The organism is Marinomonas sp. GJ51-14 (genome assembly GCF_055808695.1).
This window is the reverse complement of the sequence record NZ_CM147879.1, coordinates 898795-955764: the sequence shown is the minus strand read 5'-3', so window position 1 is coordinate 955764 and position 56970 is coordinate 898795. Positions and strand designations below refer to the sequence as shown.

Genomic DNA, 56970 nt, shown 5'->3' with positions numbered 1-56970 from the left:
TCTTTTGATCGTAACCATTACAGGTGCTACGGGCGGAGAGAGTTATTTAGGCATGACTATTATTGGCTGGTGCTCATTCTTAATTGTTTGGGCTCTACAAATGGTTCTTTTCTCACGCGGTATGGATTGGGTTGGAAAGTTCTTAAATCTAGCAGGCCCATTTGTTTATGCTGTCATGATTGGGTTGTTGATTGTGCTTTGGAATAAAGCGGATGGTCAGTTATTAAGTGCAGCGAACAGTATTTTTCGTCACGAAGACGCAACCTTTAGTTCTGAGCTAAAAGGTTTTATCGCTATTGTCGGTACTATGGTAGCTTATTTTTCTGCTGTAATGATCAACTTTAGTGACTTCTCTCGTTATGTTAAAGACCACAAATCTATGACTTTTGGTAACTTATTAGGTTTGCCTTTGAACATGATTATCTTTTCTGCTCTTGCCTTACTTATTACCGCTGGTGCTGCTGTTGTGTATGGAGAACAATTGACAAATCCAACTGCTATCGTTGAAAAAGCAGACAGCGCTTTATTAAGCGTTATTGCTGCGGTCACTTTTTTTGCTGCAACGGTAGGTATTAATTTGGTGGCGAACTTTATTCCAGCCGTGAATGGTATCGTCAACTTAGCTCCAAAAAGCATGACTTTCCAAAAAGCCGGATTTATTACATCGGGTTTTGCTTTGATCATAGGTGCTTTATGGACTAGCTTCATTAGCCAAGTAGGTATTGGTGCGTTTGTGAATACTTTAGGAGCGACGCTTGCACCTCTTTACGGCATCATGATTGTCGATTACTACATTATTCGTAAGCAAAAACTACAGTTATCTGATCTGTATGATGAGAGTGAAAAAAGTGCGTATTTCTATTCTAAAGGTTGGAATAATGTTGCTGTAATTGCATTCATCATTGGTGCTGTTTTTTCTGTATCGACAGTGTGGGTAGACGCTTTAGCAGTATTATCAGGTTATGCATGGCTACTTGGAGCTTTACTTGGTGCCATTGTTTACCGTGCTTTAAGCAAATAAATTTGGTAGTTTAAATAAAAACGCCACATCACTTATGGAGTGATGTGGCGTTTTACATTTTTTCATTCAATGAAAAATTTATTTCATTTCAGTAATGAATTTTTCTTTTGATGCTCGAACTTTTTTTAGATCTTTCAGCCAATCACCTTCTTCTGCGCGGTAGCCTAGAGGCAACAAGATAACAGAGCGTAACCCACGTTCTGTCAGACCAAGAATTTCATCTACTTTTGCAGGATCAAAACCTTCCATTGGCGTACTGTCTACGCCTTCTTCTGCCGCTGCAATTAGGGCTGTTCCAAGGCCAATATAAGCTTGACGTGCTGCGTGTTGAAAGTTTACTTCCGCATCACGTGGAGGATAAGCGCCTAAGATCATTTGGCGGTAGTTTTCCCAACCTTCATTTTTGAATCCACGTTCGTCATTCACAAGGTCAAACATTTCGTTGATACGATCTTCTGTATAGTTGTCCCATGCAGCAAAAACTAAAAGGTGTGAGCCGTCTGTAATTTGAGCCTGATTCCAAGCGTGAGGAACGATTTTTTCGCGCAATTCTTTATTAGTTACTACAATCACTTCGTATGGTTGTAGGCCACTAGAGGTTGCGGTCAAGCGAGTAGCTTCCAAGATACGGTCTACTTTTTCTTGTTCAACCGCTTTGCTTGGATCCATTTTTTTCGTTGCATAGCGCCAGTTTAATTTGTCTATCAAATTCGACATTTCGAGTTTCCTTAAAAGAGTTTTGTATGACTCTTATATGGTTTATTTGAACGATAATTCAAGGGGGGCGAATCAATTACTCTATTATGACAATCAATCAGATCTGGAAGTTATGCTTTAAGGGTTGTGGTCCAAATAATCGCTCAGCTGATCGATTTCTAAGGGTTTGGAGAAGTAATAACCCTGTAAGAAGTGCACACCGATATCATTGAGCTTATTAACTTGTTCAAGAGTTTCAACACCTTCAGCAACGACTTGATAACCCATAGGTTGTGATATTTGCATGACCGCATGGACAATGTTTGAACCACTGTCGTTGATCTTATCAATAAAGCTCTTGTCTATTTTGACAATATCAACTCCCAGATCTTGCATGCTTGCAAGGGATGAATAACCTGTTCCAAAATCGTCAATGGATATTTTGATATTCATTTCTTGGAGTGCTTTTATTTGAGCCATTAATGTTGATTTATCAGCGGCAAAAACAGACTCTGTAATTTCTATATGTAATAGGCTTGGTTCAAATTTCAAACGGGTAAGGAGGGTTCTAATGTGTGTAACAAAGTCCTTATCTTGGAGCTGAATAATTGAAACATTGATACTAATCGTTAAAGATCTACCACTTTTAGATAAGGACATAATTTGTTGACAGGCTTTTTCTACTACCCATAAACCTATACTTTTTATCATGCCGTATTGTTCTGCAACTGGAATAAATTCGATAGGCGAGATTTCTTCACCATCAAGCCGCCACCTTAATAAGGCTTCGATGCATGCAAGATTCCCTGTAGCACTCTTTATAATGGGCTGAAAAACCAATCGTAACTCGTTCTTTTGGATTGCTGTCGATAGACGATCACTAAGTAACCGTTCTCGAATAATTTGTAAGCGTAGGGACTCATTAAAGTAACCTACTTTACCTTTTTCCAAACGTTTTTGCTGATACATGGCCATATCAGCGCTTTGAATAAGCGTATCATGATGACTGCCGTGTTCTGGGTATAGAGCGACCCCAATGGTTGCACCTACATGAGTCTTTGATTGGGTAATAGAATGAGGAAGACTAATGGTTTGAATCAGCTGTTGGGAAAAATGATCAATATCTTCAAGGTTTTTAAATCTATAAGTTACTAAAAATTCGTCACCACCCCACCGACAAATAGGCATAGTGCCTTGAGATAATAAAGCAATACGTGACGCAGTTTCTCTGACTACAGTATCACCAACTTCATGACCTAAACTGTCATTGATTTGTTTAAAACCATCAAGATCAATGAATAATAAGGCGAAAGGTGTTGAAGTGTTTTCATCGACAGTTTGGTTTAGCTCTTTTAGAAAAGCTGTACGGTTGAGCAAACCAGTTAAGCGGTCAATGTTAGAAAGTCGATAAATTTCTTGAGTACGATGTTCTACTTTTTTCTCCATATTCTGTAGGAGTTGTGCATTTTGATTCTTTAAATGAATTGCTTTGTAGGTAAAAGCAGAAAATTTTACAGCAGATAATGACATGACAATTGAATAAGCCAATCCCATGATACCAATTAGATGATGGTAAGGATCCTCAGATAATAGCAACAAAATAGAGTAAGGCCCTGACATAACGAGAACACAAGCCACGACAGTAAATCTATGGGCAGACCACATATTCGCAACGCCAGAGGCGATACCACATATAATAATGACGGTAGTTGCTAGTTCAGCGGAATCTGTAAATGGGAAAAAATACAGTGGGTAAGCGCCCCAAATACCAGCAATTAAAAGAGAAAAACATGAGAAGCGCCATAGATCTTTTTCAGATGAAATATATTTCTGGGCGTTTTTTTCCGGTAATAGGCTATATCTAATAAACGTAATGATAGCCCTGCCATCATGATTAGCCACCAAATGATCTTACTATAATAGTATTCTTGATCTTCAGTGTTAAAGCTAAAAACAAACGCACTACTAACAAATGCTGAAACAATGGAACTTGTAATGACATTGGCATACAAGAGGCGTAAAGCTTCTTGTAACTCATCCCGTTTTACGTCTTCATCCTGCTGCATATTCTTCCCTCGTAACGGGCCATTTTATGAGTGTTAATTCAACGTTAGCCGCTTAATTCCATGCTTATCTAATGATTTTAATGCAACATAGTTTCATAGTCATGAAATTACATAAATTTATGCTTAAATAAAAAGAGTAGTGGGTTAGTTTCTCTTTTACTTCTTAGATATTTTGAATGGAAATATTGAAACTAATTAACAGAAATTTCTGTTTTGTAACGTTAAAAAATAGAATGTTTCTAACGAAGTGTAGAAGAAATAAGGTTTATTTGAGTAGTTATTTTTAATACTTATCGGATAAGAGCATACTATGTAACATTCAGCGCGATGGCCTTCTTCTGCCATCCCAAAAAGTCCCATTAAATAACGTAAGGAAGCTCTGTTGCATAACACCTTTAGATCTTTATCTAATCCAAATTATCGTCTTTGGTTTGGTGGCGCTGCGGTATCAAATATCGGTGCTTGGTTGCAGCGTACAGCACAAGACTGGATTGTTATTTCAGAGCTCTCAGATCAGAACGCATCAGCGGTTGGTCTTGTGGTATTCCTACAATTTGCCCCACAAATTCTGTTGTTGCCTATTACTGGTTGGACGGCGGATCGAGTTGATCGCCGCAAGTTGCTTTTTATTACCCAATGTCTAATGGCAACTTTAGCATTGATACTTGGTTTATTGGTTTTAAGCGATCAGGTTGTTTTGTGGCAAGTGTGTGCCTGTGCTTTGGCTCTAGGGTGTGTTGCGGCTTTTGATGCACCAGCTCGTCATGCGTTTGTTTCTGATGTTGTTAGTGAAAAAGAGTTGTCTAATGCGGTTGGTTTGAATTCGGTCGCCTTTAATAGTGCGCGCTTGATTGGTCCTGCAACGGCAGGATTACTCATTGCCTTGATTGGAACTGGTTGGGTGTTTATGGTCAACGCTTTATCTTTTATCCCAATGCTTATTGCTTTGCATCGCTTGAAGACACGTCTGCCGAAAGTGGTTATAGACACAAGTAAAGCCAAGCCAGATATGGCGAAGTTTCTTGATGGCTTTCGTTATATTTGGCAGCACAGGGAGATGGCGGTTATTTTAGTTATGTCGTTTCTGATTTGCAGTTTAGGAATGAATTTTTCTGTGTATCTTTCTGCAATGACGGTGCATGTCTTTGAAGGTCATGCCGATCAATATGGCTTTTTAGTATCTATGATGGCAATTGGCTCCATTTCTGGGGCTATGGTAACGGCAAGTCGTCAGTCTTCACCTTCGTTTCGATCTATGATTTACGTTGCTGTACTGTTTTCTTTGAGTTGTTTACTGGTGTCTATTAGTTCGTCGTTTTGGACCTTTGCCATCTTGCTTATTCTTTTGGGATTGAGTTTGCAGTTGTTTACCACCTCAACGGTATCTTATATGCAGGTTGCAACGGAAAAACCATATCGGGGGCGAGTAATGGCAGTTGTGTTGGCGACCGCGCTAGGTAGTACAGCATTGGGGGCGCCTTTGGTCGGCTGGGTTGCGGATACTTTTGGTGCGCGTTGGTCGATTGGGATGGGAAGTGTGTCGGGGCTGTTTGCAGCGTTATTAGGCTTTTGGTTTCTGCGTAAACAAGAGAAAGCCTCGCTAAAAATAAAGATATGAAATTATAAGAGTAATTAATGTACTACAAAGTAGTAATTTATTTTTTAGGTTATAGGAAAGGAAGATAGATATAAGGCTGATAATCACGATATATAAAGGCAGGCTGGATTCAAAATGACCTGCTTTTATATAATAAATCATGACTAATATGGTCAGCGCAATGGTTCTCATCCATGAGAGCGCGGTGCGTTCATATTGAGTTTCTCGTTCACTATTCATTATTTTATTATGAATAATGATGCTAATAGCGCAGAGCTAAACAAAGCGAGTACTATGTTTGCTAGGCCATATTTCAGATCTCGACCATGACGCATATTTATTTCATTCCCTCTCCATCGTAAGTACCCATTCACAATACAAAAAGCACTTATTATGATGAATGCATAAAACAGAATAATAAGTTGCGATTCAAGCTGTAAATACGTAATCATTTGATCAATTGCGATAGCTGCGACAAAAAAACCAAGTCCTGTTCTAATCCAAGCTAAAAAGGTTCTCTCATTGGCAAGGGAAAACCGATAATCCGGTGTTTCCCCTTCTTCATACCACTTACTCATAATCTACTATGCTCTTGGCTACAGAAAAATTTCTGAGATTTGTGGAATGAAAGCAATAAGCAACGCGGCGATCAACATGCCACCTAGCGTTGGTAAAGCGCCAATGAATACATTTTGTACGGATGTTTTGCTGATTTGGTTGGCAATAAAGAGGTTGCCACCTAACGGCGGTGTAACAAAGCCTAACCCTAGGCAAACAATCAAAATAATACCGAAGTGATACTGGCTAATGCCATACTGACTGAGCATTGGGTACAACAAAGGTGTTAATACAATAATGGACGCTAAGGTGTCCATGAAACAGCCTACGAACAGCAATAACGCAATGACTAATAAGATCGTCATAACTTTGCCATCGACAAACGAAGACATGGAGTGAGTGATTAATTCAGGAATCTGTTGAGAAGATAACAATTTGCCTAATACCACGGCAAAAGGAATCAGGAACATAGCGACAACAGACATAATTGCCGATTGTGAAAAAACACTAAACACATTATTTAGTTTGATTTCTTTGTGGACAAAAGCCCCAATAATAAAGGCATAAAGCGATGCTACCGCAGCCGATTCTGTCGGAGTAAATGCACCGGAATAAATGCCTCCTAGAATGATGACTGGAGTTAATATGGCCCACTTAGCTTTAGATGTTGCTTTAAGTCGCGTTTTCCATGTTCCTGCTTCTCGAGTTCCACCCCAGTTGTTTCTTTTGGAAACCCAGTAAGCTGGAATAGCAATACCCAGAGCCAAAATTAAACCAGGAAGTAACCCGCTTAAAAACATCGATGACACCGATGTACCTGGTTGAGCTAGCGCGTATATAATCATCGGATTTGAAGGTGGAACCAATATCGCAATAACACCAGAACAGGCCGTTAACCCTGCTGCAAACCCTTTGCTGTAGCCTTGTTTAATCATGGCTGGAATCGTAATGGTTCCGATGGCAGCTACTGTCGCTGGTGCAGAGCCAGAAAGACCACCAAATAATAAAGACGCAAATATAGTAACGATTGCCAATCCGCCGGGTAAATGTCCAACAAACTCATCTGCAAGATCTAATATCCGTTGTGCTACCCCTCCTGTTGCCATCAAGGTACCAGCCAAGATGAACATAGGAATAGCTAATAATGGAAAACTGTCGAGTGATTGATAAGCGTCCAATGCTAACTCGATGGTATCGAACCCTAGACTATAAAAGGCCACAAACAGTGTACAACCTAATGCAATAGCAACAGGAACTTGAAAAATAATGAACAGAAAAAAAGAGCAAACAGTGAGTGTCACTTCAAGATTAGACATTGATTGGCTCCTGATGATCTGTTGCGTGACGAGTTTTCAACAGAATATAAATGCGTTGTAAAAGTCGAACGATAGTAAGCACGAAGATACCCGGTAAAGAACCGAGAAGCAGCCAATAAGGAATGCCTAAACCTTCGGTAGTTGAACCCAGCATGTGATGGAATTCAGCAGCACGATAGGCTGCTAATGCAAAGAAGATGCTAAAGATAATGAATATTATGTGTGAGATAAGTTCAATAACAACACGTTTCGATTGCCAAGCTTTGGTTGTTGGAATGAGATCGATAATAACGTGTTTGTTGGATTTCACCGCCCAAGGTACACCGAGAAATATCAGCATTATCATCAGTGTTCTGGCAATTTCATCTGTGTACGCAGAAGGAGAATTGAGAAAGTAACGGTTAAACACTTCAATATTAAGAGAAATCGCAATGTAGCCCAACATAAGGCTGCATAGAAATTCTTCGAAATACCTATCCATTATTTTTATTAGCTTTAGCATATTAAAATCTACTGTAAAAAGGGGCAGGAAAAGTATCCTGCCCTATGTTTTTAGATATTGTCCAATGTGCTTTTTAGCGTTTCAAAGAAATGTTTCTCATCGCTATTGAAGTCTTTAGTGGCAATTTTAGTGGTTGGCGCTTGAATGATTGCAGTGAATGCATCTTGTTCCGCTGACGTAGGTGTAATTACATTAACACCTTGCTCTTTGAATTTCTCAAGTGCGTTAGTTAACTCTATTTCAAAGAAAGCCGCATTTTGTTTAACTGCATCGTCTGCCGCTTTTTGTACCTTCATCTGCAAGTCTTTTGGTAGTTTGTTCCAAGTACGTGCGTTGACTGTCATGAAAGAGCCGTGAGGTTGGAAATTGAGCAAATTCATATTGCCAGCCACTTCATGTAAACCAAAAGCAACAGCAGTGGCAGGAGGAATGGCTAAACCATCAACGGTTCCTGTTTGAAGTGCTGTATAGACTTCAGAAATACCTAACGTTGTAGCACCTGAGCCTAGCTCAGTGATCATGCTACGTTCGACTTCACTTGGCGTTACACGAATTTTCAAACCTTGCATATCTGCTGGTGTTTGTACTTTTTTACCCGTGGTTAAAATGCCGCGAAACTCAAAGGGCATAACATAAAGCAAGCGTAGATTTTTCTTCGCCATAAGTGATTGAAGTTCATCAACCGCTTCCCCACCTAACGTGCCATATGGATAGAACAACTTATTGCTCGTCTCAATACTTTTGATAATGTAAGGAACATCGAATGATTTAAAAGCATGAACGACAGAGCCTAGATTTGCTCCTGAAGACTGAGCTCCTTGAACAGTAGAGCCAAGCTGAGCTTTCTGCAGTAACTGAGTGTCGTTACCTAACGCACCACCAAAGCTGGCGTTAATGTTTACTTGATCGTCTGTGTATTGTTTAACTAATGACTGGAAGCTTGATAGGGTTTTCCCCCAAGGTGAAGCAACAGGTGTAGTAGATGCCATTGTTAGGTTGTAGTCCGCCGCAGATGCCATGGCAGTTGAACCAACTAATAACCCAGTAGAAATCGCTTTAACTAAAAATTTAAGTTTCATGGTTTGTCCTTTTATTTTTTTAATAGACGTTTTAAAGGAGGGGCTAAAAGCGCCCCTTAATTTATTGTGACGCTAGAGTTTTATTTATATCGTGTCTTGGGATGTCACCAATCTCGAGCATTTTTTTGTCGAGAATAAGGGTCATATCACGGACAATATCTTGATATTTGGGATCGTTATAACAATTAAACAGTTCAAGAGGGTCTTCATCGCAATCAAACAATTCCCACTCTTGTTCTTCACCACCAGGTTGTGTACCCGGTAGGTCAAAGCCTTCGTTGTACCAAAAAATTAATTTATAACGTTTGTTACGGACACCGTAATGGGCGTAAGCGTTGTGATGTTCATCGCTGTGCATCCAATATCTATGGTAAGCCACGTCTTGCCAGTCTTCAGGTGTGTTTTCTTCTAAGACAGGTTTAACGCTCGTGCCCTGCATGTAGCTCGGTATTGGTAAATTTGCGTAGTCTAAGAAAGTCGGTGCAAAATCAACGTTTGATATAATGTCATTAGAAATCGTGTTTGGTTTAATCCCTTCTGGATAACGGATTAGAAATGGCATTTGGAAAGATTCTTCATACATGAAGCGCTTATCGAACCAGCCATGCTCACCTAAAAAGAACCCTTGATCTGATGTGTAGATAACAATGGTGTTTTCTGCTTGGCCTGTTTCGTCTAGGTAATCAAGTAACTCACCTACGCTTTCGTCAATTGACGCAATGGTACGGACGTAGCGTTTAATGTAACGTTGGTATTTAAACTGAGCTAGTTCGTCTTGAGTTTTGAAAGTGAAGACCTCACCGTTGTCTTTATCGATCAGTTTGAAAGTACTTAAGTCTTCAGGTACCGGAATTTTACGGACGAGTGAATTGGCAACCGCAAGTTCACCCACTTCTGAACCTCCTTCTGGTTGCACAAGTCCAAGGTCGAAATACGTGATATCACCATGCACTCGCATTTTTGCTGCTTGAGCCGCTTTTGCACGATTTTTGTAGTCATCCGAAAAAGAATCTGGGACTTTTATGTCGTCAGTATAAGAATTACGGTATTTAGGATGAGGTTCCCAAGAACGATGAGGCGCTTTGTGGTGACACATTAAAAAGAAAGGCTTGTCGCTGTCTGTTTCTTTTAGCCAATCAATAGACTTCTTAGTAATAACTTCTGTCGCATAGCCTGGGACTTGAATATGTTTTCCCATTTCAATCAGTTCTGGATCAAAATACTCACCTTGTCCTGGTAATACAGACCAGAAATCGAAGCCAGATGGTTCGTGTTCAGAACCTTCGCCTAAATGCCATTTGCCAATCATAGCGGTTTGATAACCACCGGTTTGTAGGTGTTTTGCTACATTAGGGATGTGCTTATTAATTTTGCTTTCTAATGTCATCACGCCATTTACATGATTATAAGTTCCGCAAAGGATACTGGCGCGGCTTGGCGTACAGATTGAATTGGTAACGTAGCAATGATTGAAGCGCATACCTTCTGTTGCTAATCGGTCAATGTTCGGTGTTTTATTGATCCCATGTCCATAGCAACTGATTGCTTTAGAAGCATGATCATCAGCCATGATAAAGAGAATGTTGGGTTGTTTTTTCATTTTTATCTACTCGCTGTGAAGAAAAGCGGTGAGTTTCTGAACCGCCTGATTGATGATTTTTTTATTTTTTTCAATATGAGCGTCAATGTCGTGAACCGAAATAGCCGCTTCTGCAATACAAAGCAGATGAATGAATTTGCCTTGTTTGTCATAAATGGCTTTCGAGAAACGTCGTATCCCACGGACATTGCCTTCGATGTCATATAAAACATCGGTTAAACAGGTGTTTTGTAATTGCTCTTTTAAGTAGCTTCTAGATACGCTTTTACGTAAAGGGCCTGCTTCGAAAAATGCATTCACATCAAATTGTTCTCGTACCTTGTTCCAACCCATTGCAGCTAAACTGAGTCGTGATGGCGCGTCTAGCTCATATAATGGACGTCTAAAGCCTGTGTGTGCTTTAAGGCGAAAGGCGACATTCTTCGATTCTTTTTTTGATAGCCAATAAAGCTGACTATTTTCGATAAATATCGCTTCACATGACTGTTCTGACAGATCTGAGATGTCCTCTAATACCTGTTCAAGAAGACTTAGATAGCCTTCAGATAAACTCATTTTCTTTTGTAAGTAAAAATTACGAACAAAAGATTTATCTTTTAATCGGCGTAAATAACCTTCTTTTTCAAGCGTATTAACTATGCGAGAAACAGTCGCCACAGGAATCTCACACTTTCTTGAAATGCTTGCCAAGGTTTCTGCTTTATCATTTACGGCAAAAAGCTCAATGACTTTTATTGTTTTTCTTACTGGTTCTGATGTCATATTGATCTCCGTCTTAAGATACTAGGAAAGAGCCACTTCAAAGTGAAGCCATATATGGGAATTAACTTATCATATATGGTTTTATATTTATAAATATTTGATTAATAAGGAATTATTAATTTTATTTGTCGTAATAATAAGAGCTAAAAGAAAGGTGAGGTAAGTTATGGGGCGTTTTTTTGCTTGCTCGGCACCCTAGTTTAGTTGGTGTAGTCTAGATTACTGAAACAGTTTGTTGTTTTGAATCGCTCTCTTTTGAATGACTCTAAAAATAATGGTATCGAAACGCTTGGCTTTAAGTTTTAGCGGATAAACTCGTAGGTATTTTAATTGTGTTTGTATCTGCTGTGTCCGAAACCGGTTTGGCGACGACATTAGGTGCATCTTTATAGAGGGTTGGTTCGCATGTACTTTCGGAGCACATTGATCGATTGATATGGGGGAGTGGTATGTCGATGGAGTGATTAGGGTTTTGGTTTATGCGTAAGCAAGGTCGTGTAAAACGGGTCTGAATAATAGGGGCTCGTGTAATAGCCCTCCGAGTAAGTAACTGAATACAGTGATCTTACTCGGGCTTTTTGTAGGGCTTTAAGTGCCAGACAAAGCTATGTTTTATAACGCTGTCATGAAGGTTCCTTCTGGGGTTACTGGAAGGTATTTTTTGTAGAAGTCTTTATAAGCGGCCTCAGGGTTTAAATCGCTGAACAGTTCTGGATAAAGCGCTTTGGCGTAGAATTGCACCATAGCACCATCTAAAATTGTTCGGCATGCGCCATGATAGGCTGCGAACAGGTGATCATTTTTCACTGCAGATAAGCTTGACCAACCAACGCGTTGTTTGAAGCCTGCTAGGCGAGATTGTGCGACGCTTCCTTTAACGCCTTGCCCCATCAACATAGCATCATCACCATTACCTGTTTCATAGCCTGTAATTACGATAACTTGAGGGTCAGACGCAAGAATTTGCTCAGGGTTGAGTTTCCCCCACCATTCAACATAAGGTGCTGAAATATTATCTCCGCCTGCCATAGTCGCAATGGCGCCCCACATATTTTTACCAAAGGTGTAGCCGATCTCATTTACACCTGCTGCGCCAAATTCGGTATAGATTCTTGGTTTAGGCAAGTTGGCTTTGGCTAAACGCTCAGTAATCATTGTCATATTTTTAGTGTAGTCATCGGCTATTTTAGTGGCGCGTTCTTGTTGGCCAGTAATTACGCCAATGATTTGTGTGCTTTTGACGTGGCGAGCTAAAGTCTGTGCGTTGTAATCCACTACTATGACTGGAATACCCGCTTGTTCGAGGCGATCTACATCCGCTCCTAGTCCTTTGAATTGCCAGTCTGCCAACATAATAAGATCTGGGTTTAGGCTGATGACTTTTTCAACTGAAAAGGTTTTAGTATCAACACGCCCAATGCCTGGAATATCTGCCAAAGAAGGGCGATGTTGGGTGTACATTTCCCAGTTGGCAGAGCGTGCTTGCCAAATGTATTTCGACATGCCAACCACCTTGTCATACGCCGCCTCCGTACCTATGGCCATGTAATCTTCAGGGTAAAAGCCCACAATGACTCGTTGTGCTGGTGCGTTAAAGGTGACTTTTCGGTCAAGAACATCGGTCAGTGTCGTTGTTTGCGCAAAGCTAAATGACGCAAACATCAGTGCGACCAAGCTAACAATTTTGTGAATCATGAGAAGAGTTCCTGGTTAATTCGTGCCTTTAGCAGGCACGATGAATAGAAATGGTAATGAAAAGCTTGTATGAATGTTACATTCAACTACAATGAGTATGCAAACCATTCTCATTAATTTTTGGTTTGTTTTTAGATTTTTATTACAAAAGGCTTTGTTATGAAAAAAAGCATATTCGCTGCTCCAATGGGCGTTTTGTGTTGCGTTATGAATACTATTTATTTTAAACAATACTTTTCAGTGGCTTCACCAAGCACATTCACCATAAAGATGACCGATTAATGATTAATTCTACTCTCGTCACCGAAGCTGTTAATGCCCAGCGCCATTATGAAAAACGCCGCTGGTTTGTGATTAGTTGCCTCATGTTGGTGCTTTTACTCTCTTTTGTATTCGACATAGCCACCGGCCCTTCTATGTTAGGCATTGCGGATGTTGCCAATGCGTTAGCCAACATGTTGGGGTTGCCTGTGGACGTCTCGCGTACCACTCAAGTTATTGTGACCAATCTGCGTTTGCCGATTGCCTTAATGGCAGTGATTGTTGGAGGCTCTTTAGGTGTGGGTGGGGCAGAAATGCAGACCTTATTGAATAACCCCATGGCCAGTCCATACACATTAGGCATGGCCGCTGCAGCAGGCTTTGGTGCCGCTTTGATGTTGTACTTAGGTTCACTCGGTATGAACGCGCAAATCGCAGTGCCGATTGGCGCTTTCGTGTGTTGTATGTTGTCGGCCAGCTTATTGTTTGGCCTCGCCATGATGCGTCATATTACCTCTGGTCAGCTGATTCTCGCGGGCATCGCTCTACTATTTTTATTCCAATCTTTGCTGTCTCTTGTGCAGTTTGTATCGTCGCCGGAATTAAGCCAACAGATTCTGTTTTGGTTGTTTGGTAGCTTAACCAAGGCAACCTGGTCAAATGTGGGGATCACCGCCGGTGTCACGCTGCTGTGTGTGCTGGTGTTGATGAAAGACGCATGGAAACTTACGGCGTTACGTTTAGGTGAAGAGCGCGCGAAAAGCCTGGGTGTTAACGTCACTCGACTGCGTCTGAAAACCTTAATTATTGTGGCGATTATGACGGCAACGGCGACCAGTTTTGTGGGCATTATTGGTTTTATCGGTATTGTTGCTCCTAATATTGCTCGGATGTTGGTGGGTGAAGATCAACGTTATTTTTTACCTTTATCTTTTCTGGTAGGTGCCTTTTTATTGTCCAGTGCATCGGTCTTATCTAAAGCGATTGTCCCCGGTTCTTTGTTTCCCATCGGTATTGTGACTGCGATCATTGGTGTGCCGTTTTTCTTTTGGTTAATTATCGGGAAGAAGCGCTAATTATGTTAGAAGTGAATAATTTACACCTAGCGTTTGATGAGCTTGTGCTTGCAGACGACATCAGCTTCCGTCTCGATTCAGGGCAAACACACGTCATTATTGGTCCCAATGGCACGGGTAAAAGCACCCTGTTGAAAACCCTGTTTGGTGATTTTCAGCCGCAACAAGGGGATGTTCGTTTTGAGGGGGAACTATTGAACCGTAAGCATCTAGGGGAATGGCGTCAGCGCTTTGGCTACATGCCTCAAGACATTCGTTTAGACGTTGGACTAAGTGTGTTGGAAGTGGTCTTGCTCGGTCAGTTAGACGCTTTATCTCTCAAATTGGGTAATCGCTTATTGGAAGCAGCCTTGCACGCATTGGATCAAATTGGCCTACTGCATTTAGCGAATCGAGACGTTAGAACGCTCAGTGGCGGCCAGTGTCAAATGGTGTTGTTTGCTCAAGCCTTGATGCGTCAGCCTAAAATATTGATGTTGGATGAACCAGTCAGTGCGCTAGATTTACATTTTCAGCAAGTGTTGTTGGATCATTTAGATAAAAACACCAAACAGCATGGCTGGGTGTCGATTATGATTTTGCACGATTTGAACTTAGCCGCTCAATACGCCGATAACTTATTGGTATTAAAGGAGGGTAAGTTAGTCGCTCAAGGCGCACCAAAAGACATACTTACACCAGAGCTTGTGCATGAGGTTTATGGTGTGACGGCAGAGATCATGGTGGACAGTGCCGGTGTACCATTTGTTCGTACTCAACGCCGTGGATCTCACGCATCATTTACATGATTATTAACAGGCTCGGACCGTTAGATCCTTTATTATGAAGCTACATCATTTTCTGGCCGATTGGCGTCAGTTATCCGTGGCAAGCCGTGTCTTAGTCATTAATGGCTTCAGCTTTAATCTTGGCTTTTATATGCTGCTGCCGTATCTCGCGGATCATCTACAGCGAGTATTGGGGTTAACCCCATGGTACGTTGGTTTGGTGATTGGTCTACGGGTTTTGAGTCAGCAAGGATTGTTTCTGATCGGTGGTACGCTTGGAGATTACCTTGGTTATAAACGGTTGATTCTGCTCGGGTGCTTAGTTCGAGTCGTTGGTTTTGTGTTATTAGGGGTCGCGCAAAGCTTGCCTTTGCTTTTGCTCGGGGCTTTTTTTACTGGGTTTGCTGGGGCTTTATTTACACCTTCCAGTAATGCTTATTTAGCGTATGAAGCACCGGATCAGGTTCGCCGTGATCGTATTTTTGCCATGCAAAACTGGACCAGTGAAGCGGGTATGTTACTCGGTCCGCTAGTAGGTATTTCGCTGGTGGCGGTGAGCTTTATGTGGGTTGGCTTGAGCGCCGCTTTGCTGTTCTTCGGTTTGTTTCTTATCCAATGGCGTTTTTTACCTGCGCTGGCTGGTCAGTCTAGACCTTCATCTGCTCAGCAAGGCGTTTGGCAACAATGGAAAAGCATGTTGCTGAACCCTCCCTTCATGAGATTTATTCTCTTTGCTTGTGCCTTTCATTTGTTTTTTCATCAACTGTACTTATCGTTACCGAGTGAAGTCGAAGCTCGCGGACTCGGTTCGTATGTGATTACGTGGGTTTTTATGACCACATCTATTCTTGGTATTACGCTGCAAATGCCGATTAGTCGATGGGTGACGCAATCGTTCGGCAGAGCTAAAGCTATGGGGCTAGGATTGGCATTAATGGGTGCTTCTTTCTTATGTTTTCTTATCTCGTTTGATGAACTCCCTTGGTTAAACTTCATCGTTTATGGCGTGATGTTTAGCGTGGGTTCCATGCTGGTGCTGCCATTGCTTGGCTCTTTTATACCGCGCTTTTGCGATAAATCCGAATTAGGCCGTTATTACGGCTTATATTCCTGTATCGGTGGCATTGCTGCGTTTGGTGGTAACTTTGGCATTGGTTGGTTGCTGTCGATCGAGAGTATAGATCGTCAGTGGATTTGGGTTTGTTTGGCTATGATCGGGATCTGTGCGGGGGTAGGCTTGTATCGTCAAGTTCGCTTTAAGCTTTGAAAGTGAAAACTTCACTGTCGTCTTCATCGATCAATTTGAAGGTGCTTAGGTCTTCAGGTACTGGAATATTGCGAAAGAGCTATTCCAAGGTGAAGATATCTGTATGAGTCTGATTAGCATATATAGTTTTGTTGACTATAATTAATTGATTAACAATGAATTATTTATTGAATAAGTGAGAATGTAAGAAGAATCAAATACATTATGTGTTTTTTTGCTTGCTTGGCACTCTAATCAAATTGCCGTAGTCTAGATTATTGAAATAGTTTGTTGTTTTGAGTAGCTCTCTTTTGAATAACTCTAAAAATAATGGATGGAGAATCTTATGTCGCAACACTTAGTCTTAAGTTTTATCGGAGAAGATCGTCCTGGTATTGTTGAGCGTTTATCCGATACGGTTTCTCGTCATCATGGTAATTGGTTAGAAAGCCGTATGGCGCATTTGGCCGATAAATTTGCAGGCATTCTGACTTTGTCTGTTCCTTTAGAACATCAAGACGCCTTAATCAAAGCTCTACGTAACTTTGAAAAACTTGGTCTTAATGTGACTGTAGAAAATGCGGTTCAAACTGTCACTCAAGGCTCAACCTTGTCTTTATCCGTTGTTGGAAATGACCGCGCAGGGATAGTAAAAGAAGTCTCTCAAGTTCTGCATTCTTTAATGGTGAACGTGAAAGAATTGAAAACATTTTGCGAGCCGGCTCCGATGAGCTCCGATATGTTGTTTAAAACAGAAATGATCCTGGTCGTTCCAGACAACCTCCCACTGTCGGAATTAGAGATCGCACTGGAAGGTATCAGCAGTGACCTTATGATCGAGTTATCGGTAAGTCAATTCGCTTAAGGCCATTTCATGAAACAAAACATTGTCCACATCGCATTGGTCGTTAAAGATTACGACGACGCCATTGAGTTTTACGTTAATAAATTAAAATTTGATTTGGTGGAAGACACCTATCAACCGGAACAAGACAAACGTTGGGTTGTTGTTGCTCCGCCGAATTCAACAGGCGCATCGATTTTGTTGGCTCGGGCTTCAAAGCCTGAACAACATGATTTCATTGGCAATCAAGCTGGTGGACGAGTGTTTCTTTTTCTCAATACGGATGACTTCTGGCGAGATTACAACAGGATGAAATCCATCGGTATCACGTTTGTACGCGAGCCAAAGGAACAAGACTACGGATGGGTTGCGGTATTTGAAGACTTATATGGAAACCTTTGGGACTTGCTGCAACTTAATTCTGACCATCCAATGGCGAAACGCATCGGCGGCTAAATGACTTAGTTAAGAGGAAAATGAAGAATTTTTTAGTGAAGATGAAAAACCACAGCAAAAATAAGGGTATAATGCCCGCAAATTTTCTCCATCTGTATCAAAGGTATTGATAACTATGAGTCTTCCTAATTGCCCAAAATGTAACTCAGAATACGTTTACGAAGATCAAACTATGTTGATCTGTCCAGAGTGTGCTCACGAATGGAATCCAAATGAAGAAGTCGTAGACGAAGATGTACTTATCATCAAAGATATGAGCGGTAAGTTACTAGAAGCAGGCGATAAAGTAACATTAGCGAAAGACCTAAAAGTGAAAGGTTCTTCTCAAGTATTAAAAATCGGCACCAAAGCAACGATCAAACGCCTTGTTGATGGCGATCACGATATCGATTGTAAAGTGGATGGCGCTGGCGACATGATGTTGAAATCTCAGTTCGTGAAAAAAGCCTCTGCTTAAACTAAAAAGCAGAGAAGAATGCTCTTCTCTGCTTTTTAAACACATAATTATCAAATGACAATAACGACGCCCTAAAGCTAATTAAGGTATGTTACGCCTCATACTATACCTAATGCTTTTTTACGTTGACCTGACCAAGTTTGGATCAAGTGATCGACCGCTAAGCCAATAAAAGCAACGCATAAACCAAGGATAATACCTTGTCCCATCCCATTAGATCTCGACAAAGATTGCATGATCAGTTGACCTAAATCGTCGGTACCAATAAAGGCGCCAATAATGACCATAAATAAAGAGAATATAATGGTTTGATTAATACCCAACATTATATGTGGAAATGCTAAAGGTAGTTCGATGTGCAATAAACGTTGCGTAGAATTAACACCAGACATGGAGGCGGCTTCTTGTAAGGATTGAGGTACGTTTCTCAAGCCTTCTACTGTGTAGCGTGTAGCAGGAATAATGGCGTATACGATCACCGCGATAAGTACAGACAAATCACTTACACCAAATAACATGATGACTGGAATTAAGTAGACGAAAGAGGGAAAGGTTTGAAGAGTGTCACAAACCAGTAATATCACCCTAGTAGCTCGAGTGTTTCGTGAACATAAAACGCCAACAGTACAGCCAATAATAACAGCCGCCACAGTGGAAAAGGTAACCATGTAAGCGGTAATTAATGCACGATCCCACCAAGGCGTTAAAGCGATAAAGCCAATAAAGCCAGCCACAATAATAGCAGAACGAAGGCCACCAACCAGGTAGCCAATACCCGCGACTAAAAATAAAGTAGCCGCCACTGGCATGGCTAAATACGCCTCTTTCATAGGTACCAAGATTGAGGTAATCATAAAGACATTAAAACTTTGTACGCTTTGGTAAGTGTTAGTGATTATCCAGTCAACGATAGAGTCCCAAAAATGCTTAGTTGTGAGTCCTTGCGTATCACTAATAAAATAAAGGTAGTTTGGTTTATCAGGGAAAAATAGGCTGACAGCGTAAGCGATAGTAGAAGTAACGATTAAAATACCTAAGAAAGCTAATGAGTATTTATGATGCAGGTAGAAGGGTAAATCCGCAAAGTAATCGGCTTGTTTGTTCGCCCAAGCAAGGGAAAGTTTATCCAAAACAATCGCGATTAATACGATAGATATACCAAGTTCAAGCGCCTCTCCGATATTCAGTCTGTTTAGTGATACCAGTAAATCGTAGCCCAAACCTTTTGTACCAATAAAAGATGCGATAACAGCCATGGCCAAACATTGCATGATGACTTGGTTAACACCGATCAAAATATCATGTCGAGCGGTAGGGATAAGCACTTTAAACATGAGCTGACGAGGGTTGCAACCACTCATCAGGCCTGCTTCTAATACTGCTGGAGAGACTTTTTTAAGACCTAAAATAGTCAGTCTAATCATTGGCGGTGTGGCAAAAATAACCGTCGATATGGCGCCCGCATGGTCGCCAATACCAAAGAACACGACTACAGGAATTAGGTACGAAAAGTGAGGCATAGATTGAGCGACATTTAACAGTGGCGTTAATATCATTTCGAAAGCTTTGCTCTTATAAGCAAAGACTCCCATCATCAACCCTAGGCAAACAGATAACGGCACGGCGACTAATACAAAAGATAGAGTTTGCATGGCCGGTGTCCATTGCCCAAATACAGCAATATAAATAATGCTGCCACCCGCTAATATAGACAGTTTTCGGCCGCCCAAAAAGTGACCCATTAAAAATGCACCTGACGCTACGGCGGTCCAAGGTAATGCTGGAACCCGAGCCCATGGGTGTTCACTAATAAAGTCCCAGCTGGTGAAGGTTACAATTGTTTTAACACCACCTAAAAGCAGCTCTCGAATGAGATTGATAAAAAATAGAACTACACCAGATAGGCTACGAGTAAACTCTTTGATCATGGTAGATTCTTCAGTGAGATCTAATTCAACATCGTACGTTTCCACTAGCCAAAAATCATTGATGAGATATTTCAGAAAGTTGTTCAGGGTGTCGGGCAAAAGCCAGAAAATATTCTCTTGAAAACGCCATAGATTACCACCGGATACTGGGCTGATGGCCATGACAAGAACAAAGAATATTACCAGCAAAGCAAAAAACTGCACCCATTTATGGTGTATGAAATAATGCATTAGGCTTGGCTCTCTGCGTTGTTATTGACGGGCAGGTTACTTGTCTCACCAAACATAATTTGTATTATCATTTTGCTGTTTACAATGCCCACAATGTCGCCTTGTTCATTAAGGACAGCGACTGGCTTTTGTTCGCTTAATACACGTTCTGCGACTGTGTCGATAATGGCATTTTTAGAAACGGTGATATCACTCAGGTCGGTGTTGATGTCATATTTTTCCATAATGGTTTGACAAGAGAGGACACGTTCGCGTCTTACACTGCGCGTAAATTTAGCAATGTATTCGGTTGCTGGGTTAAGAACGATGTTCGCAGGAGTATCAATTTGCTCTATTACACCGTCTTTCATAATGGCGATGCGATCAGCAAGGCGAAGGGCTTCATCAAAGTCGTGGGTAACGAATAATATAGTCTTATGCAGTGCGTTCTGTAAGCGAAGGAATTCATCTTGCATTTCCTTACGAATCAGAGGGTCTAGGGCTGAAAACGGTTCATCAAGAAACCACATTTCAGGCTCTACGGCGAGTGAGCGAGCGATACCAACACGTTGTTGTTGGCCGCCAGAGAGCTGACGTGGAAAGGTGTTTTCATAACCCGTTAGCTCTACTAAATTGACCATGTCCATCGCTCGCGCCATGCTGTTTTTAGTGCTAATACCCTTTACTTGTAATGGTAAGGCGATGTTTTCTAATACGGTTTTATGGGGTAAAAGAGCGAAACTTTGAAACACCATGCCCATTTTGTTACGACGAACATTAATGAGTTCTTTTTCATTCATGCCAAGTAGATCTTCGCCATCAATAAAAATATTGCCAGCCGTGGTTTCAATTAAGCGTGAAATACAGCGTAAAAGAGTCGACTTCCCTGAGCCGGATAAGCCCATAATAACGAGCATTTCACCTTTATGAACGTCGAAAGACGCGTTATTAACACCAATGACGCATCCTGCCTCGAGTAATGATTCAGTATCTACTTCTCCGTCCGTTTTTTTCAAAACTTTCTCAGCGTTTTCACCAAAAATTTTATAGACAGATTCGCATTTAATAACGGGCTGGATAGGTGTGGACATAATTAAGTCTCTGTAAAAATAAGGTGCTGCAACGAATTTTTGTTGGCACGGTATTAATGGAGTTGTCGGACTGGCAGGCGCAATATAATTTTGCGTGATTGTTTTTCTACTCTTACTTGTCGCGGACAAAAAATTAATAAGTAGAGACCTTGGCGGAACGCCACTCAAAGTCTCTACTTTTATATTGAATAACAGGCATAGCCTGAATGCGTGCATTCAGACTATTGTATTTGCCTTATAGCCATTTTTTCCAAGTGGCTTCGTTATCCGCTAGCCATTTCTCAGCGGCTTCTTCATGACTTAAACCATCAATATCAACCAATGACGCCATGTTGCCGATATCACTTTTGGTGAATGAGATATTATTGAATACCTTATAAGCAGTTGGCCATTTTTTAGGCATTTGGTAATACGCCGCTTTTTTCAACCAACCTGCTGGAGGCGAACCACACTTTCCATCGCCACCGTCAGACATTTTACAACCTGGTGTGTACGCTGGAAATTTAACGAAGCTACCACCTTCCCCAGCATCGGTGAAATTGGGTGACCAGTTAAATATCACAACCGCGCGGTTGTCTTTTTTTGCGGATTCTAGTTCCGCCCAAAGAGCGCCTGAAGAACCGGCAAACTTAGCCGTAAAGTTCATATCAAGTGCTTTGATACGATCCAATGTTTCTTGACCATGCCAATCCATAGGCCCATCTAGATAACGGCCCTTTCCGCCGCTGCCAGCTGTCGTAAATAGCTCAGAACAATCGTTTAGTGCTTTCCAAGACGGTAGGCCTGGACATAGTTCACCAACATAAGCTGGGTACCACCATTCTTCTTGAGTAAGAGATGCGTGATTACCCACATCAATGATGCCGCCGGCGTCTAAAGCGTTGTTGAAGGATTTACCGAAAGTAGACTGCCATATCTCGTGGGAAATAGTGACATCACCATTACGAACTGATTCGTAAACCGCTTGGCTGTCCGCAGGAACATAAGAAACGTTGTCACCAATGCTTTCAAAAATACCGCCAATAACGTATGCCATAGTAATTTGGCTAGTCCAGTTATGGGTAGGGATTACAATAGGTTCTTTCGAATCTGCTTGGACTATTGAAGTGCCAAGAATAAGTGAGCTAACAGCAGCAGAAATCGCTACTTTTTTCAGGAAAATCATATATATATCCAGGTGATATTTAGTGCGCTATTACAGCTAAACACAGATGAAGAATGTTACTCAGACCATTTAGGGTCGAACAATTACACTCTAATGATGTGCACCAAGGTTAAATTTTAATGTGGTGCAATTTGATGAAGACTTTAACTGTCGATATAACAGTCTGTCTAAGGTGATCGGGCCACCGATTGAACGCGAGATTTCGAGAATACGCTTGTAGGCAGCGCTAGAACTGGTCAAGCAATAAATACTTGTGAACTCGTATACCAGAGCTATACCTTAACACAACTAAGGAAGAAATATTGTTTGGCCTTTACGAATAATCTGTTTGCATAGCATTACGTCACCTGAAGCAATCGAGATTGATTCATTATTTTCAAAATCACAGCGTACGCGTAGTCTGAGTAATAATCTGGTAATGGGGTGGTACTCTTTACGTTTACTAAAATATCTCCGCAAAAAAGACTTAGGCATTTCACAAACATGTTATGCCGAGTTCATAGAAATTAGTCGTCGTATCTATCCGACATAGAGCAAAAAAAAGGCAGCCAAGCCCAAGGCATCATAGATAAAACCTTCAAACCATTCGGGATTAAATCCAGTCTCACGCCAATTCAACCGCATATTGCATGTTATTTATTAGTTGGGAAGAAAGATTAGTGTGTAGAGCCAATGAAAAATTGGCTTATCCATGTCAGGCTAACGACATGGAAGGTGTTTTAGTAATTCATGAATGGGATTGCTGAAACAAATCAAATAGAAACAAAGACTATGCTGAGTGGTTTTACGAGTTTGTGCGTGGAGCGAGGGCTGTAGATTGTCAGAATAAAAAAAACCGTCTTTCAGCTAAGCCAAAAGACGGTTTATGTCGCTCTATTTGTTACCTTGGCAGCGAATTTTTTTAATTTCTAATCAAGTAATCAAATGCGCCCAAGGCTGCGGTTGCACCGCCACCCATGGAAATGATGATTTGCTTGTATGGTGTTGTTGTTACGTCACCTGCTGCGAACACACCCGGAATCGATGTTTCACCGTGTGTGTTGATGACGATTTCACCACGGTTGCTCAATTGTAGCGTGTCTTTCAGGAACTCGCTGTTTGGTACCAAACCGATTTGAACGAAAATACCAGCTACATCAACAAGGTGAGATTCGTCTGTTTTACGGTCTGTGTATTTCAAACCAATCACGCGTTCGCCGTCGCCGATTACTTCCGTTGTCATCGCTTCTTTGATGATAGTGACGTTAGGCAGAGACTCTGCTTTTTTAACCAATACATCATCAGCGCGTAGAGTGTCGCCAAATTCCAAAACGGTTACGTGCTCAACGATACCCGCAAGGTCAATTGCTGCTTCGATACCCGAGTTACCACCACCAATGACCGCTGTTTTCTTGCCTTTGAACAATGGGCCGTCACAGTGTGGGCAATAAGCAACGCCTTTGCCGCGGTATTCTTGTTCGCCCGGAACGTTCATTTCTCTCCAGCGCGCGCCGGTTGCCAAGATCACGGTTTTACTTTGCAAAATTGCGCCGTTTTCTAACTCGACTTCAACGAACTTTTTCTTTTCTAAGCGAACCGCTTTTTGCGTTTTCATTAGATCAACATCGTAATCTAATACGTGTTGCTCAAGACCTGCGACCAATTTCGGGCCGTCTGTTGCTTTCACAGAGATGAAGTTCTCGATCGCCATAGTATCGGCTACTTGACCACCAAAACGTTCCGCGACAACGCCTGTGCGAATGCCTTTACGAGCAGAGTAAATCGCTGCTGCGGCACCCGCTGGGCCACCACCAACAACTAACACATCGTACGGGGCTTTTTCGGACAAAGTAGCAGCCTGTTTGTTAGCAGCGCCTGTGTCTACTTTATTAAGAATCTCTTCCAATGTCATACGACCTTGGCCGAAGTGTTCGCCGTTTAGGTAAACAGATGGAACCGCCATGATGTTTAAGTCGTTTACTTCGTCTTGGAATAACGCGCCATCAATCATGGTCGCGGTAACTTTCGGGTTTAATACCGCCATCAAGTTTGTTGCTTGCACAATGTCTGGGCAGTTGTGGCAAGAGAGGGAAATGTACACCTCAAAGTTTAACTCTGTGTCTAGAGACTTAATTTGCTCTAGTAATTCTGGTGCCGCTTTTGATGGATGACCACCCGCTTGCAACAAGGCCAACACTAAAGAAGTAAATTCGTGGCCCATTGGAATGCCTGCAAAACGCACGCGAGGTGCTTCACCTTTAGGAGCGATTGCCATTTGTGGCGCACGACCCGCTGAGTTTTCGTCTACAGTCAAAGTAATTTTGCCGCTTTCAAGCTCTGTGATTTCACGAGCCAAGCTAAGTAATTCTGTTGATTTTTCTGAACCATTTGTGGACACAGTAATTTCAATCGGATTAACGATATTCTTTAGGTATGCGCCCAGTTGCTGTTTTAAATTTGCTTCTAACATAATGTTTAACCCGTTAAGACTGAGGGATTACTGTAAATTTCGGGTGCAAGAATCCATGCCAAGCCAATAAACGGCTTGAAATCCGCATTCCGAAAGAAGTGTATATAAAAGAATAAAAGGGGTCAGATCCCTTAAGTAGACCTGATGTATATAGATCCCTTAATGTTTGTTTAAGGGATCTGACCCCTTTTAGGGTCAGACTAGACAGTCGCCTTAGATTTTGCCGACTAGATCTAGAGAAGGTGCAAGCGTTGCTTCGCCTTCTTTCCATTTTGCTGGGCAAACTTCACCTGGGTGAGCCGCTACGTATTGCGCAGCTTTCACTTTACGAAGTAGGTCTTCAGCGTCACGGCCGATACCTTCTGCAGTGATTTCCATTGCTTGGATAATACCTTCAGGATCAACCAAGAAAGTTGCACGGTCAGCAAGGCCTTGACCCTCACGCATCACGCCAAAGTTGTTGGTGATCTTGCCTGACTGGTCGCCTACCATGTAGTAGTTGATTTTGCCGATTGTTTCAGAGCTGTCATGCCATGCTTTGTGAGTAAAGTGAGTGTCTGTAGATACAGAAAATACTTCTACGCCACGAGACTGAAGTTCTTCATATTTGTCTGCAACATCACCAAGCTCAGTTGGGCAAACGAAAGTGAAATCAGCTGGGTAGAAAAAGAAAACAGACCATTTACCTAGAACATCTTTTTCAGAAATTTCTACAAACTCGCCAGATTTAAAAGCGGATGCATTGAATGGTTTGATTTGAGTATTGATCATTGTGTATCTCCTAATAAGTATTTGTGTAGTGTGTTACCAACAAGACTTATAGTAAGAGAGAGCGTGTAATTAGTGAAATTGTTATTATTAAGGTTTTTGATTGTTAAAAGCTATTATTGGTGCGAGTACGATAATAGTAGTTAAAAGCCCCAGCTCAGGAGTGGCTGGGGTTTTTAAAGTAATGGGAGTTAAGCAAAGTGAGAGTTGAGTAAATGATTAGCTTAGCGCCACTGGGCAAGCCGCGACATTTGAAGGTGTCGTTCATGTTCCGCTTGGTCAACCGTGATTGGAGTGAATTGAATCACATCTCCAGGTTTTTGTTGCGATAAAATACTGCCGCCGTAGCGAGTCACACAGCCAATTTTTGGGTAACCCCCAATGGTTTGTCTGTCTCTAAGCAAAACAATAGGTTGGCCGTCTTTAGGCAACTGTATTGACCCATAAGCAATGCCTTCTGATACGATGCCTTTCAAATCACTGGTAATAACTTTGCCTTCTAATCGATATCCCATGCGGTCGGAGTTCCCCGAAACACGGTAATCACTGGAAAAAAAGTTAGCTCGTTCCAAAGTTGAAAAAGACTCATATTGATAACTCAAAATGACAGGAATCTCTGTTTGACCATAATTCGGAATCGCCAATCGTGGGACAGTACGTTCTTTATGGTTATGGAAAGGCTGATATTTCAGCATATCGTCTTTTTTCAGCTTATCGCCCTTGCCTGTCAAACCACCTATTTTTTCACGTACCACCGTTGCCACACTGCCTAGAGTGGGTTCGCAGAGGAACCCACCTTTTACTGCAAGGTAAGCACGTAACCCCCAAATAGGTTGATGAAAAGCAAGAATGTCGCCTTTTCTAATTGCGTAACTTCGCCAAGGTGAAATGCTTTTCCCGTTTAACGTCGCGCCAAGATCTGCCCCAGTAATGGCAATACTGGTGTCGGCTTGTGCTTCTAAAGAGAACATGCCGAAAGTGATTTCAATCTGTGGACTATTGGTGTCATTGTCTAGTAGAGCATTACTCCAACGAAACGCCATTTCGTCCATCGGTCCGCCAGTGGTTAACCCGAGAGATTGATAACCGTGACGACCCAAATCTTGAAGCAGTGCCAGCAAGCCAGGTTTGATTACTTTAAAAGCCATCGAGCTGGCCTCCTAATACTAAGAATTCGTCCCGTGAAATTGGCTCAAATCTTACTGAATCACCCATGGCAATCAGTGCGAGGTTCTCGCTTCCCCAATCCACAAGTTGAACGGGTGTTCGGCCAATGATTTGCCAGCCACCGGGGGTTACACTCGGATAAACTGCTGTTTGGTTTTCAGCAATAGCAACACTGCCAATAGGAACTTTTAATCTTGGTGTGGTTTTACGTGGCACATGAAGTTCGCTTGGCGTGTTACCCAAAAAAGCAAACCCTGGAGTAAAACCAATGGCATAAGCGCGATAAATAGTCTCGCTGTGACGCTTGATAACTTCTTCTGTACTGAGTTGACAGTGCGTGGCTACGTCATTTATGTCTGGGCCAACTTCTGTACCATAATAAACGGGAATCACGACTTCGCGTTTATCTTGTAATGCGAAGTCGTTTGGGTTGATGGCTTCGATTGTCTGGCGAATGGTTTTGCAAATAATAAAACGGTCGTAGCAATCATCGTCAAATACCACTAACAAAGTCGTATATGACGGCACCAAATCAACGATGCCATCTAAAGATTTTAAGTGCTGGGTGACCTGCGCAATATAGTTTGAGGTTGTTTCACTAATGACCTGACAAAAACTAAGTAGGCAAGCCTGATTGCTGACCATTTCAATGTTCGGGAATGCTATTGGGTTTACATTGCTCATGTTGAGTTCTAGCTAGCCTTGTTTAAACGGTCGACTAACGTACGAATACGAGTGACGGCTTCTAGTGCATGTTCGCCATCACCATGAACGCAAATGGTGTCGGCATGAATTGCCAATGTTTTGCCTGATGCGGTTGTGAGTGTACCGGTTTCGCAGAGTTGCTCAACTTGTTTCTCGATCAACTCAAAGGAAGCGTGAACGGCTCTTGGTTCTTTACGAGGAGTAAGGCGACCTTCATCTGTGTATAGACGGTCAGAAAAGGCCTCAAACCAAACATCAATGCCGTATTTCTTCGCCATTTTTTTGATTTCTGGTGCTTCAGGAACCGCCATAACCATTAATGGAATGGTAGCGTCTAGTTCACTCACGGCTTGCATGACGGTTTCTAGAACAGTGAAGTCAGACATCATTGTGTTGTACAAAGCACCATGGGGTTTTACGTAATCCACCTGAGTATTCTGGCTTTCGCAGAGGCCTTTTAACGCGCCAACTTGATATTGAATAATGGCTTTCAATTCCGTAGGAGCAATATCCATATTACGACGGCCAAAGCCAACCAGATCTGGATACGCGGGATGTGCGCCAATCGTTACATTATTCTGTTTCGCCAAGGTAACAGTTTTGACCATGGTTAATGGATCAGAAGCATGAAAGCCGCAGGCAATATTGGCCTGATCTACAAACGGCATGATTTTGTCATCTAAGCCCATTTTCCATGTGCCAAAGGCTTCGCCCATATCGCAATTTAATTTCATGTTTAGTACCTACTGAAGCAATTAATTCGTGACTAGTTTTGTGACATAGTTGTCGGTAAATAGGTCACGATTTCTGGAAAAATACTGATTAAAATAATCGCCAGACCAATCAATAAGAAGAAAGGCAAAGCGGCCTTTGCGACATATAAAATGTTTTTTCCTGTGAGGGCTTGAATGACAAATAGATTAAAGCCAACAGGCGGTGTTATCTGGGACATCTCAACGACTAGAACAATAAAAATACCGAACCATAAAAGGTCAATGTTAGCGGCTTGAATCATTGGTAGAACAACTGCAACCGTCAATACCACCACGGAAATACCATCTAAGAAACAGCCAAGGATCACGAATAAAACCGTAAGGTATAAAATTAATTCCATTGGTGACAGAGACATGCCACCGATCCAAATTGCTAAGGCTTTAGGTATACCTAAAAAGCCCATAGCCAGTGTTAAGAAGTGAGCGCCAACAAGGATGAAACCAATCATACAAGAGCTTTTTACGGCGCCGAGTAAGCTGTCCATAAAACTATGGCGGCTTAAAGTACCTGTAAAAGCAGCTAGAATTAACGCGCCAGTTATACCAATTGCTGCGGCTTCGGTTGGTGTAGTTAATCCACCGTAAATAGAACCTAAAACAAAACCAATTAAACCAACAACAGGGAGTAACTTACGCAGGCCTTTAATGCGAGCGGACCAACTGGTTTCGTGCCCGGTTGTTTTCGGTAATTCGTCTTTGTGTAAGTGGCCCCAAATCATGGTGAACCCCATGAACAAAGACACCAGCAATAAACCTGGTAACGCACCCGCAATGAATAAGCGAGCAATTGATACTTCGGCGGCAACCCCATAAACAATCAAGATGATGGATGGTGGAATCAACAAGCCCAATGTGCCAGAACCAGCCAATGTACCAATCGCCATGCGGTCGCTATAACCTTGTTTGCGAAGCTCTGGTAATGTCATGCGACCAATAGTCGCTGCTGTAGCGGCAGAAGACCCAGAAACCGCAGCAAAAATACCACAACTCAAAATATTTACGTGAAGCAGCTTTCCCGGGACGCCACCCAGCCAAGGTGAGAGACCTTTAAATAGATCTTCAGAAAGGCGAGTTCGAAACAAAACTTCCCCCATCCAAATAAAGAGAGGCAGTGCTGTTAATGACCAAGCGGTGCTTGCGCCCCAGCTTGATGTGGCAAAAAGTAAATCAATTTGGTAATTCTCTGATAGGACAAGTCCTAAACCACCAATGGCTATTAAGGTAAAGGACACCCAAACGCCTAGGCCTAATAAAGCAATTAGACCAAATCCTAATAGGATTGAAATCCACATCATATCCATTAGATTTCCTCCAATGACAAGGCATCTTCTTGTGTAACGTAATCTGGCTGTTTACCGCAAATAACTGTGATCCAAGCGTCTAGTATTGCTAACGTTAAAGCGATGACACCGACTGCAACAGGCACTTGAGGAATCCATAAAGGTACAGGTACATAGCCATAAGAGATTTCTTCATAGATGTAAGATTCGTATACCATGAAAGAGCAGGCGTAAGACAAATAGCACAGTAAGGCCAGTGAAAAGGTAAGGATTAAGCCTTCCTGTATCTTGCGAGGAACAGGAGAAAAACGCTGAATCACTAGAGTGACACGGATATGGCCACCTTCTCTAAAGGTATAAGCCAAACCTAGAAAGGTAGAGGCAGCGAGGGCATAACCGGCAAAATCTTCAGCGGAGGGGACAATAAAACCGAAAAAACGGCCTACGATCTGCGCTAGCAATAATAAAGTTATAATGACGATGCAGAAGCCAGATAATAGGCCAGAGCATAGGTAGAGTTTTTCTTTAATTCGGCTCATAGTATTCACTTTTTTTAGGGTATAGGTGGCGTTTAAACGTATTATTATTGAAATACTGAGTCTTAAAAATACGGCCTAGCACTCTATAAATCTATAAAACTTATGAGTACTAGACAGTAAAGGGAGGACAATAGAAATGTTTACTTATCTAATAAAGATCGATAAACATTAGTTCTCGTAGCGACCAAGAATAGTTCCTACGTCTTTTGGTGATTCTTTTTTCCACTCTTGAGTCATTGTATGACCAATGGCTTTCAACTCTTTTAGCAACTCAGGAGATGGTTTAGTTACCTTGATGCCATTATCGATAAGAATTTGAGTATCTTTCGCAGCACGAGCTACAACTTTTTCCCAAGCCTCAGCCTCAGCATGTGCAGCGGCATCTAAAACAATTTCTTGTGTTGCTTTATCTAAACGACGGAAAGTACGTTTGTTGACGACAATGATGTTTTTTGGAATCCAAGCTTGTACATCAGTGTAGTGATTAACATAGTCCCATGCTTGACTACTAACACCAGTAGAAGGTGATGTGATCATGGCTTGAATGATACCAGTACTAAAAGCTTGTGGGATATCTGGTGTTTGAATCGTTGTTGGTGTTGTCCCCATTAAATCTGCTAAGCGAGACGTAGAAGGGCTGTAAGCGCGCATTTTTGTACCAGCTAAATCAGATAGGCTATTCACTGGATCTTTGCTATACAAGCTCTGCGCAGGCCAAGCAACAGCATACAATAGAACCATGCCGTCTCTATCCAGTTGCTTCTTCACTGCAGGTTTCGCCGCTTCCCATAATTTCTTGGCATCATCGTAGCTAGTTGCCAAAAATGGAATGTTGTCATGTTTATAAATAGGGTTTTCATTACCTAGAATGCCTAGGAAAATCTCACCAATTTGTACCTGACCAGATTTCACTGCTCGTGGGATCTCGGTGTGTTTTACCAAAGAGCCGCCAGAGTGAACGGTAATGTCTAACTCGCCTTGAGTTTTGTCTTTGATTTCTTTTGCAAAATCATAGGCAATTTGAGTTGGTAGGTTTCCGTCACCATAAGGTGTTGGCATGTGCCATTTTTCTGCAAAGCTGGCAGTGGAAGCTAATCCACCAATAAGTAATGCACTTGTTAACTTCAACATAATTGTTATTCCTTTCATTCAATTTTTGTTATCTATTACACAGTATTTATTCTGCGTTGTTTGCCATTCATTAGTTTTGCTTTCTTACATATGACTCTCTTGCATTGCATATGGAAAGAGCAATCACTAAAAAATAGCGAGATCTGAGTCTAAAATATCCGTTATTAACATTTTACCTGGTGCATGAGTAATGCAGATAGGCGGTTTTGCGTTGCGAATAACAGCTTGAGGGGTCACACCACAAGCCCAGAAAACAGGCACTTCACCTTCTTTTACTGTTACTGCATCACCGTAATTCGGTTTGCTTAAATCACTAATGCCAATATCTTCTGGTGAACCAAAATGTAATGGCGCCCCATGAGCTTTTGGGAAACGCGTAGTGATTTGTATGGCACGAATCGCATCTTTTGGAATGTAAGGTCTCATGGTTACAACCGTGTTACCAAAGAATCGTCCTGCTGGTGTTGTTGCGATATTGGTTTCAAACATAGAAACGTTTACATCTTCTTCTATGTTTCTCGGTGTTAGGCCAGCTTTTGACAGAGCATTTTCAAATGAGAAAGAACAACCTAAAACAAAAGCGACCATATCGTCTTGCCATAAGTCTTCGATATCTGAACGGCTTTCGACTTTTTCACCGTTACGGTAAATATAATATTCTGGGATGTCATGACGCATGTCGATGTCATCACCAAGTTCTGGCATAGCAAAACTACCCACTTCGGAAACGCCAATTAATGGACAAGAAACCGGATTTTTTTGACAAAATAGTAAGAACTCATTGGCCCAATCAGCCGGTAAAATAACGACATTGCCTTGCATTGCGCCTTCAGCTAAACCACTGGTTACGCCCGTGTGGGATTTGTTACGAATCGCTTGGCGCAGTTCTTTTGTTTGTTGCAGTAAAGGTGATGCTAATTGCGTCATGAATAATTACCTTATTTTTGCCACATTTTGATAGATTTAAGAGTAGATCTTGATGCTACTAAAAGTCTAATCGTGTTTTTTTTGGTAATTTGATCAATTTTATTTATCGAGAGGTTGTTTTGATGACAAACCTTGGTTTGGTTTCGTTCTTTTGTCATATTCATCAGCAACTTGTTTTGCCAGTTTAGCAATCTGAGAAACAATCGGGTCTTTAGGGTCATTCAAGTAAGACGCAGTAAAAATAAGATCATCCGGAGTCCAACCAGGATCAAAAGAAATAAGGCGATTTGTTTCGATAAAGCGTTGTGCCAGTTGTATCGGTAAGACGCCAACACCGATACCAGAGGCAATCATTTCAAAGCTTGTGGAAAGCGATGTAGAAGGAAACACTTGTCCAATTTCATGATAGCGCAGCATTAAACCTGACATTAGCTCTTGATAAGGTCTAGATAAACGCGAGAAGGAAATAATTGGTGTGATACCTAAATCTTTGTTTTCTGTTGTTGGGTGGCAAAACCAGCCTAGTTTAAAAGAGGGTAAGGTTACATTTTCTACATTACCTTCAGATAAAGGCCCCATTAACAAAACTAAGTCCATGTTTCGGCTCAGTAATTGGTCGCGAAGATTCAGGGTGATATCGACAGACAACTCAACAACCAGCTTAGGGTAGTTTTTTCGCAGAGCAGATAAAAATTCAGATAGCCAAGATTGGGCTATCGTTTCTGCTACCCCGATTCGTAGTGTGCCTTTTATTTCTTCTGATGGTGTGAGTTCCGCTCTGATTTTTGATAAGTGACTTTCAATTCTTTCTGCATGAGAGCGTAATAATAACCCCTCTTTGGTAAGTACGACGCCACTTTTTTGGCGATCGAAGAGTTTAATGCCTAGCTCATCTTCTAAGGCAGAAATTCTTGCTGAAACAGCAGGTTGAGATAAATTCATTTCGTGTGCCGCTTTTCTGACACCGCCTAATTTGGCGACTCTGAGGAAGGTTTTTAATTGATCGAAGTTCATGTTTTTTCTCTTTTTTTAAAATTAGGCCAGTTAGGTGATTTGTTTTTTCTATCACTTTAGAAAGAAAATAGCGAATTGACTTTATCGCCTTCGCGTTCAACACTGAACTCAGCCTCTTCAAAGATGATCCTTATTTTATCTTTTGAGGTATATAAAAAAGATTTGTAAAAACAAATTCACAAAAGATAGGACACGAACATGATTAAACAAAATTTTCTTATGAAAGGCATTCCTTTGGCTGTACTTGGCGCTTTGGCATCAAGTCAAACATTTGCAAGTGAATCCCTTTCTGTTGTTGGTAGCTGGAGTAGTCTTCCGCTTTACAAACAATATGAACAGCCTTTTTGGACAGACATTCTGCCAAGCGAAAGTAAGGGCAATTTCGAAGTCGTTATGACGACCCATGATCAAATGGGAATTGGTAGTGGCGATGTATTCCGTATGTTGGGTGATGGTGTCTTTGATGTCGCTATGACTGTCGGTGATTATGCCGTTGCAGATGCGCCTGCGTTAGAAGGTCTAGATGTGCCTTTGTTAGCGAATACAGCTGCGCAAGCTAAAAAAATGGTAGAAGCAGCTCGCCCAATGGTCGAAGAAATTTATGAAACAACGTTCAACTCAAAAGTGCTCGCGATTGTACCCTACCCTCCTCAAGTGGTTTTCTGTAAAGGCGAAGTGTCGTCATTGTCTGATCTATCTGGTTTGAAAGTTCGTGCTTCAGGTCGTATGACTGCGAAGTTTCTAGATGCACTAGGTGCTCAGAGTGTGAATATTGGTTTTGGTGAAGTTCCAGGTGCTTTACAGCGTGGTGTGATTGATTGTGCTGTAACTGGTGCTGGCTCTGGTTATAGCGCTGGCTGGTGGGAAGTATCTGATTCCTTGATGACACTGCCATTGGGTGGTTGGGATCCAGTAGTTACGGCCATTAATTTAGACAAATGGAATGATTTATCAGCGAAAGATCAGGCTTTCTTACAATCTGAAGTATCTGAAAAATTTGAGAAGTCAGTATGGGAAACCGCACAAGCAGAGCTTGATCAAGACGTTGCATGTTTAACTGGTAATGGTGATTGTACAAGAGGGCCGAGTCACAGTATGACATGGGCTGAACCTAGTGCGGATGACATTTTCGCTGCGAAACGTATTCTTATTGACACAGTACTACCTGAATGGACTGAACGTGCAGGTAGTGAATGGGTTAGAAAATGGAATGCGAGTGTTGGTAAAGTTGCGAAAATCAAACTTGCTGTCCCTGGAGAGTAATAGCCATGTTACACATTATTGATTGGTTAAAACGCATCAATAATGGAGTGGCGGTTGCCGCAGGTCTAGTTTTACTAGCCTGCGTTCTCCTCATTCTGATTGATATCTTGTTACGTGAGTTCGGCATTAGTTTTGGGGGTTCTGAAGAAATTTCTGGTTATGTGATGGCATCGGTTTCTAGCTGGGGTATTTGTTATGCATTAACCGAAAAAGCACATGTTCGTATCGATGTTATCCGCAATAAAGGCGTGGCAGCGGGACGCTCTATTTTTGATCTTATTGCATTGGCTGCAACCTCATATGTTGCTGTGTATGCCGCATATTATGTGATGCCAGTGGTAGAAAAAACGTTAAAACGCAATTCGCTTGCTAATACTTCATTAGAAACCCCATTAATTATCCCTCAATCTATTTGGATGGCAGGGTGGGTTTGGTTTGCGATTACGTCCTGCGTCCTGCTGATTTGTGCTTTTTGGTTGGTGATTAAACAAAAACACAGTCAAGTTAATGACATGATTGGTACGGAGACAGAGTAATGCTTCCTTTTACGTTTTTTGGTCTTTTAGGGCTGCTAGCTTTATCTATTCCCGTTGGTGTTGTGCTGTTCTTGTTGGCCTTCGGTATTGATTCCTTTTTTAGTCCTTTTCCTCTTATGAGAGGCTTGGGGCAAGTTTTATGGTCTTCTTCTAACCATTCAACACTTATTGCGATTCCTCTATTTGTTCTAATTGGTGAGATTTTATTACGCAGTGGTGTGGCTCAGAAAACCTATAGTGCGCTTAATGCGTGGGTTTCTTGGTTACCAGGTGGTTTGATTCACGCCAATATTGCTACGGCAACCATGTTTTCCGCGACGTCTGGCTCGTCTGTTGCCACAGCCGCTACTGTCGCTACGGTTGCCACACCTCAAGCAGAAAAACTCGGTTACGATCAGCGTTTATTTACGGGGTCTATCGCCGCTGGTGGTACTTTGGGTATTTTGATACCACCATCGATTAATTTAATTGTTTATGGATTTTTAACTGAGAGCTCCATTCCAAAATTGTTTCTAGCTGGCATTGTGCCTGGTATCAGCATGGCGCTGATGTTCATGATTGTGACGGTGATTATTTGTTCTTTATGGCCTCGTTTAGGCGGGCCAAAACAGTACAGTACTTGGAAAGAAAAGATCGTTGCATTGAAGTCTCTTTTACCTGTGCTTCTGCTGTTATTCAGTATCGTTGGATCTATTTATATGGGTTGGGCGACACCGACAGAAGCGGCGGCTATTGGTGTATTGATCTCGTTTGCTCTTGCTGTGGTGTACAAAGCCTGTTCGGTAAAAATGTTGATGGACAGTTTGGCGGGCACGATTCGAATCACGGCAATGATCATGATGGTGGTGTTGGGTGCTTATGTACTGAACTTTGCTCTAACCGCTGCAGGCGTTGGTCGAACGCTACAAGAATTGCTCGAAGGCCTTGGTCTAAGCGCCATTACAACTTTATTGATCATAGTGGCGATGTATATCGTGTTGGGTTTCTTCATTGAAACTCTATCTTTGATGGTGGCAACGATTCCTATCGTTGTACCAATTATTGTTCAGTTGGGTTACGACAAAATATGGTTTGGAATTTTGATGATTATTTTAGTCGAAATGGCGTTGATTACGCCGCCCGTTGGACTGAATTTGTACGTGGTTAACTCTGCTCGGAAAAATGGCAAGATGTCAGACGTGATTATAGGTAGTTTGCCTTATGTTGGTGTGATGATTCTGATGATTATTTTACTCATAGCCTACCCTAGTATTTCTCTTTATTTACCTAATAATTTTTAAGGAACATTATGCTTTTCATTGTAAATGGATCTGAACAATCAATCGAGATCAAACATTTAGTGGTTGCAGGCTGGACGGCTCGCGATATGAAATTTGTCCAAAAACACATTGATGAGCTTGCGGAAATTGGTGTTGCTCCACCATCTGCTGTGCCATTATTTTATCGTGCTTCTAATTTGCTTGTGACTCAGGAATCAACTGTTGAGGTGCTCAGCTCCGATACGTCTGGAGAAGTAGAGCCATTGATTATAAAAGCAGATGGGAAACTCTATCTTGGTGTAGGTTCTGATCATACGGATCGCAAACTAGAAGCCTATTCTGTTGCACACTCAAAACAAGTATCTGCAAAGCCAGTTTCTTCTGAATTATGGGATTTCGCCGAAGTTGCTCACCATTTAGATGATCTACTGATCGAATCTTGGGTTGATGAGGGTGAAGGCTGGGTGCAATATCAAAAAGGTTCTTTAGCTAATATTCGTCCTTTGACTGAGTTAATTGAGAAAGGTAACTTAGCTGAAGGTAGTGCAATGCTTTGTGGTACTTGTCCTGCAATTGGCGGCGTTCGTCGTACAGAAAAATTTAAGATGAGTATTCATGATCCGATTTTGAATCGTACTATTGAGTGCGTATACACTACCAAAGAATTACCTATAGTGAGCTAATGTATGACGCAATCAAAGAAAACACATCTTACCTGGTCGAATAGAGATTTACTGGTGCAATGGGAGCAATCTCTAGCCACTATTGATAGTAAGGGGGGCCATGTTTTTACTGAGTTGTTTGAATACCAAACACCACAGCAAGGGCCGTTAACTGGTTCGATTATTTCGATTAAAGATTTGTTTGATGTTGCGGGCTATAGAACACAAGCAGGTTCTATTTTTATTAATGATAAAAAGGCGACCGCAGACGCAGATGCTGTTGCAGCATTACGAGATGCTGGTGCGTCGTTTATCGGTCATACGAATATGACGGAACTTGCTTACTCTGGATTAGGTTTGAATCCGCATTATGGAACACCAAATAATCCTGTGATATCTGGTCGTATCCCTGGTGGTTCTACCAGCGGTGGCGCAGTGTCGGTTGCGCTTGGTATTGCCGATGCTGCACTTGGTACAGATACTGGTGGGTCATTACGTATACCTGCTGCATTTTGTGGTGTGACAGGGTTTAAGCCATCTCAACAAACTGTCTCACGTAAAGGCAGCTTACCTTTGTCTGATGCGCTAGATTCGGTTGGTCCGATTGCGAATAGTGTGGAAGAGTGCGAATTACTCTGGAAAACCTTGTCTGGTACGCAAGAGACGAAAAACCACACGGACCTTTCCCAACTTACCTTAGTAGTTCCAACCAACTTTGGAATGAATGAGTTAGACCCATTGGTTGAGCAAGGCTTTGCAGAAGTGTTAGTTCGTCTTGAAGCAAGCGGTCTAAAAATCGAACACCGTTTCGTTGATGCGTTAGAAGCCTATAAGACTTTACCTGTTTGGCAATTCTCTGCATTCGAATGTGATGCTTACTATGGTGAACGCTATGATTTGAATACGGTGGCTATGGATCCTAGGGTAGCTTCTCGTATTGCGCGCGCTAAGACGATGAATAGCGATGATTTTGAAAAAACAAAAGCGGCGAGAGTAGCCTTTATTCAAAGTGTCGAAAGCCAAGAAGCCAATACAATTTTCTTATTGCCAACCGTGGCGGTGCTTGCACCTAAGTTGGCAGATCTTGAAGAAAATACCGAGTATGATCGTTTGAACTTATTGTGCTTGCGCAATACGTCGTTGGCCAATGTGCTGAATGGCTGCAGTGTGTCATTACCGTTCCGCTTCCAAAGTGAACCAATGGGACTCATGCTGACAGGGAATAACGGAATGGATCAGCAGATATTGGATTTAGCGAAAGTACTAGAAGCTTCTATACATAAATAAGAGCTTCTTGTTTTGCTTAATTTTCACTCTGGCGTTTGCTGTATTCTTGTGCAGATTTTACAGCAATCTCAGTTGCTACTTCGGCTAATGGGTTGAAAGGTTCATCTGAGTACGAAGCGGTAAAGTTAAGATTGCTTGGTGTCCAAACGGCTCTTAGTCTACGCAATTTACCCTCTTCTAACTCTTTAGATATCATAATGTTTGGTAGTGTTGAAATACCTACGGAATCGATGGTTAAACTACGACAGGCTGCCAATGATGTTGACGCGAAAAAGTGTGCTGGTGGTCCGTCTAATTCTCTAAATTTCTGATTGATTTCAATATAAGGTTTAGTAGCTCGAGCGTAAGTGATAATTGGCCATTTGACTAACTCTTCGAGGTATAGAATACGATCAGGTAGATCAAGCTTTGGGCTAGCTACCCATGAAAGTGCGAAAGTACACAGCTCACGATTGACTATGTTAGGCTCAGAAATTGGCCCCATTAATAGTCCTAAATCCAAGGTTCTGTCTTGAATTCCCACAGAAAGATTTGCAGTCACATCAACAGTCATTTCTACATCTAGATTAGGCATATCTTGATGCAAGCGAGATAAAAACGCAGGCAACCATGTGTTAGCTATGGTCTCTGATACTCCTAAGCGCAATACGCCAGAATATGCAGTGGAGATTTCAGCACGTTTTCGTAATTGCTCTGTCTGATAAAGAATCTTTTCTACGTAAGGAAGAAGCTCTTTACCTTTTGACGTTAGGATAATTGGACTAGAGCCTCCTTCACGCTCAAACAGTTTTACACCCAGTTCAGCTTCTAACCCTGCAATACGAGCCGAAATAGCGGGCTGGGTTGTATGAAGGCGCTCGGCGGCTTTGCGAAAATTGCCTAATGAAGCAACCCAAACAAAGGTCTCTAAACGTTTGTAGTTCAAGATAGGACTCCAATAAACATTGAAATGTGGGGAAAATACGTATTTACAGTCGAAAGAGTATAAGGCTAGTCCGATTTGAGCAATCTTTTCGTTAAGAAGGTTGAGAGTCTTTGGTCTGCAATAGAGCATGCGCTATGCTGTGAACCAATCTAAAGAGATATGAACATAGGACCATAAGCACAATGAATAAATTAGTTTCTTTGTTATTAAAAGGTTTGGTAGCGGTTTTACCTATTGGTTTGACTGTGTATTTAATTTACTGGTTATTGGCAACAGGTGAAAAACTCGCCCAACCGCTTGTATTATGGCTAATTCCTGACAGCATTTATTTTCCTGGTTTAGGGTTGATTGCCAGCTTAAGTATTTTGGTATTGATTGGCTTCTTGGTAAATCTTTATGGTGTTCGTTACTTGGTAAAGCTAAGTCAAAATATTTTTGAACGCATACCATTGGTGAAATCTATCTATGGCGCGTTCAAAGACATGATGATGGTCTTTAACCTGTCAGAAAAGAAAGAAATGAAAAGTGTCGTTTCAATTGAATGGAATGGTGCTCAAGTCATTGGGTTTGTAACAGGTGAAAAGACAGGACAAAGATTATTTGGTGATCAAGATTTGGTTGGCGTTTATGTGCCATTGAGTTATCAAATCGGTGGGATGACTTTTTACATTTCCCGTGATCGATTAACGGAACTGGATATAGGTGTTGAAGAAGCCATGCGATTAGCGTTAACCGCAGGTGTACAAAGTAGCCCTAAAAAGGAAGAGTGATAATATAAGGTAGCGAATGCCTATTTTTATTCTCTTAACAGACTTTATAAATTTTCGAAAGAATCGTTAACGGACCTTTTACGAGAAGTTATTGGTGTCTGCTACAATATTCTTTATTATGCGTTTTTATTTTATTGATGAGCTCAGTAGTGTTGATGCAAAAAACAGTAATTATTGTCGGCGCAGGTCCAGCAGGCTTAATGGCGGCAGAAGGCATTTGTGCCGCAGGCCATCAAGTTCATGTTTACGACGCCAAACCTAGCGCTTGCCGTAAGTTTCTATTGGCGGGTGTGGGTGGTATGAATATTACTCATTCCGAAGCTTACCCTGAGTTTATCCAACGCTATTACGATAAAGCCGATTGGCTTGATACCGCGATTGGTCAATTTGATGCGGACGCATTGCGACAGTGGATTCATGACCTAGGTGTCGAAACCTTTGTTGGTACGTCCGGACGTGTTTTTCCAAAAGATATGAAAGCGGCACCTTTATTGAGAAACTGGCTGAAACGTTTGCGTGAGTCCGGTGTTGAGTTTCATATGCGTCATAAAATGATCGCTTTAGACAACAACCAGGTGACATTTGATTATAGTGGTGAACAAGTAATAACGAAGGCCGATGCTATAGTTTTGGCCATGGGAGGCGCGAGCTGGCCAAAATTAGGCTCTGATGGCGCTTGGTTGTCTGTTCTTCAAGATAGTGGTGTTAAGGTTGCGCCATTACAAGGTGCGAACTGTGGCTTCTACAGTGAATGGAGTGAGCATTTACAAACAAAGTTTGCTGGTAGTCCCTTAAAAGATGTTTCCTTCTCGTATACTTTAAGCGATGGCAAGGTGGTTTCGAAAAAAGGTGAGTGCGTTGTCACCAAAGATGGTATGGAAGGCAGCTTGGTTTATGCTTTTTCGAAATACATTCGCGACGACATTAATCTTTCAGGCAAAGCATCTATTAAAATGGATTTCTTGCCTTTACAAAGTGAAGAGCAAGTCATTAAAAAGCTGCATAATATCAAATCCAAAGAATCCTTCAGTAAATATTTAAAACGTACTCTTGGCATAAGTGGCCTTAAAACGGCCCTTTTATACGAGGTTTATGATAAAAGCCAATATCAAACTCCTGAAATGCTTGCTCACTGTTTGAAATCATTGCCGGCAAATTTTTATAAGACCAAACCCATTGAAGAAGCTATTTCCAGCGCTGGTGGCGTTTGTGAAAGTGCGGTTAATAACAAGCTGATGTTGAACTCGATGCCGAGCGTGTTTTGTGCTGGAGAAATGCTGGATTGGGAAGCGCCTACTGGCGGATATTTATTAACCGCTTGTTTTGCCACAGGTCATTTAGCTGCAAAAGGTGTGAATGATTGGTTAGCAAACCATTAAGTTAAAGAGGACTGATCCATAAAAACGCCCTATGTTTCCATTGGGCGTTTCTTGTCTTTATGGCATATGCTGTTATAAAAATGAATAACTCATGAGCCACTCATTAATAGTCTGTTTGACTTTTCGGGTGACCGAAAGAGTATTGCACGCCAAGAGAGGCCACGTTATCTAAGTAGTTATCTTCAATGTCCTTCACTAATCGAAAATCAGCACGGAGATCGACTTCTTTGCTGAGTGCATATTTCACACCACCGCCAGCGTTAATAAATAGGTTTGTGCTTGAGTCATTACCGTCTACATCCATGATGCCAGCACCTGCGGCCAGATAAGGTGTTAACTTTACCGTTTTAAACTCTGGCAAGGTGTATAACCCATCAACTCGTAATTGGTCTAAATCATTGTTTTGTCCGTTTTCACGAGCATTAGAACTTAGATAAACAGCTTCGATAGCCAATGGACTGTGGTACTGATAACCAACACCAATAGAATAAGAAGTATCGTCGCCAGCTTGACGATCACCATCGGCGTTGTAGAGGCCAATACTTGGTGTCACAGTAAAGCCAGGTTTTGGTGGTTCTGCGTATGCCATTGTTGCTAGAGATGAGGCAATCAAGACACCGCTAAAGAGAGTGCGTTTTGTAAAAGTGTTAGACATAATAATTTCTCCTAATGAACATAATGTTTATTGTTCGATAGCCAGATTACGCTAATAGTTTTTCTTGAAAAGCCCCCTTAAAATGCGCAAATAATAGGACATGAATAGCTTCTGACCAATCATGACGCAGGCTTTACTAAAGTGGTTGTATTCAGATGATTTCAGTCCTTGAATTAGCCGAAATGGTGGAAGAAATGCGGCGATTATTACAATAGTTTTGCACTTCTAAATGACTAAAAGTAATTGTGACGAGAGTAAGTAAGATTGGCGTTTTGATGTGTTTTTAGTGAGTTTGTGTCAGTTGATTTTTCGGTTTTTTGAGACGAAGAAAAACGCCCGATGTTTCCATCAGGCGTTTGTTTGATTTTTATCATTAGCCTTCGATTGAAGAGATAACCGCAGTAACTCGACGGTTAATACTGCGGTTAGATTCAGTCTCGTTGTTAAGTAAAGGTTGTTCTTCTCCGTAACCTATAGCACTTACGCGTTCTGCTGAAATACCAAAAGCGTTAACTAATACATCAACAATTGCTTGTGCACGTTTTTCAGAGATTGCTTGGTTATAGCTAGCTGACCCTCGGTCATCTGTGTGGCCTTCGATAATTGCGTTTGTATTTGGGTACTCTGTTAGAAAATCAGCCACTTCTTCGATTTGAGTGTAATATTTTTGTTCAACAACAATAGAATTGTTACCGAACTGAACATCTAAACGTACAGATTTTTGACTTTCTAGAGCAAGATAGCAGCCTTTCTCGTCGACTTTTGCGCCAGAAGCAGAGTTTGAACACATATCAAGATGGTTAGCGATACCGTCTTTGTCGTCATCTAATGCACAACCTTTCGCATCAACAGAAACACCATATGGGGTTGTTAGGCAGTTGTCTTGATGATCTGCGACGCCATCTTTGTCTGTATCCAGTGCACAACCTTGGGTATCAACAGAAATGTTTGCTGGAGTGGCTAAGCAAAGGTCATTAGCATCTTTTACGCCGTCGTTATCTGCATCAGTATTTTCTGCTTTTGTTTCAGCAATTTTATCTTCAGCTTGCGCGACTTTTTTCTACTTGTTCTTTGACCGCTGCAACTTCTTCTTCGTATTCAGGTTTCTTTTCTTCTATAGTTTCTGAGAATTTTTCTTTTAGACCTGACTTATTAACAAGGTCGCCACCAAAAACAAAATGCAAACCAATTGTTGTTAGATTATCTAGCTCATGATCTTCAATATCTCTGATTAAACGAAAATCACCACGCAATGATAGTGTGTCATTTAATGCGTATTTCAAACCGCCGCCAGCATTTATTAACGCATTGTTAGATCCTGGACTGAAGTCAGTTGTACCAACACCCGCAGCCAAGTAAGGGATGAATTGATTACGTTCTTCTAAATGATACAGGCCATCTAAACGGAATTGATCTGCGTCTACGCTGGTACTACCTGTTGATGTTTTGCTATCCGCGTTTAAGTAAACAAACTCTACCGCCCATGGATTACCAAACTGATAACCTAAACCAAGTGACAAAGCTGTGTCGTTTTTAATACCACGGTGGTTGTCCATATTGTAGTAGCCAATACTTGGTGCAATTGTGAAACCTTCTTCAGATTGAGCTTGTGTTTGTGCTATAGATGAAGCCGCAATAAGGCTGGTAATAAAAATGCGTTTATTTAATAAAAAAGACATGTAAAAGTTTCCTGATAAGTTTTCAAAACTGGATCTAGTAAGAAAAAGTTTCTATATTGGCTAGAAAGTGCCGCATTATCGCTTAACAGGATGGGAAATGAAGGTTTTGATACAAAAGCGAACATATTCGAAGACGGTTACAAATAAGTGACTTTAAGGGGCTTATAGAAAGAAAAAAAGTATGTATTTGAGCTTGAGTGGTGGCTTTACAAAGCAAAAAGTCTGCTTAAAAATCATTTTCTAAGCAGACTTTTATTTGGTTTTGATGACTGTTTTTTTACCCTATTACGCTTCGTTTGAAGAGATGACGGCAGTTACTCGACGGTTCGCTTTACGGTGCTGTGCCGTGTCGTTGTTGAATAAAGGCTTTTCTTCACCGTAACCAATTGCACTGACGCGCTTCTCTGAAATTTGGAAGATGTTGATGAGTACATCAGCAATGGCTTGAGCGCGTTTTTCGGAAACAGACTGATTATAACTTGCCGCACCACTATCATCGGTATGACCTTCAATAACGACTGTACTGTTCGGGTTTTCGTTCAAATAGGTCGCTAGTTTCTCTATTTCAGGGTAAAACGCCTGCTCCACTGTTGTTTTATTGTTACCAAACTGAACATTTAATGTAACTGGTGGTTGTGATTCAACCACTGCCGCTTGTTCAGACAAACTTGGTTCTTCACCTTCTGCAAATACAGGTTCATCTAATGTGGGTTCTGTTGGGAATATTTCTTCAACTGGCTCTGGTTCAGCCATTGGCTCTGGCTTAATAACGGCTTCTGGTTCAGTAATGACTTCTGGTTCAGGGCGGATTTCTTCAACTTGTTCTGTAACCGTTTCTTCAGTGACTGTTTCTTCAACCAGGGTGACAACAGGTGTTGCTTTTGCAGCTGAGTGACCAAAGGTCATTTGAAGGCCAACAGACGTCATATGATCCACATGGTTGTCTTCGGTATCGTTTAATAAACGAAAATCAGCACGTAATGACAAACTGTCATTTAACGCGTATTTCACACCGCCACCTGCGTTAAATTGGGTATTGTTAGTGCTTGGACTGCTAAAATCTGTTTTGCCAACCCCGGCGGCCAAATAAGGTGTTAGATTCAATGAACTATTGGTTGGCAAGTGATATAAGGCATCTAGGCGATATTGGTCGACATCGACATCTGTGTTGCTGCTAGAGAAGCTGGTATCTGCATTTACATAAACAAACTCCAGCGCCCATGGATTATTAAATTGATAACCTAACCCAAGTGAATACGCTTCGCCATCCTTAGTGTTTCTGTCATCGTCCATATTGTAATAGCCAATACTTGGCGTGATTGTGAAGCCTGCTTGCTGTTGCGCCAAGGCTAATGTTGAAAAAGAAGATGCGGCAGTAATAAGGCTGCCAACCAGCGTACGTTTTGCTAAGGTAAAAGACATGTTTTATCTCCTGATAAAAATCAATGTATGTCATATTTTGCATCAGCATAACGTGTTTGTTTGAGCTTAAAAAATGATAAAAAAACGACCTGTAACCCTAGTATTACCTGATATTTCTCAATCATGACGTAGAGTTGACCTAACAATCATGTTCAACACAGAGATGACTGAAAATAGAGGTTAGAAGTGTAAAAAGAGGCGAGATTAATTACATGAATTTTTCACTTTAAAAAATCAGATAAGGCTTTTCTTCAAGTGAGGAAAGATGCATTTTAAGTTAAGCCATTTTTGTGTGGCTCAATAAATATAAAATAGGGGTTTTGTTTGGTTCGCTCTCAGCGTTTATTAGCACTCATTGATTTATTGCGTAATCGTCGTTCTCCGATCGCAGGGAAGCAGTTGGCTGAATCGTTAGGCATTAGTCTGCGAACCTTGTATCGAGACATTGCTACTTTGCAAGATCAAGGCGCCAACATCGAAGGTGAAGCAGGACTCGGTTATGTATTGCGCCCAGGGTATTTGCTGCCACCTTTAATGTTTACGGATGAAGAAGTTGAAGCCCTAGTGTTAGGCGCTCGCTGGGTCGCACAACGCACTGACAGCCAATTGAGCAACGGAGCAAAAAGTGCACTGAATAAAATCGCTGCCGTATTACCTCCTGAACTCAAAAATACCTTAAACGATACCTCTTTATTGATTGGACCAAGTAAAGATGCGGTGAAAGATTCAATTAATATGCCTGATATTCGCCAAGCCATTCGAGATGAAAAAGTGCTTTCTATCGCCTATCTAGATCTGAAAAATAAGCAAACCACTCGTCGTATTTGGCCTTTTGCATTAGGCTATTTTGATGAAGTTCGAGTATTAGTCGCGTGGTGTGAGTTACGACAAGAAATCCGTAACTTTCGTACAGATCGAATCATCAGTAGCGAGTTAGAGCAAGAACGTTATTCGACGCCTCGACATGCTTTATTGAAACGTTGGCGAGCTACTTTGAATGGGGCGAGCACAATAAACGCCAATTGATCACTGCTGACAGAAACTGACACTACCCTTGTTTATTCTATCGTCATCAGGTCAAAGCTTGATGCGTTTTTGCGAAGCTTATTTTTATATAAGAAATCACTTTAAAAGGATAAATCATTATGGATCTTCCAAATTTCACTATTTTGTATGTCGAAAATGTTGAACGCAGCTTAGCGTTTTATCGGCCGTTGTTAGACCGAGAGCCAGTGGAAGTGATGGACGGGTTTGCTCTGTTCGTATCTGAGTCAGGTACAAAATTTGCCTTATGGGCAAAGCGTGATGTGATTCCCGCTCTCGACACAGAACGTGCAGGCGCAATGGAAGTCGCTTTTATGGTAAGCAATCTCATCATGTTACAAATCACCCATACAAAATGGCGTGAACTTGATGTCACCATTATCCAAGAACCAACAGAATTGGACTTTGGCACAACCTTCACCGCTGTTGATCCAGATGGACATCGTTTACGTGTGTATTGCAGTGAAAAAGCTTAATGGCTTGTTGGATTGCAGTGGCTTCGGCGGACCATGTTCGTCGAGGTGTTGAAGGTGGTTTTATGCAGGTTTGTCATGGTAAAGACAAACCCTTAAAACGTATAAAAGCAGGTGATAAAGTAGCCTATTATTCTTCCGTCGAGGTGTTTGGAGAGAAACAAAAATGCCAAGCGTTTACGGCGATAGGTGAAGTAAAGAACGATCTTGTTTACCCGTTCGATACGGGCAACGGTTTTGTGCCTTATCGACGTGATGTGAATTGGTTTCCCGCTCATCCAGTATCCGTTTATCTTCTCTTGGACCGAATGAGGTTCAGCGCCGGTAACCAAAACTGGGCGTACCCTATGCGGTTTGGCTTGTTTGAAATTAGTGATGATGACTTTCAGGTAATCGCATCTGCGATGACCCTAGGTTGCACCCAATAAAAGACTCAATCTTGTTGGTATTTCTGTGGAATAATAGACCTTGTTATTTGCTTATATTTTCTTAGTCGTAATATATCGTAAGGACAACGATGTCTTCCCCATCTTATCTTAGAAAAAACATCTCTCTCGCTTGGCCATTGGCACTCAATGGTTTGTTGATGCAGTCTATGTTGATGATAGATACGCTACTGATTTCTCCTTTGGGGGAGGTTCCTTTGGCGGCGTTGGGCATTGCCTCTGCAATTTTGGCCTTCATGCTTGGCGTGCAAATGGCGCTGGCAAACGGTACTCAACTCATTTTAAGTCGCGCTGTTGGTTCGGGAAATAACAATCTGTTAACCAAAGGTTTTTGGGCTGGATTGTCCATTAATTTTGCTGTGGCGTTGGTGTTTTGTATTTCGATGTATTTCGGCGCGCAATCGATTGTTTCATCCTTGTCAGGCGACTTGCTGTTACAGCAGCAAACAAAAGGGTATTTGGAACTGGCTATTTATTTGGTGCCTTCTACTGCCATCGCTCAGGTATTGATTGCCTTATTTAATAGTCGAGACAAAAGTAAAACGCCATTAAAGGGTTATCTTATCGAGATGCCAATTAACGCGGTTTTGTCCTATTTCTTGATTCATGGTGTGGGCGATTTTCAAGGAATGGAAGGCTTTCAAGGAATGGGAGTCGAAGGCGCGGCGTTAGGCAGTTTGATTGCCATCATGATTCGACTGCTTTATTTAATCTTTTGTTTGAAAATCGATCGCACATTGGATCTTGAGTTTAATAATGGCTTATCGACATTGATGAAAAGCATCCGTTTACACAGTGTCGAAATTTTCCCCTTTGCTGCCAATATCACCATCTTGCAAATTGGCATCAGTATTTATCAATTACTCTACTCACAGCTAAGTCTTAATGCTTATGCGGCGATTATTCTTATCATGCCTTGGTTGCGAGGAATCGGTCAGTTTGTGGCTTCTTGGGCGCACGCCTCGGCGATTAGTATCAGTCAGGCAATTGGTTCAAAAAAGCTGGATGACTTGGCGGATAACATTAATAAAAGCATCGATGTCGCGGTGATTGTTTCCATCATCTGCGCGGGTTTGTTTGTTGTCTTGCATTTCTTTCTACCGAGCATTTACCCAGATCTGGAAGCGGAAACTTATGTGGCACTCAGCGTGATTGCCCCTTTGTATATCTTCTTACCGATTGTTCGAGGTTACAACACGGTTCACGGGCATATTCTGCGAGCACTAGGAAAAACCACCTCTGTTTTTAAAATCAACTTCATTGGTCAATGGGTTATTTCTATCCCGCTTTGCGCCTTGCTGATTTTGTATTTCGATGCGTCTATCTTCTGGGCGTTCGCGATTCAACCGTTTGAAGAAGTCGTCAAAGCTTTACCTTTTAGAATGCTGGCGAGAAAGTCCATAAAAGAGTTCGACCAAGCAAAAATGGACAAACTCATGTATGACGAAGACGCATAGAAGGCTAGGCGTGACGCCTAAAATCGAGTCGGATAATTTGCCTTGGAAGAGAGGAAATATTGGCTGACGTCGAATGAAGGCAACGGGGATTGAGTATGATGATGTCGCCTGCGGAACCGGTAAGAGAAACCACTTTTTGTTCTATGCCATGGTAAGTGCCGCCTTCTTGGACGAATTGTTTGATACGCTGCTCTGGCATGCCTTCTGTCACCAGCGCTTTCATCCAAGGATCTTCTTGTGTGAGCGGTTCTAATAGGTTATCGGTCGTCAGCAAGCGTGTGTTTTTAGGGTTATCGATCAACCCGCTGTTTACAGAATCAAAGGCTTTTATTACCGCTTCTTGATCTGATCTGGCGATTCTCTCGGCAAGTTGTTCTGCGCGACGATGAGAGCCTGAAACCACCGCCGTTGCACCCATGTCGACACTGACGTCATCGAGCAATAAAAAGACGAATAGACTCCACGGATTAGAATCCCCAACGACGATCGGCTCATCGCTGTGCCAAGACTTATGCGGCACATTCCATTTGGTTTCGCTTCCCGGAAAACTCAACAGGGAATACCAAAGGTCTAACGGACGCCATGTGTTGTCACCAAATATTGGATCGATTGCCGACTGCATCATCTCTTCTATCGTGCCGAATTTACCAGACGCTTTCAGGTCTCGCATCATCGGCCCTATGCCATTTAAACGCTTTGCACCTGAGCCGCCAACAGGATTGCTAGGATTATGAAACCATGTACTTGGATCACTAAGAGAAATACCAAATGTATTATTTATCTCATGCCAAAACTGACCACGAAGTTTTGTGATTCTTTCCGCATCAATGACATTGGAAAGCTTAAGAAAGCCATTGTCTTGGAAGGTTTTAAGGGCTTGAGCTGAAGTGGCTTTCATCGGATTTTCCTTTTTGAATATGAGTGCGCTTATTCGTTTTTAAATGAATTCTTCAAGTATTCTGAGAGCATTTCCCAAATACACGAGATTGGCGTACAAGCCTAAGTGTTTTCCACCTATTTTTCTCGCAACTAAAAAGGTTTCGCAAGTGCAGCGGTCTATGAGATGTCATAAACTTTTCCATTTTTCTTTTACATCTTTTGACTTCAAATTCATTGTCATGAATATCTCTGTTTAGTAAGTATTATTTTATTTATCTCATTTTTTGGTCTTTTTGAGACAGAGCGAAAGGGTTTTGCTATTCTTATCTCAATTTATTTTATTTTTGAGATAAACATGATTTCACTTCCTCCTAAAAAACAACTAGAAGATCCATTGAATCATTCTTCTGTGCATCCATTCTTCATCGACTATATCGATTACATGTCTCCAGTTGATGCCAAAGGAAGGTATTTTCACTTTGATGAAATTAAGAGGCGTTTACCTAAAAAGTTGGATTTAACGGTCGTTTGGTCATTAATAAAAGAAGCGAGAGAAAAACAAAAACAGTCTCTTTATTTAGATCATCAAACAAATGATTTCTTTAATGCAAGTTTATACCTTACTCCAACTATCCATAAAGCCATTAGTGAGACAGACAGAAAGACAACCACGGCAGCCTTGGAGTGGATGTGTAGCAAAATTGGTGAACAGAAGCATTTAGATTACCTATTAAATGATTTGATAGAAGATGAAGCGATCAGCAGTAGTCAGTTAGAAGGTGCAGCAACGACAACCAAAGTAGCGAAAGACATGCTCAAAAGAGCAAGAAAGCCGAGAAGCCTTGATGAAAAAATGATTCTAGGTAACTTCAAAATGATGAAATTTGCTTGGGCAAATCGAGATAAAGACTTGTCTATTGAGCTCATCGAAGAATTACATCAAGTTGGGGTGGAAGGAATTGAAGACGAAAAATACAAACTAGGTGTGATACGGACGACGGACGATGTGGTAGTAGAAAATAACGATGGTGAAATCGTGCATACACCGCCACTTGCGATGAACTTACAAAAAAGGTTGTATAGCTTAGTAAAGTGGGTAAATGAAGCCCATCATGATGCAGATAACAATGACTACATTCATCCGTTAGTGAAGGCAATAACACTGCATTTTAGAATTGGTTATGAACATCCTTTTCATGATGGTAATGGTCGTGTCGCGAGAGCGCTGTTTTATTGGTATATGTTTAAAAACGAGTTTGCGGCTTTTCGCTACATTGCCATTAGTCTCTTATTGAAAGAAGCGCCTGTGCAATATGGGAAAAGTTATCTTTATACCGAGACCGATGGAATGGATTTAACCTATTTTGTGGACTATCAATGTCGCATCATCATTCGGGCGATTAATAAGTTTAGCGAGTCATACACAGAGTCTGTGTATGAATCTGAAGCCTTTAATAAATGGTTATGGGATTCAGGTTTATATCGTCAATTGACGGATAAGCAACAAATGGTATTTCAAGTCGCCAAAAGTAGAAAAGCGGTTACCTTTACCATTAATAATGTAAAAGACAACCTTGGTTGCTCCTATAATACGGCGGCAACAGTCTTAAATGGATTGGTAGAGCTAGACTTATTTATAAAAGTAAAAGATGGTCGTGAATGGGTTTATAAAATGATTGACCAAAAAGAGTTTGTTACTTCATGGACTTCAGACAAAAAAAGATCGTCTTAAGCCAGTCACTGTACTCTCTCTTTTAGCTTGTTTGGTAAACGCAGCTTTCCTTTAAGAACGCTGCGTTTTTTGATTATAGGCTTTCGCCCACTTCCGTGACGTCAATCACGGCGTTTTCTGCTTTTGCATATTTCAACCATTCTTGCATGGCAGGATGAGCCAGCATTGTTTTCATGTAGTCTTTTGACTGCTCTGAAACCTCAATACTATAAGTTGCAAAGCGGAAAACAACGGGCGCGAAGAAAGCATCCGCCAAACTGAATTCACCAAACAGATAATCGCCTTTTGCTTCATTCTTGTTTTTTAATCTTGCCCAAGTATTGTCTAACCACTCAACTTCTTTTTTCGCTTCTGGCGATAAAGATATTTTTTCTTTCCTCGGCAATTCATCGGCATTTCGCCGCGTATGGAAAATAAACCAGAGTGCATTTCGGCTACGAAAGAGCGAGCTTCTGCTCGTAGGTTTTTGTTTTCTGGCCAGCCTTTGTTATTCAGATAGTTTTCGTTGATGTATTCACAAATCGCGAGGGAATCCCACACGTTTATGTCTCCATCGACGAGAACAGGCACTTTGCCAACAGGGGAATATTTCGCGAGCTCTGTATAAAAGTTCTCTGTGAAAAGACCGAGTTTGATTTCTTCGAAAGAAACTCCGAATGCTTTTAAAGCCAACCAAGGTCGTAGCGACCAAGACGAGTAGTTTTTATTGCCTATGATGAGTTTCATAATGTCTTCCTTTTGTTTGATACCTTTATTTAATGTCTCTATTCAATGGAAATTATTGTTACAGCTTGTTTTTTGAAAGACTAACGAATAGTTTTGATGCTTCCTATTCCAAACATTGATAGATGGCTTTTTCATGGATACTGATGCACTTCGTAGTTTTATCGCTTTTGTTGATACGGGCAGTTTTACCCGCGCCGCAAAACAGACGTTTCGTACCCAAAGCGCGATTAGTATGCAAATGAAACGCCTAGAGGAAGAAACGGGTCATGCTTTGTTTGTGAAGGAAGGACGAAACCTAGGGTTAACCGAGCAAGGGCAGCAGTTAGTGAGTTATGCGCGACGGCTTGTTTCTTTGCATGATGAGGCGCTTGGGCATTTCTCGGCACACCTTCAGCATCCACCGTTAACCATAGGCTGTCCTGACGATTACGCTGAATCTGTGTTGCCTTCCATTATTGAATTGATTCGAGATGCGTTGCCAACGCAAAGTTTACGCATTGTGTGTGATTGCAGTACTCAATTGCGTCTGATGTTAGACCAAGGAAAAGTAGATCTCGCAATATTAACCCGTGCGCCTGATGCAGAAGAGGGTTATCTGCTTAAACATGATTCTGGTGTTTGGGTAAAAGGCGCAGAGGCGCTTTTAGAAAATAAAGAAAAGGTGAAAAAAGTAGAAGACGCGAGTCCATTGTCTTTGGTGTTGTACGAGCCAGATTGTAAGTTCCACAGCGCAGCAATTGATGGTTTGGAAAAACAAGGCCGTGATTATCAAATCATGTGCAGCAGCTCCAGTGCGACGGCCATTAAGAGCTTATTACGCAAAGGCCAAGGAATAAGTGCCATGGCTTTGTCTAGTGTGTCTTATGGATTGGATATTATTCACGAAAGTGACTTACCAGCTCTGCCATCCGTCGATATTGTTCTTGCCGTTGCGCCGATCCCTCATCCTTTATTTGGCTCTCATTTAGCAGCTCGTTTAAGTCAGCGTTTTGTTTTAGATAATAAGCAATTCGCTTTTCAGAGATAAAAAAAGACCGGCCTAAGCCGGTCAAACACGTAGGGAGTCTACGAAAAAGTTATTATTCCCAAGAGCGGAGTAACTCGTCATACGCAATGGTAACGCCTTTAGGCTTCTCATTAGACAGTTTTGCTTTTGGTGAACCTGGTTGTGCCAACCAATAAGCTTCGTCACGAGGCTCGTTCAGTTTAGGGCCACAAACAGGTTGTACTTTGGCGCGTTCTAAACGAGCCATAACTTTATCCTGTGCTTCCGCAAGGCCGTTAAGGGCTTCTTGAGGTGTCGCTTCACCACTTGCGGCTTGAGAAATATACTGCCACCAAAGTTGTGCAAGTTTAGGATAATCAGGCACGTTAATACCTGTTGGAGACCATTGTTTACGAGCAGGTCCTTTATAGAACTCTACCAAACCACCCAGTTTAGGTGCCGCAGCTGCCATTTCTGGGGAATTGATATCAGACTCACGAATTGGCGTTAGGCCAACCAATGTTTTCTGCAAGGACACTGTTTTCGCAGTGGTGAATTGAGCATACAACCAAGCAGCTAGACGACGATCGGTAGGAGTGGAATTCATGAAGGTCCAAGCGCCAACGTCTTGGTAGCCTTTTTTCATGCCTTCTTCCCAGTATGGTCCAACTGGTGATGGCGCCATACGCCATTTTGGTGTGCCGTCTTCATTTACAACAGGAAGGCCTTTGGCTGTCATGTCTGCAGTAAAGGCTGTGTACCAGAAAATTTGCTGAGCAACGCCACCTTGAGCCGGTACTGGACCAGATTCAGAGAAGGTCATGCCTTGCGCTTCTGGTGGCGCGTACTTACGCAACCAATCTACATATTTTGTTGTTGCGTAAACAGCCGCTGGGCCGTTCGTTGCACCACCACGGGATACGCTTGAGCCTACAGGATGACAGGCATCTTTAATACGAATACCCCATTCATCTACCGGTAGACCGTTTGGTGTACCTTTATCACCAGCACCTGCCATAGAGAACCAAGCATCAGTGAAACGCCAACCTAGAGAAGGGTCTTTCTTACCATAATCCATGTGACCGTAAACACGTTCGCCATCGATGTTTTTCACTTTATCTGTGAAGAATTCAGCAATATCTTCATAAGCAGACCAGTTAACTGGAACGCCTAAATCATAGCCGTAGGTGGACTTGAATTTTGCTTTTAGATCAGGACGAGCAAACCAATCTGCACGGAACCAGTATAGGTTCGCGAACTGTTGAGTTGGCAACTGATAAAGTTTTCCGTCTGGGCCAGTAGTGAAATCTAAACCGATAAAGTCAGCTAAGTCTAAAGTAGGTGATGTATAAGCTTTGCCGTCACCGACCATCATGTCAGAAATAGGAACAACTTTTCCGTAACGGAAGTGGGTGCCAATCAAATCTGAGTCATTTACGTAGGCGTCATAAATGTTACGACCAGATTGCATTTGAGTTTGTAGTTTCTCAACAACATCACCTTCTTGAATCAAATCATGGTTAACCTTGATTCCTGTGATTTCTTCAAAAGCTTTTGCTAAGACTTGTGACTCATATTTGTGTGTTGTTAGTGTTTCTGATGCTACATTGATTTCCATACCGCGGAACTTCTTCGCGGCGTCGGTGAACCATTGCAACTCACTTAGTTGTTGCTGTTTGGTTAATGTTGAAACAGAAAATTCGTTATCTACCCATTTTTCTGCTGCATCAGAATACGCATCTGCCCAAATATTGGCAGAATGTAGCATTACAGCAAAGGGTAAGGCTGCCAGTGCAATTTTTTTCTTATTGTAGCGCATGTTTTACCTCAACAAAGTTTAGTTTTTGGCTTTCGTGCCAGATAATCCATCGTTCCTATAAATTAGGGACGCTGACTAGCCCCAGCGCATTAGGATAAGCATCCAAAATACGCATAGGGTGGTTGCCACCGCAATGTTCACATCCGTTAAAGCAACGAATGCGAGGTGGATAAAGGCGCTGCTTAGCAGGCCAATAAATAGGCGATCACCGCGGGTTGTTGCCAGTGGCAAGAAGCCACGACGTTCAACGCAAGGCGATACAATTTGCCATGTGGTCATGCCGACCAAGAGCACAGCAATGCCGATAAAGAATAGAGCCGTCGGTAATGTCCAAGACATCCAAACCATAGTAATTCTCCTTACACTCGACCAAGAGCAAAGCCCTTCGCCACATGATTACGAACAAAATAAATGACCAGCATTCCTGGAAGGATTGTAAGTACGCCCGCTGCAGCGAGCAGTCCCCAATCCATTCCTGATGCAGATACAGTACGGGTCATAATAGCTGCGATAGGTTTGGCGTCGACTGATGTCAAAGTACGCGCCAACAAAAGCTCTACCCAAGAAAACATGAAGCAGAAGAAGGCGGTCACCCCAATGCCAGAGCGAATCAAAGGAATGAAGATGCGCACAAAAAACTTTGGAAACGAGTAGCCATCGATATAAGCGGTTTCGTCAATTTCACGAGGCACGCCACTCATAAATCCTTCTAATATCCACACAGCCAAAGGCACGGTGAAAATACAATGGGCCAGCGCTACCGCTATATGGGTATCGAACAAACCCACAGAAGAATAAAGCTGGAAGAAAGGCAGTAAGAATACCGCTGGTGGTGCCATACGGTTAGAAAGTAACCAGAAAAACATGTGTTTATCGCCAATGAACTTATAACGACTAAAAGCATAGGCTGCTGGTAATGCGACTAATAGGCTGATTACCATGTTCATGGAAACGTAAAAAACTGAGTTAACGTAGCCCATGTACCAGGTTGCATCACTGAAGATCTTAGCGTAGTTCTCTAAGGTGAAATCTGCTGGATAGAAAGACAGCCCACTGAGGATTTCAGTATTATTTTTGAACGACATGTTGACCAACCAATAGATTGGTAACAGTAATAAAACAACATAAAGCACGAGACCAAAACGGCCACGTAAATTTGCATTACGAGCTTTACGTTCTGCACGGCTAAAAACGGGTGCTTGTTCTTTTGAAGATTGCATGATTCCGCTCCTACTTGTCTTTTTGCATGTTCATGATGGTGGTGTAAAACACCCAACACACAAGCAAGATGATTAAGAAATATACCAGTGAGAATGCAGCTGCTGGGCCAAGGTCAAATTGTCCAATGGCTTGCTGTACTAACGACTGGCTCAAGAAGGTCGTTGAACTTCCCGGTCCCCCACCAGTAAGTACAAAAGGTTCGGTGTAGATCATGAAAGAATCCATAAAGCGCAATAACACCCCAATGATTAGCACGTTGGTTAACTTAGGCAGCTGGATGTAACGGAATACGGCCCAGCGAGAAGCACGGTCAATGCGAGCCGCTTGATAATAAACTTCAGGAATGGCTCGTAAGCCGGAATAGCACAACAGGGCCACCAAAGGTGTCCAATGCCAAACATCCATCAAGACAACGGTTAACCAAGCGTCAGTAGGGTTTGAGGCATAGTTATAATCGACGCCGATATAGCTCATAAAGGCACCGAACAAGCCTATATCTGCACGGCCAAATATTTGCCAAATGGTTCCTACTACGTTCCACGGAATGAGAAGTGGAATTGCCACAAGAATCAGAGCCAAAGAAGCGCCTCGACCTTTCGTTGGCATCATTAAGGCAACGCAAATACCCAGTGGTACTTCAATCGCTAGAATGGTGAAGGAATAGATAAACTGACGCAGCAAGGCTTCATGTAAACGGCTGTCTAACATGACTTGTTTGAACCATTCTGTGCCAACAAAGTAACGGGTGTAAGGGTCAAAAATATCCTGTACCGAATAGTTCACTACCGTCATCAAAGGAATAATGGCAGAGAAGGCAACGATCAAGAAAACTGGCATAACAAGGAACCACGCCTTGTTATTTTCGACTTTAGTTTGCATGGTCGGTCTCCTTATTCTGAGGTGTTAGATCTACCAAATACTCATCCACATAAATCTTTGTCCACTGTTCTGGGAAGCTGACGTAAATCTGTCCAGAAGGCACCTTTTGATCTTCACTTAGGCGTGCTTTCATGACTTGGCCATGAAATAAGAAGGACAGAATTTTGTATGTGCCAAGGTCTTCTACGTAGTCCACCTCTACCGCAAAGGCATCATCATTTTTTCCGTCCCAAACATGAACAAATTCAGGGCGAATGCCGAGTGTTACCTTGCTTATCCCCATGCCTTTTAAATGCGTTAACATCGTGTCACTGGTTGGTATGATG

General features: G+C 41.8%; 57 protein-coding genes (2 of these 57 cut by a window edge). 21 read left to right on the top strand and 36 right to left on the bottom strand.

Annotation, left to right across the window (positions count from 1 at the left end; all coding sequences use genetic code 11):
- A protein-coding gene (locus AC0L3Y_RS04715; RefSeq protein ID WP_473469399.1) for an NCS1 family nucleobase:cation symporter-1 crosses the window boundary here: on the top strand, positions 1–1021 show its 3' portion. 380 nt of this gene lie to the left of the window's left edge; 1021 of the gene's 1401 nt are visible here — the last part of the coding sequence; its start codon lies off the left edge, out of view; it ends in the stop codon at positions 1019–1021.
- Between the two features lie 78 nt (positions 1022–1099).
- Here AC0L3Y_RS04715 and AC0L3Y_RS04710 read toward each other — a convergent pair whose 3' ends face one another.
- From AC0L3Y_RS04710 to AC0L3Y_RS04700, 3 genes are all read right to left on the bottom strand, one after another.
- Entirely contained in the window at positions 1100–1738 is a 639-nt protein-coding gene (locus AC0L3Y_RS04710; RefSeq protein WP_473469397.1) for an NAD(P)H-dependent oxidoreductase, read from the bottom strand.
- A 117-nt stretch (positions 1739–1855) separates the two neighbouring features.
- On the bottom strand, positions 1856–3382 hold the full coding sequence (locus tag AC0L3Y_RS04705; RefSeq protein WP_473469394.1) for a putative bifunctional diguanylate cyclase/phosphodiesterase: 1527 nt from the start codon (positions 3380–3382) through the stop codon (positions 1856–1858).
- Positions 3383–3492: 110 nt separating this feature from the next.
- The gene (locus AC0L3Y_RS04700) at positions 3493–3783 is read right to left on the bottom strand and encodes a hypothetical protein (RefSeq protein WP_473469391.1); all 291 of its coding nucleotides are present in this window, start codon (positions 3781–3783) and stop codon (positions 3493–3495) included.
- 382 nt (positions 3784–4165) lie between these two features.
- On the opposite strand from AC0L3Y_RS04700, the gene AC0L3Y_RS04695 reads away from it, so the two are divergent.
- Positions 4166–5401, top strand: a complete 1236-nt coding sequence (locus tag AC0L3Y_RS04695; protein ID WP_473469389.1) for an MFS transporter — start codon at positions 4166–4168, stop codon at positions 5399–5401.
- A 218-nt stretch (positions 5402–5619) separates the two neighbouring features.
- Here the strand turns inward: AC0L3Y_RS04695 and AC0L3Y_RS04690 are convergent, their stop codons facing one another.
- The 7 genes from AC0L3Y_RS04690 to AC0L3Y_RS04660 form a co-directional block, all read right to left on the bottom strand.
- Positions 5620–5958, bottom strand: coding sequence for a YidH family protein (locus AC0L3Y_RS04690; protein ID WP_473469387.1), 339 nt, complete (start codon positions 5956–5958; stop codon positions 5620–5622).
- Positions 5959–5976: 18 nt separating this feature from the next.
- A complete protein-coding gene (locus tag AC0L3Y_RS04685) occupies positions 5977–7254 on the bottom strand; it encodes a TRAP transporter large permease (protein WP_473469384.1) in 1278 nt (425 codons plus the stop codon).
- A complete protein-coding gene (locus AC0L3Y_RS04680; RefSeq protein WP_473469381.1) occupies positions 7247–7756 on the bottom strand; it encodes a TRAP transporter small permease in 510 nt (169 codons plus the stop codon). The genes AC0L3Y_RS04685 and AC0L3Y_RS04680 overlap by 8 nt, the downstream gene beginning before the upstream one ends.
- A gap of 50 nt (positions 7757–7806) precedes the next feature.
- The gene (locus AC0L3Y_RS04675) at positions 7807–8835 is read right to left on the bottom strand and encodes a TRAP transporter substrate-binding protein (protein WP_473469379.1); all 1029 of its coding nucleotides are present in this window, start codon (positions 8833–8835) and stop codon (positions 7807–7809) included.
- A gap of 61 nt (positions 8836–8896) precedes the next feature.
- Positions 8897–10435, bottom strand: coding sequence for a sulfatase family protein (locus AC0L3Y_RS04670; protein WP_473469376.1), 1539 nt, complete (start codon positions 10433–10435; stop codon positions 8897–8899).
- A 6-nt stretch (positions 10436–10441) separates the two neighbouring features.
- Positions 10442–11197: a helix-turn-helix domain-containing protein gene (locus AC0L3Y_RS04665; protein WP_473469373.1), complete on the bottom strand. Its 756-nt coding sequence runs from the start codon at positions 11195–11197 to the stop codon at positions 10442–10444.
- Between the two features lie 612 nt (positions 11198–11809).
- Positions 11810–12892 (bottom strand): ABC transporter substrate-binding protein, encoded by a 1083-nt coding sequence (locus tag AC0L3Y_RS04660; RefSeq protein WP_473469370.1) that lies wholly within the window; start codon positions 12890–12892, stop codon positions 11810–11812.
- Positions 12893–13173: 281 nt separating this feature from the next.
- On the opposite strand from AC0L3Y_RS04660, the gene AC0L3Y_RS04655 reads away from it, so the two are divergent.
- From AC0L3Y_RS04655 to AC0L3Y_RS04630, 6 genes are all read left to right on the top strand, one after another.
- Positions 13174–14229, top strand: a complete 1056-nt coding sequence (locus AC0L3Y_RS04655; RefSeq protein WP_473469367.1) for a FecCD family ABC transporter permease — start codon at positions 13174–13176, stop codon at positions 14227–14229.
- A gap of 2 nt (positions 14230–14231) precedes the next feature.
- On the top strand, positions 14232–15017 hold the full coding sequence (locus AC0L3Y_RS04650) for an ABC transporter ATP-binding protein (RefSeq protein ID WP_473469364.1): 786 nt from the start codon (positions 14232–14234) through the stop codon (positions 15015–15017).
- 34 nt (positions 15018–15051) lie between these two features.
- Positions 15052–16263 (top strand): MDR family MFS transporter, encoded by a 1212-nt coding sequence (locus AC0L3Y_RS04645; RefSeq protein WP_473469361.1) that lies wholly within the window; start codon positions 15052–15054, stop codon positions 16261–16263.
- A 325-nt stretch (positions 16264–16588) separates the two neighbouring features.
- The gene (locus AC0L3Y_RS04640) at positions 16589–17107 is read left to right on the top strand and encodes a glycine cleavage system transcriptional repressor (RefSeq protein ID WP_473469358.1); all 519 of its coding nucleotides are present in this window, start codon (positions 16589–16591) and stop codon (positions 17105–17107) included.
- 9 nt (positions 17108–17116) lie between these two features.
- Positions 17117–17542, top strand: coding sequence for a VOC family protein (locus tag AC0L3Y_RS04635; RefSeq protein ID WP_473469355.1), 426 nt, complete (start codon positions 17117–17119; stop codon positions 17540–17542).
- Between the two features lie 115 nt (positions 17543–17657).
- Positions 17658–17999 (top strand): zinc ribbon domain-containing protein YjdM, encoded by a 342-nt coding sequence (locus AC0L3Y_RS04630; RefSeq protein ID WP_473469352.1) that lies wholly within the window; start codon positions 17658–17660, stop codon positions 17997–17999.
- Positions 18000–18097: 98 nt separating this feature from the next.
- On the opposite strand, the gene AC0L3Y_RS04625 is transcribed toward AC0L3Y_RS04630, so the two are convergent.
- The 13 genes from AC0L3Y_RS04625 to AC0L3Y_RS04565 form a co-directional block, all read right to left on the bottom strand.
- Positions 18098–20158, bottom strand: a complete 2061-nt coding sequence (locus tag AC0L3Y_RS04625) for an ABC transporter permease (RefSeq protein ID WP_473469351.1) — start codon at positions 20156–20158, stop codon at positions 18098–18100.
- Complete coding sequence (locus tag AC0L3Y_RS04620) at positions 20158–21228, bottom strand: quaternary amine ABC transporter ATP-binding protein (protein ID WP_473469349.1); 1071 nt, start codon at positions 21226–21228, stop codon at positions 20158–20160. Before AC0L3Y_RS04620 ends, AC0L3Y_RS04625 begins: the two co-directional genes overlap by 1 nt.
- Before the next feature lie 235 nt (positions 21229–21463).
- A complete protein-coding gene (locus AC0L3Y_RS04615) occupies positions 21464–22393 on the bottom strand; it encodes an ABC transporter substrate-binding protein (protein ID WP_473469347.1) in 930 nt (309 codons plus the stop codon).
- A 901-nt stretch (positions 22394–23294) separates the two neighbouring features.
- A complete protein-coding gene (gene ahpF, locus AC0L3Y_RS04610; RefSeq protein ID WP_473469345.1) occupies positions 23295–24842 on the bottom strand; it encodes an alkyl hydroperoxide reductase subunit F in 1548 nt (515 codons plus the stop codon).
- 213 nt (positions 24843–25055) lie between these two features.
- On the bottom strand, positions 25056–25613 hold the full coding sequence (gene ahpC, locus AC0L3Y_RS04605; protein WP_473469343.1) for an alkyl hydroperoxide reductase subunit C: 558 nt from the start codon (positions 25611–25613) through the stop codon (positions 25056–25058).
- 221 nt (positions 25614–25834) lie between these two features.
- Positions 25835–26758, bottom strand: coding sequence for a 5-oxoprolinase subunit C family protein (locus AC0L3Y_RS04600; RefSeq protein ID WP_473469341.1), 924 nt, complete (start codon positions 26756–26758; stop codon positions 25835–25837).
- The gene (gene pxpB, locus AC0L3Y_RS04595; RefSeq protein ID WP_473469339.1) at positions 26748–27461 is read right to left on the bottom strand and encodes a 5-oxoprolinase subunit PxpB; all 714 of its coding nucleotides are present in this window, start codon (positions 27459–27461) and stop codon (positions 26748–26750) included. The genes AC0L3Y_RS04600 and pxpB overlap by 11 nt, the downstream gene beginning before the upstream one ends.
- An 8-nt stretch (positions 27462–27469) precedes the next feature.
- Entirely contained in the window at positions 27470–28216 is a 747-nt protein-coding gene (locus AC0L3Y_RS04590; protein ID WP_473469337.1) for a 5-oxoprolinase subunit PxpA, read from the bottom strand.
- A gap of 32 nt (positions 28217–28248) precedes the next feature.
- On the bottom strand, positions 28249–29556 hold the full coding sequence (locus AC0L3Y_RS04585; protein ID WP_473469334.1) for a TRAP transporter large permease: 1308 nt from the start codon (positions 29554–29556) through the stop codon (positions 28249–28251).
- Positions 29556–30074: a TRAP transporter small permease gene (locus tag AC0L3Y_RS04580; protein WP_473469332.1), complete on the bottom strand. Its 519-nt coding sequence runs from the start codon at positions 30072–30074 to the stop codon at positions 29556–29558. Before AC0L3Y_RS04580 ends, AC0L3Y_RS04585 begins: the two co-directional genes overlap by 1 nt.
- Before the next feature lie 168 nt (positions 30075–30242).
- Positions 30243–31205: a TRAP transporter substrate-binding protein gene (locus AC0L3Y_RS04575; RefSeq protein WP_473469330.1), complete on the bottom strand. Its 963-nt coding sequence runs from the start codon at positions 31203–31205 to the stop codon at positions 30243–30245.
- A gap of 126 nt (positions 31206–31331) precedes the next feature.
- Entirely contained in the window at positions 31332–32132 is an 801-nt protein-coding gene (locus AC0L3Y_RS04570) for a putative hydro-lyase (RefSeq protein WP_473469327.1), read from the bottom strand.
- A gap of 99 nt (positions 32133–32231) precedes the next feature.
- Positions 32232–33146, bottom strand: a complete 915-nt coding sequence (locus AC0L3Y_RS04565) for a LysR family transcriptional regulator (protein ID WP_473469325.1) — start codon at positions 33144–33146, stop codon at positions 32232–32234.
- 198 nt (positions 33147–33344) lie between these two features.
- Here AC0L3Y_RS04565 and AC0L3Y_RS04560 point away from each other — a divergent pair, with 198 nt between their 5' ends.
- Genes AC0L3Y_RS04560 through AC0L3Y_RS04540 form a run of 5 tightly spaced genes read left to right on the top strand, consistent with a single transcriptional unit; the run spans position 33345 to position 38153 of the window.
- Positions 33345–34409 carry a TRAP transporter substrate-binding protein gene (locus AC0L3Y_RS04560; protein ID WP_473469323.1) on the top strand — a complete coding sequence of 355 codons (1065 nt, stop codon included), beginning with the start codon at positions 33345–33347 and terminating at the stop codon, positions 34407–34409.
- A gap of 5 nt (positions 34410–34414) precedes the next feature.
- Positions 34415–34945 carry a TRAP transporter small permease subunit gene (locus AC0L3Y_RS04555; RefSeq protein ID WP_473469320.1) on the top strand — a complete coding sequence of 177 codons (531 nt, stop codon included), beginning with the start codon at positions 34415–34417 and terminating at the stop codon, positions 34943–34945.
- Entirely contained in the window at positions 34945–36225 is a 1281-nt protein-coding gene (locus AC0L3Y_RS04550; protein WP_473469317.1) for a TRAP transporter large permease, read from the top strand. Before AC0L3Y_RS04555 ends, AC0L3Y_RS04550 begins: the two co-directional genes overlap by 1 nt.
- Positions 36226–36233: 8 nt before the next feature.
- Positions 36234–36887, top strand: a complete 654-nt coding sequence (locus AC0L3Y_RS04545; protein ID WP_473469314.1) for a DUF2848 domain-containing protein — start codon at positions 36234–36236, stop codon at positions 36885–36887.
- A 3-nt stretch (positions 36888–36890) separates the two neighbouring features.
- Positions 36891–38153, top strand: a complete 1263-nt coding sequence (locus AC0L3Y_RS04540) for an amidase family protein (RefSeq protein ID WP_473469312.1) — start codon at positions 36891–36893, stop codon at positions 38151–38153.
- A 16-nt stretch (positions 38154–38169) separates the two neighbouring features.
- Here the strand turns inward: AC0L3Y_RS04540 and AC0L3Y_RS04535 are convergent, their stop codons facing one another.
- Positions 38170–39078 (bottom strand): LysR family transcriptional regulator, encoded by a 909-nt coding sequence (locus tag AC0L3Y_RS04535; protein WP_473469309.1) that lies wholly within the window; start codon positions 39076–39078, stop codon positions 38170–38172.
- Positions 39079–39260: 182 nt separating this feature from the next.
- On the opposite strand from AC0L3Y_RS04535, the gene AC0L3Y_RS04530 reads away from it, so the two are divergent.
- Both AC0L3Y_RS04530 and AC0L3Y_RS04525 read left to right on the top strand, forming a co-directional pair.
- Positions 39261–39848 (top strand): DUF502 domain-containing protein, encoded by a 588-nt coding sequence (locus AC0L3Y_RS04530; RefSeq protein WP_473469307.1) that lies wholly within the window; start codon positions 39261–39263, stop codon positions 39846–39848.
- 155 nt (positions 39849–40003) lie between these two features.
- Positions 40004–41227: a TIGR03862 family flavoprotein gene (locus tag AC0L3Y_RS04525; protein WP_473469304.1), complete on the top strand. Its 1224-nt coding sequence runs from the start codon at positions 40004–40006 to the stop codon at positions 41225–41227.
- Between the two features lie 103 nt (positions 41228–41330).
- Here AC0L3Y_RS04525 and AC0L3Y_RS04520 read toward each other — a convergent pair whose 3' ends face one another.
- From AC0L3Y_RS04520 to AC0L3Y_RS04505, 4 genes are all read right to left on the bottom strand, one after another.
- On the bottom strand, positions 41331–41882 hold the full coding sequence (locus AC0L3Y_RS04520) for a porin family protein (protein WP_473469300.1): 552 nt from the start codon (positions 41880–41882) through the stop codon (positions 41331–41333).
- Between the two features lie 373 nt (positions 41883–42255).
- A complete protein-coding gene (locus tag AC0L3Y_RS04515) occupies positions 42256–42915 on the bottom strand; it encodes an OmpA family protein (protein ID WP_473470586.1) in 660 nt (219 codons plus the stop codon).
- 7 nt (positions 42916–42922) lie between these two features.
- The gene (locus AC0L3Y_RS04510; protein WP_473469299.1) at positions 42923–43561 is read right to left on the bottom strand and encodes a porin family protein; all 639 of its coding nucleotides are present in this window, start codon (positions 43559–43561) and stop codon (positions 42923–42925) included.
- Positions 43562–43846: 285 nt separating this feature from the next.
- Positions 43847–44983 (bottom strand): outer membrane beta-barrel protein, encoded by a 1137-nt coding sequence (locus AC0L3Y_RS04505; RefSeq protein WP_473469298.1) that lies wholly within the window; start codon positions 44981–44983, stop codon positions 43847–43849.
- A 324-nt stretch (positions 44984–45307) separates the two neighbouring features.
- Here AC0L3Y_RS04505 and AC0L3Y_RS04500 point away from each other — a divergent pair, with 324 nt between their 5' ends.
- From AC0L3Y_RS04500 to AC0L3Y_RS04485, 4 genes are all read left to right on the top strand, one after another.
- Positions 45308–46009: a helix-turn-helix transcriptional regulator gene (locus AC0L3Y_RS04500; protein ID WP_473469296.1), complete on the top strand. Its 702-nt coding sequence runs from the start codon at positions 45308–45310 to the stop codon at positions 46007–46009.
- Between the two features lie 119 nt (positions 46010–46128).
- Positions 46129–46503: a VOC family protein gene (locus AC0L3Y_RS04495; protein WP_473469294.1), complete on the top strand. Its 375-nt coding sequence runs from the start codon at positions 46129–46131 to the stop codon at positions 46501–46503.
- Positions 46503–46928: an EVE domain-containing protein gene (locus AC0L3Y_RS04490; protein WP_473469291.1), complete on the top strand. Its 426-nt coding sequence runs from the start codon at positions 46503–46505 to the stop codon at positions 46926–46928. Before AC0L3Y_RS04495 ends, AC0L3Y_RS04490 begins: the two co-directional genes overlap by 1 nt.
- An 89-nt stretch (positions 46929–47017) precedes the next feature.
- A complete protein-coding gene (locus AC0L3Y_RS04485) occupies positions 47018–48403 on the top strand; it encodes an MATE family efflux transporter (RefSeq protein WP_473469289.1) in 1386 nt (461 codons plus the stop codon).
- Between the two features lie 4 nt (positions 48404–48407).
- Here AC0L3Y_RS04485 and AC0L3Y_RS04480 read toward each other — a convergent pair whose 3' ends face one another.
- Positions 48408–49301, bottom strand: a complete 894-nt coding sequence (locus tag AC0L3Y_RS04480) for a phytanoyl-CoA dioxygenase family protein (RefSeq protein ID WP_473469287.1) — start codon at positions 49299–49301, stop codon at positions 48408–48410.
- Between the two features lie 336 nt (positions 49302–49637).
- On the opposite strand from AC0L3Y_RS04480, the gene AC0L3Y_RS04475 reads away from it, so the two are divergent.
- Positions 49638–51014 (top strand): Fic family protein, encoded by a 1377-nt coding sequence (locus AC0L3Y_RS04475; protein ID WP_473469285.1) that lies wholly within the window; start codon positions 49638–49640, stop codon positions 51012–51014.
- A gap of 73 nt (positions 51015–51087) precedes the next feature.
- On the opposite strand, the gene AC0L3Y_RS04470 is transcribed toward AC0L3Y_RS04475, so the two are convergent.
- The gene (locus AC0L3Y_RS04470) at positions 51088–51399 is read right to left on the bottom strand and encodes a glutathione S-transferase C-terminal domain-containing protein (protein ID WP_473469283.1); all 312 of its coding nucleotides are present in this window, start codon (positions 51397–51399) and stop codon (positions 51088–51090) included.
- Positions 51339–51740: a glutathione S-transferase N-terminal domain-containing protein gene (locus AC0L3Y_RS04465; protein ID WP_473469281.1), complete on the bottom strand. Its 402-nt coding sequence runs from the start codon at positions 51738–51740 to the stop codon at positions 51339–51341. The genes AC0L3Y_RS04470 and AC0L3Y_RS04465 overlap by 61 nt, the downstream gene beginning before the upstream one ends.
- Before the next feature lie 133 nt (positions 51741–51873).
- On the opposite strand from AC0L3Y_RS04465, the gene AC0L3Y_RS04460 reads away from it, so the two are divergent.
- Positions 51874–52767 carry a LysR substrate-binding domain-containing protein gene (locus AC0L3Y_RS04460; protein ID WP_473469279.1) on the top strand — a complete coding sequence of 298 codons (894 nt, stop codon included), beginning with the start codon at positions 51874–51876 and terminating at the stop codon, positions 52765–52767.
- Positions 52768–52819: 52 nt separating this feature from the next.
- On the opposite strand, the gene AC0L3Y_RS04455 is transcribed toward AC0L3Y_RS04460, so the two are convergent.
- From AC0L3Y_RS04455 to AC0L3Y_RS04435, 5 genes are all read right to left on the bottom strand, one after another.
- Entirely contained in the window at positions 52820–54544 is a 1725-nt protein-coding gene (locus AC0L3Y_RS04455; protein WP_473469277.1) for an ABC transporter substrate-binding protein, read from the bottom strand.
- 75 nt (positions 54545–54619) lie between these two features.
- On the bottom strand, positions 54620–54892 hold the full coding sequence (locus AC0L3Y_RS04450; protein ID WP_473469275.1) for a DUF2160 domain-containing protein: 273 nt from the start codon (positions 54890–54892) through the stop codon (positions 54620–54622).
- An 11-nt stretch (positions 54893–54903) separates the two neighbouring features.
- On the bottom strand, positions 54904–55764 hold the full coding sequence (locus AC0L3Y_RS04445; RefSeq protein ID WP_473469273.1) for a carbohydrate ABC transporter permease: 861 nt from the start codon (positions 55762–55764) through the stop codon (positions 54904–54906).
- A 10-nt stretch (positions 55765–55774) separates the two neighbouring features.
- Positions 55775–56644, bottom strand: a complete 870-nt coding sequence (locus AC0L3Y_RS04440; RefSeq protein WP_473469270.1) for a carbohydrate ABC transporter permease — start codon at positions 56642–56644, stop codon at positions 55775–55777.
- A protein-coding gene (locus tag AC0L3Y_RS04435) for an ABC transporter ATP-binding protein (protein ID WP_473469267.1) crosses the window boundary here: on the bottom strand, positions 56634–56970 show its 3' end. The gene runs 788 nt beyond the window's last position; the window shows 337 of its 1125 coding nt (coding positions 789–1125); its start codon lies off the right edge, out of view; its stop codon occupies positions 56634–56636. The genes AC0L3Y_RS04440 and AC0L3Y_RS04435 overlap by 11 nt, the downstream gene beginning before the upstream one ends.

Coding starts and splice junctions, on each gene's coding strand:
- AC0L3Y_RS04710 (WP_473469397.1), bottom strand. CDS start 1,738: ATGTCGAATTTGATAGACAAATTAAACTGGCGCTATGCAACGAAAAAA.
- AC0L3Y_RS04705 (WP_473469394.1), bottom strand. CDS start 3,382: ATGTGGTCTGCCCATAGATTTACTGTCGTGGCTTGTGTTCTCGTTATG.
- AC0L3Y_RS04700 (WP_473469391.1), bottom strand. CDS start 3,783: ATGCAGCAGGATGAAGACGTAAAACGGGATGAGTTACAAGAAGCTTTA.
- AC0L3Y_RS04690 (WP_473469387.1), bottom strand. CDS start 5,958: ATGAGTAAGTGGTATGAAGAAGGGGAAACACCGGATTATCGGTTTTCC.
- AC0L3Y_RS04685 (WP_473469384.1), bottom strand. CDS start 7,254: ATGTCTAATCTTGAAGTGACACTCACTGTTTGCTCTTTTTTTCTGTTC.
- AC0L3Y_RS04680 (WP_473469381.1), bottom strand. CDS start 7,756: ATGCTAAAGCTAATAAAAATAATGGATAGGTATTTCGAAGAATTTCTA.
- AC0L3Y_RS04675 (WP_473469379.1), bottom strand. CDS start 8,835: ATGAAACTTAAATTTTTAGTTAAAGCGATTTCTACTGGGTTATTAGTT.
- AC0L3Y_RS04670 (WP_473469376.1), bottom strand. CDS start 10,435: ATGAAAAAACAACCCAACATTCTCTTTATCATGGCTGATGATCATGCT.
- AC0L3Y_RS04665 (WP_473469373.1), bottom strand. CDS start 11,197: ATGACATCAGAACCAGTAAGAAAAACAATAAAAGTCATTGAGCTTTTT.
- AC0L3Y_RS04660 (WP_473469370.1), bottom strand. CDS start 12,892: ATGATTCACAAAATTGTTAGCTTGGTCGCACTGATGTTTGCGTCATTT.
- AC0L3Y_RS04655 (WP_473469367.1), top strand. CDS start 13,174: ATGATTAATTCTACTCTCGTCACCGAAGCTGTTAATGCCCAGCGCCAT.
- AC0L3Y_RS04650 (WP_473469364.1), top strand. CDS start 14,232: ATGTTAGAAGTGAATAATTTACACCTAGCGTTTGATGAGCTTGTGCTT.
- AC0L3Y_RS04645 (WP_473469361.1), top strand. CDS start 15,052: ATGAAGCTACATCATTTTCTGGCCGATTGGCGTCAGTTATCCGTGGCA.
- AC0L3Y_RS04640 (WP_473469358.1), top strand. CDS start 16,589: ATGTCGCAACACTTAGTCTTAAGTTTTATCGGAGAAGATCGTCCTGGT.
- AC0L3Y_RS04635 (WP_473469355.1), top strand. CDS start 17,117: ATGAAACAAAACATTGTCCACATCGCATTGGTCGTTAAAGATTACGAC.
- AC0L3Y_RS04630 (WP_473469352.1), top strand. CDS start 17,658: ATGAGTCTTCCTAATTGCCCAAAATGTAACTCAGAATACGTTTACGAA.
- AC0L3Y_RS04625 (WP_473469351.1), bottom strand. CDS start 20,158: ATGCATTATTTCATACACCATAAATGGGTGCAGTTTTTTGCTTTGCTG.
- AC0L3Y_RS04620 (WP_473469349.1), bottom strand. CDS start 21,228: ATGTCCACACCTATCCAGCCCGTTATTAAATGCGAATCTGTCTATAAA.
- AC0L3Y_RS04615 (WP_473469347.1), bottom strand. CDS start 22,393: ATGATTTTCCTGAAAAAAGTAGCGATTTCTGCTGCTGTTAGCTCACTT.
- ahpF (WP_473469345.1), bottom strand. CDS start 24,842: ATGTTAGAAGCAAATTTAAAACAGCAACTGGGCGCATACCTAAAGAAT.
- ahpC (WP_473469343.1), bottom strand. CDS start 25,613: ATGATCAATACTCAAATCAAACCATTCAATGCATCCGCTTTTAAATCT.
- AC0L3Y_RS04600 (WP_473469341.1), bottom strand. CDS start 26,758: ATGGCTTTTAAAGTAATCAAACCTGGCTTGCTGGCACTGCTTCAAGAT.
- pxpB (WP_473469339.1), bottom strand. CDS start 27,461: ATGAGCAATGTAAACCCAATAGCATTCCCGAACATTGAAATGGTCAGC.
- AC0L3Y_RS04590 (WP_473469337.1), bottom strand. CDS start 28,216: ATGAAATTAAATTGCGATATGGGCGAAGCCTTTGGCACATGGAAAATG.
- AC0L3Y_RS04585 (WP_473469334.1), bottom strand. CDS start 29,556: ATGGATATGATGTGGATTTCAATCCTATTAGGATTTGGTCTAATTGCT.
- AC0L3Y_RS04580 (WP_473469332.1), bottom strand. CDS start 30,074: ATGAGCCGAATTAAAGAAAAACTCTACCTATGCTCTGGCCTATTATCT.
- AC0L3Y_RS04575 (WP_473469330.1), bottom strand. CDS start 31,205: ATGTTGAAGTTAACAAGTGCATTACTTATTGGTGGATTAGCTTCCACT.
- AC0L3Y_RS04570 (WP_473469327.1), bottom strand. CDS start 32,132: ATGACGCAATTAGCATCACCTTTACTGCAACAAACAAAAGAACTGCGC.
- AC0L3Y_RS04565 (WP_473469325.1), bottom strand. CDS start 33,146: ATGAACTTCGATCAATTAAAAACCTTCCTCAGAGTCGCCAAATTAGGC.
- AC0L3Y_RS04560 (WP_473469323.1), top strand. CDS start 33,345: ATGATTAAACAAAATTTTCTTATGAAAGGCATTCCTTTGGCTGTACTT.
- AC0L3Y_RS04555 (WP_473469320.1), top strand. CDS start 34,415: ATGTTACACATTATTGATTGGTTAAAACGCATCAATAATGGAGTGGCG.
- AC0L3Y_RS04550 (WP_473469317.1), top strand. CDS start 34,945: ATGCTTCCTTTTACGTTTTTTGGTCTTTTAGGGCTGCTAGCTTTATCT.
- AC0L3Y_RS04545 (WP_473469314.1), top strand. CDS start 36,234: ATGCTTTTCATTGTAAATGGATCTGAACAATCAATCGAGATCAAACAT.
- AC0L3Y_RS04540 (WP_473469312.1), top strand. CDS start 36,891: ATGACGCAATCAAAGAAAACACATCTTACCTGGTCGAATAGAGATTTA.
- AC0L3Y_RS04530 (WP_473469307.1), top strand. CDS start 39,261: ATGAATAAATTAGTTTCTTTGTTATTAAAAGGTTTGGTAGCGGTTTTA.
- AC0L3Y_RS04525 (WP_473469304.1), top strand. CDS start 40,004: ATGCAAAAAACAGTAATTATTGTCGGCGCAGGTCCAGCAGGCTTAATG.
- AC0L3Y_RS04520 (WP_473469300.1), bottom strand. CDS start 41,882: ATGTCTAACACTTTTACAAAACGCACTCTCTTTAGCGGTGTCTTGATT.
- AC0L3Y_RS04510 (WP_473469299.1), bottom strand. CDS start 43,561: ATGTCTTTTTTATTAAATAAACGCATTTTTATTACCAGCCTTATTGCG.
- AC0L3Y_RS04505 (WP_473469298.1), bottom strand. CDS start 44,983: ATGTCTTTTACCTTAGCAAAACGTACGCTGGTTGGCAGCCTTATTACT.
- AC0L3Y_RS04495 (WP_473469294.1), top strand. CDS start 46,129: ATGGATCTTCCAAATTTCACTATTTTGTATGTCGAAAATGTTGAACGC.
- AC0L3Y_RS04490 (WP_473469291.1), top strand. CDS start 46,503: ATGGCTTGTTGGATTGCAGTGGCTTCGGCGGACCATGTTCGTCGAGGT.
- AC0L3Y_RS04485 (WP_473469289.1), top strand. CDS start 47,018: ATGTCTTCCCCATCTTATCTTAGAAAAAACATCTCTCTCGCTTGGCCA.
- AC0L3Y_RS04480 (WP_473469287.1), bottom strand. CDS start 49,301: ATGAAAGCCACTTCAGCTCAAGCCCTTAAAACCTTCCAAGACAATGGC.
- AC0L3Y_RS04475 (WP_473469285.1), top strand. CDS start 49,638: ATGATTTCACTTCCTCCTAAAAAACAACTAGAAGATCCATTGAATCAT.
- AC0L3Y_RS04465 (WP_473469281.1), bottom strand. CDS start 51,740: ATGAAACTCATCATAGGCAATAAAAACTACTCGTCTTGGTCGCTACGA.
- AC0L3Y_RS04460 (WP_473469279.1), top strand. CDS start 51,874: ATGGATACTGATGCACTTCGTAGTTTTATCGCTTTTGTTGATACGGGC.
- AC0L3Y_RS04455 (WP_473469277.1), bottom strand. CDS start 54,544: ATGCGCTACAATAAGAAAAAAATTGCACTGGCAGCCTTACCCTTTGCT.
- AC0L3Y_RS04450 (WP_473469275.1), bottom strand. CDS start 54,892: ATGGTTTGGATGTCTTGGACATTACCGACGGCTCTATTCTTTATCGGC.
- AC0L3Y_RS04445 (WP_473469273.1), bottom strand. CDS start 55,764: ATGCAATCTTCAAAAGAACAAGCACCCGTTTTTAGCCGTGCAGAACGT.
- AC0L3Y_RS04440 (WP_473469270.1), bottom strand. CDS start 56,644: ATGCAAACTAAAGTCGAAAATAACAAGGCGTGGTTCCTTGTTATGCCA.